The 57,671-nt window shown below is 38.9% G+C and carries 46 protein-coding genes (2 of these 46 running past the window's edge); 33 read left to right on the forward strand and 13 right to left on the reverse strand.

Translation table 11 applies throughout. From position 1 onward, the window contains the following. Both BLR60_RS05620 and BLR60_RS05625 read left to right on the forward strand, forming a co-directional pair. A protein-coding gene (locus BLR60_RS05620) for a DUF4407 domain-containing protein (protein WP_090497661.1) crosses the window boundary here: on the forward strand, window positions 1–637 show its 3' portion. The gene continues 488 nt to the left of window position 1, outside the view; only the last 637 of its 1,125 coding nucleotides appear in the window; its start codon lies off the left edge, out of view; it ends in the stop codon at window positions 635–637. Window positions 638–815: 178 nt separating this feature from the next. Further along, window positions 816–2,123: a M20/M25/M40 family metallo-hydrolase gene (locus BLR60_RS05625; protein WP_090497663.1), complete on the forward strand. Its 1,308-nt coding sequence runs from the start codon at window positions 816–818 to the stop codon at window positions 2,121–2,123. 161 nt (window positions 2,124–2,284) lie between these two features. Here BLR60_RS05625 and carB read toward each other — a convergent pair whose 3' ends face one another. Together carB and BLR60_RS05635 are read right to left on the reverse strand one after the other, a co-directional pair. Beyond that, complete coding sequence (carB, locus tag BLR60_RS05630) at window positions 2,285–5,122, reverse strand: carbamoyl-phosphate synthase large subunit (RefSeq protein ID WP_090497665.1); 2,838 nt, start codon at window positions 5,120–5,122, stop codon at window positions 2,285–2,287. A gap of 208 nt (window positions 5,123–5,330) precedes the next feature. Next, window positions 5,331–5,648 carry a hypothetical protein gene (locus BLR60_RS05635; RefSeq protein WP_090497667.1) on the reverse strand — a complete coding sequence of 106 codons (318 nt, stop codon included), beginning with the start codon at window positions 5,646–5,648 and terminating at the stop codon, window positions 5,331–5,333. A 435-nt stretch (window positions 5,649–6,083) separates the two neighbouring features. On the opposite strand from BLR60_RS05635, the gene BLR60_RS05640 reads away from it, so the two are divergent. The 6 genes from BLR60_RS05640 to BLR60_RS05665 all read left to right on the forward strand — a co-directional run bounded on the left by BLR60_RS05640 (window position 6,084) and on the right by BLR60_RS05665 (window position 13,150). Beyond that, complete coding sequence (locus tag BLR60_RS05640; RefSeq protein WP_090497669.1) at window positions 6,084–6,614, forward strand: AAA family ATPase; 531 nt, start codon at window positions 6,084–6,086, stop codon at window positions 6,612–6,614. 839 nt (window positions 6,615–7,453) lie between these two features. Further along, window positions 7,454–9,898 carry a TonB-dependent receptor gene (locus tag BLR60_RS05645; protein ID WP_317039651.1) on the forward strand — a complete coding sequence of 815 codons (2,445 nt, stop codon included), beginning with the start codon at window positions 7,454–7,456 and terminating at the stop codon, window positions 9,896–9,898. Between the two features lie 139 nt (window positions 9,899–10,037). Then, window positions 10,038–10,682 (forward strand): thiamine phosphate synthase, encoded by a 645-nt coding sequence (locus tag BLR60_RS05650; protein WP_090497673.1) that lies wholly within the window; start codon window positions 10,038–10,040, stop codon window positions 10,680–10,682. A 138-nt stretch (window positions 10,683–10,820) separates the two neighbouring features. Then, on the forward strand, window positions 10,821–12,035 hold the full coding sequence (locus BLR60_RS05655) for a hypothetical protein (RefSeq protein ID WP_090497675.1): 1,215 nt from the start codon (window positions 10,821–10,823) through the stop codon (window positions 12,033–12,035). A 63-nt stretch (window positions 12,036–12,098) separates the two neighbouring features. Beyond that, on the forward strand, window positions 12,099–12,659 hold the full coding sequence (locus BLR60_RS05660; RefSeq protein WP_090497676.1) for a thiamine pyrophosphokinase: 561 nt from the start codon (window positions 12,099–12,101) through the stop codon (window positions 12,657–12,659). Continuing rightward, entirely contained in the window at window positions 12,656–13,150 is a 495-nt protein-coding gene (locus BLR60_RS05665) for a GNAT family N-acetyltransferase (protein ID WP_090497678.1), read from the forward strand. Before BLR60_RS05660 ends, BLR60_RS05665 begins: the two co-directional genes overlap by 4 nt. 126 nt (window positions 13,151–13,276) lie before the next feature. Here the strand turns inward: BLR60_RS05665 and BLR60_RS05670 are convergent, their stop codons facing one another. Next, complete coding sequence (locus BLR60_RS05670; RefSeq protein WP_090497680.1) at window positions 13,277–15,718, reverse strand: TonB-dependent receptor; 2,442 nt, start codon at window positions 15,716–15,718, stop codon at window positions 13,277–13,279. A 617-nt stretch (window positions 15,719–16,335) separates the two neighbouring features. Further along, the gene (locus tag BLR60_RS05675) at window positions 16,336–18,015 is read right to left on the reverse strand and encodes a dipeptidyl-peptidase 3 family protein (RefSeq protein ID WP_090497682.1); all 1,680 of its coding nucleotides are present in this window, start codon (window positions 18,013–18,015) and stop codon (window positions 16,336–16,338) included. A gap of 116 nt (window positions 18,016–18,131) precedes the next feature. On the opposite strand from BLR60_RS05675, the gene BLR60_RS05680 reads away from it, so the two are divergent. Further along, window positions 18,132–18,968: an N-acetylmuramoyl-L-alanine amidase gene (locus tag BLR60_RS05680; protein ID WP_090497684.1), complete on the forward strand. Its 837-nt coding sequence runs from the start codon at window positions 18,132–18,134 to the stop codon at window positions 18,966–18,968. Window positions 18,969–19,239: 271 nt separating this feature from the next. On the opposite strand, the gene BLR60_RS05685 is transcribed toward BLR60_RS05680, so the two are convergent. Further along, window positions 19,240–20,895, reverse strand: coding sequence for a glutamine--tRNA ligase/YqeY domain fusion protein (locus BLR60_RS05685; RefSeq protein WP_090497686.1), 1,656 nt, complete (start codon window positions 20,893–20,895; stop codon window positions 19,240–19,242). 261 nt (window positions 20,896–21,156) lie between these two features. Between BLR60_RS05685 and BLR60_RS05690 the strand changes: the two genes are divergently transcribed. The 7 genes from BLR60_RS05690 (at window position 21,157) to BLR60_RS05720 (ending at window position 26,236) form a co-directional block, all read left to right on the forward strand. After that, window positions 21,157–21,579 (forward strand): cobalamin B12-binding domain-containing protein, encoded by a 423-nt coding sequence (locus BLR60_RS05690; protein ID WP_244155595.1) that lies wholly within the window; start codon window positions 21,157–21,159, stop codon window positions 21,577–21,579. 3 nt (window positions 21,580–21,582) lie between these two features. Beyond that, window positions 21,583–22,362 (forward strand): enoyl-CoA hydratase/isomerase family protein, encoded by a 780-nt coding sequence (locus BLR60_RS05695; protein ID WP_090497690.1) that lies wholly within the window; start codon window positions 21,583–21,585, stop codon window positions 22,360–22,362. A 147-nt stretch (window positions 22,363–22,509) separates the two neighbouring features. Next, a complete protein-coding gene (locus tag BLR60_RS05700) occupies window positions 22,510–23,928 on the forward strand; it encodes a sigma-54-dependent transcriptional regulator (RefSeq protein ID WP_090497692.1) in 1,419 nt (472 codons plus the stop codon). Window positions 23,929–23,992: 64 nt separating this feature from the next. After that, window positions 23,993–25,042 carry an AI-2E family transporter gene (locus BLR60_RS05705; protein ID WP_090497694.1) on the forward strand — a complete coding sequence of 350 codons (1,050 nt, stop codon included), beginning with the start codon at window positions 23,993–23,995 and terminating at the stop codon, window positions 25,040–25,042. Between the two features lie 71 nt (window positions 25,043–25,113). Then, the gene (locus BLR60_RS05710) at window positions 25,114–25,380 is read left to right on the forward strand and encodes a YtxH domain-containing protein (RefSeq protein ID WP_047800161.1); all 267 of its coding nucleotides are present in this window, start codon (window positions 25,114–25,116) and stop codon (window positions 25,378–25,380) included. Window positions 25,381–25,434: 54 nt separating this feature from the next. After that, entirely contained in the window at window positions 25,435–25,812 is a 378-nt protein-coding gene (locus BLR60_RS05715; protein ID WP_090497695.1) for a phage holin family protein, read from the forward strand. Next, the gene (locus BLR60_RS05720) at window positions 25,799–26,236 is read left to right on the forward strand and encodes a hypothetical protein (protein WP_090497697.1); all 438 of its coding nucleotides are present in this window, start codon (window positions 25,799–25,801) and stop codon (window positions 26,234–26,236) included. Before BLR60_RS05715 ends, BLR60_RS05720 begins: the two co-directional genes overlap by 14 nt. Window positions 26,237–26,417: 181 nt before the next feature. Here the strand turns inward: BLR60_RS05720 and aspS are convergent, their stop codons facing one another. Both aspS and BLR60_RS05730 read right to left on the reverse strand, forming a co-directional pair. Beyond that, window positions 26,418–28,163 (reverse strand): aspartate--tRNA ligase, encoded by a 1,746-nt coding sequence (aspS, locus tag BLR60_RS05725; RefSeq protein ID WP_090497700.1) that lies wholly within the window; start codon window positions 28,161–28,163, stop codon window positions 26,418–26,420. Window positions 28,164–28,517: 354 nt separating this feature from the next. Further along, window positions 28,518–28,922 (reverse strand): hypothetical protein, encoded by a 405-nt coding sequence (locus BLR60_RS05730; protein WP_090497702.1) that lies wholly within the window; start codon window positions 28,920–28,922, stop codon window positions 28,518–28,520. A gap of 637 nt (window positions 28,923–29,559) precedes the next feature. Between BLR60_RS05730 and BLR60_RS05740 the strand changes: the two genes are divergently transcribed. From BLR60_RS05740 to BLR60_RS05755, 4 genes are all read left to right on the forward strand, one after another. Beyond that, window positions 29,560–30,117: an RNA polymerase sigma factor gene (locus tag BLR60_RS05740; RefSeq protein ID WP_208600581.1), complete on the forward strand. Its 558-nt coding sequence runs from the start codon at window positions 29,560–29,562 to the stop codon at window positions 30,115–30,117. Then, complete coding sequence (locus BLR60_RS05745) at window positions 30,110–30,637, forward strand: hypothetical protein (protein ID WP_244155596.1); 528 nt, start codon at window positions 30,110–30,112, stop codon at window positions 30,635–30,637. Before BLR60_RS05740 ends, BLR60_RS05745 begins: the two co-directional genes overlap by 8 nt. 145 nt (window positions 30,638–30,782) lie before the next feature. Continuing rightward, entirely contained in the window at window positions 30,783–32,069 is a 1,287-nt protein-coding gene (locus tag BLR60_RS05750) for a hypothetical protein (RefSeq protein ID WP_244155597.1), read from the forward strand. A 68-nt stretch (window positions 32,070–32,137) separates the two neighbouring features. Continuing rightward, window positions 32,138–32,680: a peroxiredoxin family protein gene (locus BLR60_RS05755; RefSeq protein WP_167354694.1), complete on the forward strand. Its 543-nt coding sequence runs from the start codon at window positions 32,138–32,140 to the stop codon at window positions 32,678–32,680. Between the two features lie 190 nt (window positions 32,681–32,870). On the opposite strand, the gene BLR60_RS05760 is transcribed toward BLR60_RS05755, so the two are convergent. Beyond that, complete coding sequence (locus BLR60_RS05760; RefSeq protein WP_090497709.1) at window positions 32,871–33,761, reverse strand: bestrophin family protein; 891 nt, start codon at window positions 33,759–33,761, stop codon at window positions 32,871–32,873. Between the two features lie 150 nt (window positions 33,762–33,911). Here BLR60_RS05760 and BLR60_RS05765 point away from each other — a divergent pair, with 150 nt between their 5' ends. Together BLR60_RS05765 and BLR60_RS05770 are read left to right on the forward strand one after the other, a co-directional pair. Next, a complete protein-coding gene (locus BLR60_RS05765; protein ID WP_090497711.1) occupies window positions 33,912–35,435 on the forward strand; it encodes an MFS transporter in 1,524 nt (507 codons plus the stop codon). A gap of 5 nt (window positions 35,436–35,440) precedes the next feature. Next, entirely contained in the window at window positions 35,441–35,692 is a 252-nt protein-coding gene (locus BLR60_RS05770) for a DUF6814 family protein (RefSeq protein WP_090497713.1), read from the forward strand. A gap of 30 nt (window positions 35,693–35,722) precedes the next feature. Here the strand turns inward: BLR60_RS05770 and BLR60_RS05775 are convergent, their stop codons facing one another. Together BLR60_RS05775 and BLR60_RS05780 are read right to left on the reverse strand one after the other, a co-directional pair. Next, window positions 35,723–36,514: a rhamnogalacturonan acetylesterase gene (locus BLR60_RS05775; RefSeq protein WP_090497715.1), complete on the reverse strand. Its 792-nt coding sequence runs from the start codon at window positions 36,512–36,514 to the stop codon at window positions 35,723–35,725. Window positions 36,515–36,519: 5 nt separating this feature from the next. Next, a complete protein-coding gene (locus BLR60_RS05780) occupies window positions 36,520–38,160 on the reverse strand; it encodes a glycoside hydrolase family 43 protein (RefSeq protein WP_090497717.1) in 1,641 nt (546 codons plus the stop codon). A 331-nt stretch (window positions 38,161–38,491) separates the two neighbouring features. Between BLR60_RS05780 and BLR60_RS05785 the strand changes: the two genes are divergently transcribed. The 11 genes from BLR60_RS05785 to BLR60_RS05835 all read left to right on the forward strand — a co-directional run bounded on the left by BLR60_RS05785 (window position 38,492) and on the right by BLR60_RS05835 (window position 54,341). Then, window positions 38,492–39,448, forward strand: coding sequence for a pectinesterase family protein (locus BLR60_RS05785; protein ID WP_090497719.1), 957 nt, complete (start codon window positions 38,492–38,494; stop codon window positions 39,446–39,448). A gap of 159 nt (window positions 39,449–39,607) precedes the next feature. Then, a complete protein-coding gene (locus BLR60_RS05790; protein WP_090497721.1) occupies window positions 39,608–41,281 on the forward strand; it encodes a glycoside hydrolase family 28 protein in 1,674 nt (557 codons plus the stop codon). 7 nt (window positions 41,282–41,288) lie between these two features. Next, window positions 41,289–43,220 carry a glycoside hydrolase family 88 protein gene (locus BLR60_RS05795; RefSeq protein ID WP_090497723.1) on the forward strand — a complete coding sequence of 644 codons (1,932 nt, stop codon included), beginning with the start codon at window positions 41,289–41,291 and terminating at the stop codon, window positions 43,218–43,220. Between the two features lie 102 nt (window positions 43,221–43,322). After that, complete coding sequence (pelA, locus tag BLR60_RS05800) at window positions 43,323–44,426, forward strand: pectate lyase (protein ID WP_244155598.1); 1,104 nt, start codon at window positions 43,323–43,325, stop codon at window positions 44,424–44,426. Between the two features lie 78 nt (window positions 44,427–44,504). Continuing rightward, a complete protein-coding gene (locus BLR60_RS05805; RefSeq protein ID WP_090497726.1) occupies window positions 44,505–46,016 on the forward strand; it encodes a tagaturonate reductase in 1,512 nt (503 codons plus the stop codon). A gap of 1 nt (window position 46,017) precedes the next feature. Then, window positions 46,018–47,664, forward strand: a complete 1,647-nt coding sequence (locus BLR60_RS05810) for a UxaA family hydrolase (protein WP_090497728.1) — start codon at window positions 46,018–46,020, stop codon at window positions 47,662–47,664. A 231-nt stretch (window positions 47,665–47,895) separates the two neighbouring features. Then, entirely contained in the window at window positions 47,896–49,296 is a 1,401-nt protein-coding gene (uxaC, locus tag BLR60_RS05815; protein ID WP_090497729.1) for a glucuronate isomerase, read from the forward strand. A gap of 114 nt (window positions 49,297–49,410) precedes the next feature. Beyond that, window positions 49,411–50,460: a sugar kinase gene (locus tag BLR60_RS05820; RefSeq protein WP_090497731.1), complete on the forward strand. Its 1,050-nt coding sequence runs from the start codon at window positions 49,411–49,413 to the stop codon at window positions 50,458–50,460. Continuing rightward, window positions 50,460–51,119 carry a bifunctional 4-hydroxy-2-oxoglutarate aldolase/2-dehydro-3-deoxy-phosphogluconate aldolase gene (locus tag BLR60_RS05825; RefSeq protein ID WP_090497732.1) on the forward strand — a complete coding sequence of 220 codons (660 nt, stop codon included), beginning with the start codon at window positions 50,460–50,462 and terminating at the stop codon, window positions 51,117–51,119. The genes BLR60_RS05820 and BLR60_RS05825 overlap by 1 nt, the downstream gene beginning before the upstream one ends. 29 nt (window positions 51,120–51,148) lie before the next feature. After that, window positions 51,149–52,594: an MFS transporter gene (locus tag BLR60_RS05830; protein ID WP_090497734.1), complete on the forward strand. Its 1,446-nt coding sequence runs from the start codon at window positions 51,149–51,151 to the stop codon at window positions 52,592–52,594. A 121-nt stretch (window positions 52,595–52,715) separates the two neighbouring features. Then, window positions 52,716–54,341, forward strand: coding sequence for an NADP-dependent glyceraldehyde-3-phosphate dehydrogenase (locus BLR60_RS05835; protein ID WP_090497737.1), 1,626 nt, complete (start codon window positions 52,716–52,718; stop codon window positions 54,339–54,341). A 443-nt stretch (window positions 54,342–54,784) separates the two neighbouring features. On the opposite strand, the gene BLR60_RS05840 is transcribed toward BLR60_RS05835, so the two are convergent. The 3 genes from BLR60_RS05840 to BLR60_RS05850 all read right to left on the reverse strand — a co-directional run. Beyond that, window positions 54,785–55,525, reverse strand: coding sequence for a rhamnogalacturonan acetylesterase (locus tag BLR60_RS05840; protein WP_090497739.1), 741 nt, complete (start codon window positions 55,523–55,525; stop codon window positions 54,785–54,787). Between the two features lie 4 nt (window positions 55,526–55,529). Beyond that, a complete protein-coding gene (locus tag BLR60_RS05845; protein ID WP_090498013.1) occupies window positions 55,530–56,552 on the reverse strand; it encodes a pectinesterase family protein in 1,023 nt (340 codons plus the stop codon). Window positions 56,553–56,641: 89 nt separating this feature from the next. Then, window positions 56,642–57,671, reverse strand: partial view of a DUF4957 domain-containing protein gene (locus BLR60_RS05850; RefSeq protein WP_090497742.1) — the 3' portion only. It continues 623 nt past the right edge of the window; the window shows 1,030 of its 1,653 coding nt (coding positions 624–1,653); its start codon lies beyond the right edge, outside the window — the gene reads right to left on this strand; its stop codon occupies window positions 56,642–56,644.

The raw sequence follows: 57,671 nt of genomic DNA on the forward strand, positions 1-57,671 counted from the left end.
GCAGAAAGCCACCAGAGATTCGCTTGAAAAAGGAATTAAAGCCGACAGGCAAAAACTTAATTTTGAGATCTTTGGGAATAAAACTACCGAAACATCAGGTGTAATGGGCTATGGACCCTATGCCAAACGCAAGGAAGCCGAAATTGCCCAACGCACGGCCGAATTAGATTCACTGAAAGCCAACATTAATAAATCGGAAGGTTTTGTAGATAAACGCAAAGAATTTGATGGACTGCTTTCCGAAAAGCTATACACTAAAAAACAGTTAGACAGTTTATCGGATATTGCCGGTTTTGCCGATCGCAACTGGGCATTGGGGCAACTTAAATTTAATGTAGATGGCACGCGGGATAACAATACGGCAATTGCGGTTACTTTTATCGGGCTACTGTTTATCTTTTTTGAGTGTTTACCGGTGTTTGTAAAACTAATGAGTGCCCGCGGACCTTATGACTATGCGATAGCAGATGGAGATGAAGTATCAATTTACCATTCTAAAAAAGATAAGGATTTTCATTTCGAGGTGGCCGATAATATTCACGAAACCAGGGTAGACTCCGAGTCTTCCAAAAAGAAAGAAATAATAAAGGGAAAAGCATACCGCGATCTCGAAAAATACGATTGGGATGGGGAGTAGATGGAAGAGGTAGTTGATGTTCCATAGTTAAATAGCTCATCATTTATTCGTCCTGTTGAAATTTTCAAGGTTAAATTTTACAATATAAGTTGTATCATGTCTCAAACTCAGGCGATCAACCATTAACCAATAAACTATCAACCAAAAACCCTAAATTCACACCTCTTAAACTTATTATATGAAGAAAATATTCTTTTTTACCCTTGTGGGGATGGCTAGTTTGCAGCTTAAAGCACAAAACATTGATAAAATTATCACGCGTGAGTACACTGATCACCTGATTAAAACCTTAAGTGCTGACGACATGCAGGGGCGTGCAACATTTACGCCAGGTATCGACAAAGCGGCAACCTTTATCGAATCTGAATTTAAGAAAATAGGTTTGCAGCCTTTAACCGGTGAAAAAACATTCCGCCAGACCTTTAACAAATACCAGGTAGCAAATGTAACTAGCAGTGTTAAAATAGATGGACAGGAAATTGCGCCGGAAAATTTAATGATAACAGGTGCTGCTACAGCAAGTATTACACTTGATAAATCAAATACTACGGTTGTTAAATTAGATCCTGAAAAGCCGTTTGTAGCACAATTCAGGACAATGTTAAATGCTGATAAAAATCAGATTGTTTTGGTCGACAGTAAATTCGCTGATCTGTTTAACCGCTATAAAGATCATTTCAGCAAACCTACAACGGTTGATGAAGAAGATATTAAAAAAACAACCAGTGTTGTGCAGGTTTTTGTTTTAGGTAAAGCTGCAGCAACAGATTTTTCTGCAACGCTTGAAAACAAGATAACTAAAATGCCCTTATTCAATGTGGCTGGGGTTATTCCAGGTAAATCGAAAGCGAAAGAAATGGTAATTTTCTCAGGGCATTATGATCATTTAGGTTTCTTAAAACCTGTTGATGGCGATAGTATTGCAAATGGAGCAGATGATGATGCTTCTGGTACAACGGCGATGATTGCCCTGGCGAAATATTACCAAGCACAAAAAAATAACGAACGTACCTTGATCTTCGTTGCTTTTACCGCAGAAGAAATTGGCGGTTTCGGCGCAAGGTATTTCTCAGAAAAATTAAATCCTGATGATGTGGTAGCCATGTTTAATATCGAGATGATTGGTAAAGATTCGAAATTTGGTAAGAATACGGCCTTCATCACCGGTTATGAAAGATCTGATTTTGGAAAGATTTTGCAGAAAAACTTAGCAGGAACTGAATTTACATTCCATCCGGATCCTTATCCAGACCAAAACTTGTTTTATAGAAGTGATAACGCAACTTTAGCGGCATTAGGCGTTCCGGCACATACCATTAGTACCGATAAAATTGATATTGATAAACTGTACCATAGTGTGAAAGATGAGTACAGCTCTTTAGATGTAGAAAATATTCTTTCTACTATTAAAGCAATTGCAAAGAGTGCAACCAGTATTGTAAATGGGACGGATACACCAACAAGAATACCGAAGTTGAAGAAATAACCGAGGTTTAATCCAGATCGTCATTTCGACCGAAGTGGAGAAATCTTTTACACCAGTTAAAAGATCTCTCCATTTCGCTGCGCTTCAGTCGAGATGACGAAACAAAAAATGGCCAGTGATTTTTCACTGGCCATTGCTATTTTTGGAATCTGGTAAAGAGATTACTTACTCAAATACATCGATTTGTCTTTGTAAAGCTTGCGGAAGTAAGGGTCTTCCAAATCTTTGATAAAGCGGATCGCCTCACCAGTAGATTTCATTTCAGGACCTAATTCCTTTGTTACTTCCGGGAATTTCTCGTAAGAGAAAACCGGTTCTTTAATGGCATAACCTTCAAGCTTGCGTACGATGGTAAAATCTTTCAGTTTGGCTACGCCCAGCATAATTTTAGCCGCAATGTTGATGTATGGAACATCGTAAGCTTTTGCAATGAAAGGAACCGTACGCGATGCCCTTGGATTTGCCTCGATTACATAAACTTTCTCATCTTTAATGGCAAACTGAATGTTTAATAAACCACGTACATCTAATGCTTTTGCAATTTTGATGGAGTATTCTTCCATGGCTTTAGTTACCGTTTCTGATAAGCTGAAGGTAGGTAATACTGCAAATGAATCTCCGGAGTGGATACCTGCAGGCTCAATGTGTTCCATCATACCTACAATGTGTACATCTTCACCGTCAGAGATCGAATCAGATTCTGCTTCTTCTGCCCTATCTAAAAAGTGATCGATTAATACGCGGTTGCCAGGCAAATCACCCAACAGTTTTACTACTGCTTTTTCAAGATCTTCATCATTAATTACGATGCTCATTCCCTGTCCACCCAATACATAACTCGGACGCACCAGTACCGGATAACCTACTTCATTGGCAACTACAATGGCCTCTTCAGCATTTTCTGCAACACCATATTTTGGATACGGGATATTCAATTCTTTCAGGAGGTCAGAGAAACGGCCGCGATCTTCGGCAATATCCATGTTCTCGAAAGATGTTCCGATAATTTTGATGCCTTTTTCAGTTAATTTTTCAGCCATTTTCAGCGCAGTTTGTCCACCGAGCTGAACAATTACCCCTTCTGGTTTTTCTAAGTCGATAATTTCGCGAACGTGTTCCCAGAAAACCGGCTCGAAGTATAACTTGTCGGCCATGTTAAAGTCAGTTGAAACCGTTTCAGGGTTACAGTTAACCATGATGGCTTCGAAACCCGATTCTTTTGCAGCCAATAAACCGTGCACACATGAGTAATCGAATTCGATACCCTGACCAATACGGTTAGGACCTGAACCCAATACAATTACCTTTTTCCTGTCGGAAGGTTTTGATTCATTCTCTTCCTCAAAAGTAGAGTAGTAGTATGGCGTTTTGGCCGGGAACTCTGCAGCACAGGTATCAACCATTTTATATACCCTGTTTATGCCTAATGCTTTACGGCGGTCGTACACTTCATCTTCCGTAACATTGCCTAACAACCAGGCGATCTGAACATCAGAGAACCCTTTTTGTTTCAGCGTTACAAAGAAATCCTGAGGGATATTGTTTAGTGAATACCTTTTTAATTCAGTTTCAAGCAATACCAATTCCTGAATCTGGTTTAAGAACCATTTATCAATTTTGGTTACCTTACGGATAGACTCCAAAGGTACGCCCATTGCCATGGCATCTTTTATTAAGAATAAACGGTTCCATGAAGCGTGCTCCAAACCGTCCATAATTTCTTCGATATTACGTACCTGTCTGCCATCTGCACCTAAACCAGCGCGGTTGATTTCTAAACTCTGACAAGCTTTTTGTAATGCTTCGATAAAAGTACGGCCAATGGCCATTACCTCACCTACTGATTTCATCTGCAAGCCAAGCTCTTTGTTCGCGCCTTTAAATTTATCAAAGTTCCAACGCGGTACCTTAACAATTACATAATCTAGAGTAGGTTCGAAATAGGCGGATGTTGTTTTGGTAATCTGATTTTCAATTTCATCCAGGTTATAACCAATCGCCAGTTTAGCAGCAATTTTTGCAATCGGGTAACCGGTTGCCTTACTGGCCAAAGCCGATGAGCGTGATACACGAGGGTTAATTTCGATGGCGATAATTTCGTCGTTTGCCGGGTTAACCGAAAACTGAACATTACAGCCGCCGGCAAAGTTACCGATGGCGCGCATCATTTTGATTGCCTGGTTACGCATATCCTGGTAACAACGATCAGATAAAGTCATCGCAGGAGCAACAGTAATTGAGTCGCCTGTGTGGATACCCATCGGATCGAAGTTTTCGATCGAACAGATAATGATTACATTATCATTACTATCTCTTAATAACTCTAACTCGTATTCTTTCCAGCCTAAAACCGCTTTCTCTACCAGTACTTCGTGTGTTGGCGAAGCTTCTAAACCGCGTTTTAAAGCAGCGTCGAATTCTTCTTTTTTATGTACGAAACCACCGCCAGAACCACCTAAAGTATATGATGGGCGTATTACCAGCGGGTAGCCGATTTCTTGTGCAGCTTCTTTACCTTCTAAAAATGAGTTGGCAATTTTCGATTGAGCAACACCTACACCAATATCAACCATTAACTGGCGGAAAGCTTCACGGTTTTCTGTTTTTTCTATTGCTGCAACATCTACACCAACTACTTTAACACCGTATTTTTCCCAAACACCTCGTTCTTCGGCCTCTTTACAAAGGTTTAGTGCGGTTTGTCCTCCCATTGTAGGAAGTACAGCATCAATTCTAGGTAGATCTGCAGAGTCTATATGCTCCTGTAAAATAACTTCTATTGAATCAACAGTTAGCGGGCGCAGGTAAACATGGTCGCCGATAACCTTATCCGTCATAATGGTAGCCGGATTGGAGTTGATAATAGAAACGGTAATCCCTTCTTCTTTTAAAGAAAGCGCCGCTTGCGAACCTGAGTAATCAAATTCACAGGCTTGGCCAATAATAATTGGTCCAGATCCGATAATCAGTACTGAGCGTATGGAAGTGTCTTTAGGCATGATAAAGCTTAAACAATAATTAAAATTCTAAAGTATTTGAACCCGAAGGTGAAGAAGCAAGAGGTCTTATGCTTGCGAGAAGAAAAATCCCAACTGTTCTGTCGGGATGCAAAGATACATCATAAGATATGATTTTAAGGCGTTTTTTTTAAAATAAAAAAGAGCGCTATTAAAGCGCTCTTTTTAGATTTTTCTTTTGAGAAATGAGTTACTGCTGTAATTTAATTTCGCCTAAATCTGTAGTCGCACTATCTTTAACGGCGACCTTTTCTATTATAGTATCTTTATATGGTGCATTGGCTTTTACCACTACGGTATAAACACCTTCTTTAAGGTTTGTAAAAGTAAAAACCCCCTGATTAATCTGTGCGCTTAGCGTGTCTTTAGCTGCTACAAGAGATACAGTTGAAGCGGCGTCAATCGGCGTAATTTTTCCTATTATTCCACCAATTTTATTATTCGTAAAGGCAATCGCGCCCAAACCAAATATAATTAGCAGAGATAATACCACACACAGTTTTTTCATTATATACGTTTTAATTAGTTATTGTCTTAAATGGGTAACAACATTTAGTACAAAAAGTTTCAAATAATGAACACTATTTTATTTATTGTACTATAAATTATACACGAATGTAAAATTGAAATGTATATATTTGTGTCAAAAGTTAATTATTGTTAAAATAATTCTGCGAATGTATCACTGTTGGTCAGAATTAAGTCACGAAGTTGTGATGATCTCATTATTGGCAATAATGTTGTAATAACGAGAACATATATACGTTTTGTATATACTTTAGACAATGATCTAAAGCTTCCTCCGCGGATTAGTTACCCGCCATGAGGATTTCTTCATAAATAGTTTGTTTGGTTTATTATCCGGTTAGAGGAGCCCTCCTCAACCGGATTTTTTCTTTTAAGGCTTTTTCTTTTACATTTGACTGTATTCAGAAGATATACTGTGAATAAAAATATAAAAAAGATTGCTGTTGTTGGTCCCGAAAGTACGGGAAAATCTACTATATCTCAGCTGCTGGCTAAATACTACAAAGTTTCGTGGGTGCCAGAGTACGCCCGCTATTACTGCGAAAATCTGGTTGCCGATTATACCCTGCAGGATGAAGTGAATATGTACTACGGACAGGTAGCGCTGGAGGATGCCATTTTAGCGGTTACAGAAAGCGATTTCATTATTTGCGATACTACATTTATTACGGTAAAGATCTGGAGTGATGAAGTATTGGGCGAAACACCTCAGGTAGTTTTGGATGCACTACCCCAAAAGCCGTACGACCTATACTTATTAATGGATATTGATTTACCTTGGCAGGACGATCCGTTGCGCGATTTTCCGGATAAGCGCGAATATTTTATGGAGGTTTGGCATAAGGAGCTGAAAGCGTTGAATGCAAATTATAAAGTAGTTGGCGGTCTGGGTGATGAAAGGCTGGCGAATGCGATTAAAGTCATTGATGATTTTTTGGGCAGGTAGAAGGTTTACTTTTTTGGAAACGATTGTCAGTAGCTTTTGGCTGCCGGCAGTCCCGCCATTCGCTATAGCTCCGATAGAAAAAATCGGAGGCTGCCGCTGCTGTCGGGTTTATTGAACAAAGGGTTGTTAACATGGTGCCTAAACATGAAACGTTCCTACGGAACGAAAAAAAATAAACATTTTTTTTCTACCGATGATCCGTCCCGATGGGACGAAACAGTGTTATAAATTAACACCGAACCATCCTGGTTTGTATTAAAGAATGTTCTGTCCAATATGGACGCCCCATCGGTAGCCAATTTTTTAATTGGCGGGGTTTCGTTCCATAGGAACGTTTGGTGTTTTAACGTTGACATCTGTACCTGCCTGGCCACCTAAACCCGATTGGAACGGATGCCAATTTCCTTCAAATTGGCAGGAGGGAAAGCGGGACTGAAAATGCCATGCGCACAGAACCATTCATTTTCAAATCTATCATAACAGATAGTTCCACGCCTGTACGGGCAGGTATTGTGCTATTAATTTTTACCCTATTAAACCGCCAATACATTAAAAAATATTCGAATTGCTTAAAATTTTCTACATTTGTGCCATCATTAGGGGTGCCTTGTTTAAATAACACAAAAACAGGCTGAGATCATACCCATTTTATGGTGTAAGGTAAAAGGTGAAAGGTAAAAGGTTCTGCATATTGCAAGGCCCTAAGCCCTAGGCCTCTAAACCCTAAACCTTAAATGCACCTGATCCGGGTAATGCCGGCGTAGGGATTGGAGTTATGGAAGTTTAACTGAAAATCGGCAAAGCCCCTTTTCCGATGGGTTTAACTAAAAACAATAAAATTGAAAAATTTACTTTTTGCAGCGCTTGTTGCAATGTTGCCCTTCTTTGCATCGGCACAAATTTCGGTTACCGGTAAAGTTACCGATCAAAACCAGCAGCCGCTGCCGGGTGCTACGGTTAAATTGAGAAATCAAAAAACAGCGGTGGTAAGCGATGCTAGCGGAAATTACACCATTACGAACCTAGCTAACGGGAAATATACCATTGTGGTCAGTTATGTAGGCTATAAATCGATTGAAAAAACGATAGACCTTCCACAGCATACCACACTAGACTTTAGCCTATCGCCACAAAATTTTCTGGCTGACGAAGTAATTGTGCGCGCCACCCGGGCCACAGACAAATCGGCAACTACTTATAAGAATATTAGCAAAGAAGAAATCCAGCAGAATAATTTTGGGCAGGATTTGCCTTTTATTTTACAAAATACGCCAGGTGTAGTGGTTAACTCTGATGCCGGTGCAGGTGTGGGTTATACCGGAATCCGGATTCGCGGAAGTGATAACAGCAGGATCAATGTGACAGTTAACGGTATTCCCATCAATGATAGCGAAAGCCAGGGAACTTTTTATGTAAACATGCCAGATTTTGCTTCTTCGGTGGATAATGTACAGATCCAGCGTGGCGTAGGTACTTCAACCAATGGAGCAGGTGCATTTGGCGCGAGTTTAAACATTCAAACTACTGCCAGCGAAACCGAGCCCTATGCTGAACTAAACAACACTTACGGCAGTTTTAATACCTGGAAAAATACCGTAAAAGTGGGAACAGGTTTAATTAACAACCGTTTTAGCTTTGATGGCCGTTTATCGAGAATCAGCTCAGATGGTTATGTAGATCGTGGATCTTCTTTATTAAAATCGTATTTTTTATCTGGTGCTTACCATGGAGATAAGGACTTGTTGCGTGTAAATGTTTTCTCCGGAAATGAAAAAACCTATCAGTCGTGGAACGGAATCCCGCAATCCCGTTTAGAAAATGATGTAGCCGGAATGAACGCTTATATAGATAGAAATGGATTAGGTGCTGAAGATGCGGCAAATCTTCTGAACTCGGGTAGAAGATACAACAGCTTCCTTTATAATAACCAGACGGATAATTATACCCAGAACCATTATCAGCTCATTTATGCGAGACAGTTTTCTGATCAGTTTTCTTTTAATGGTGCCTTACATTATACCAAGGGTGAAGGTTATTATGAAGAATACAGGGTACAGGATAGCCTGAAACATTATGGACTGAACCCAGTTGCTGTTGCTGGTGGTACACCTATCGCCGAAACCGATTTAATTCGCCGCCGCTGGTTAGATAATGACTTCTACGGAGTTACTTACGCCTTTAATTATGTGCCCGAAAAGAATTTAAACTTTACTTTGGGTGGCGCTTACAATGAATATAAAGGTGCGCATTTTGGCCAGGTAATTTGGGCGCAATATGCATCAAACGGCAATATTGACCGGCATTATTATGATAATGAGGGTTTCAAAACAGATTTTAATGTTTATGGTAAAGTAAATTATAGCCCTATTGAAGATTTGAGTTTATTTGCTGATCTGCAATACCGCCGTGTATATTACGATATTGCCGGAACAGAAAATAAGTTGAATACGCTGGCGATTAACCAAACCCTAAATTTCTTCAATCCGAAATTTGGGGCCACCTATTTTATCAATCCACAGAGTAACGTATATGCTTCGTTTAGCGTGGCCAACAAAGAGCCTAACCGTGATGATTTTACAGACGCTACTGTGGGAGTCACACCTAAACCAGAGCGCTTAAACGATGTAGAATTGGGTTACCGTGTTAAAAACGATCGATTTAATGTAGGTGCCAATGCTTACGGTATGTTCTATAAAAACCAATTGGTTGTTACCGGAAAAATAAATGATGTGGGTGGGAATTTCCGCCAGAACGTAGATCGGAGTTACCGTTTAGGGATCGAGTTAGATGGTTCTTACACCATCAGTTCTCAATTCGTATTAAATGCAAATGCTGCACTGAGCAGGAATAAAATCAAAAACTTTACGGAGTATTATGATGATTATGATAACGGGGGGCAGGTCGTAAAAAACTATCAATTAACCAATATATCTTTTTCGCCTAACACGGTACTTTTTGGCGAGCTGGTTTATAAACCAATTAGTGGTTTTGCTGTAGCCTTACAAAGTAAATATGTAAGCAAGCAATACCTGGATAATACACAGAATAACGACAGAACCATAAATGGTTACTGGGTAAGCAATGCTCGTTTGGGTTATGATTTTAAATTTGCAGGCGTTAAAAATGTGAACCTTGGTTTATTGGTTAACAATGTTTTCGATAAGAAATACGAAAGCAATGGTTATACATATGGCTATCAATCAGGCGGAAGCAGGGTAACTGAAAACTTCTTTTATCCACAGGCAGGAACCAACTTTTTGCTAAGTTTGAATGTGAAATTTTAAGAAAGATTAAAGCAAAAAGCTGAAAGACTAAAGCAGAAAATCATTAAGATCGCCATTGCAAGATAAACGTTCAATGGCGATTTTGTTTATCTTGCCTCCAGATTTTAAAATCCTTTAATTTTAATTGTCCTGATTCAGAATGAAATACATAGAAAAACTTCATTACATCACGCACGATATCCCACATCTAAGTCACATTGAACAGGCACAACTGGCTTGCGAAGCCGGTGCAAAATGGATCCAGTACCGTTGCCTGAGCAAAAGTGACGAAGAACTCTTACAGGATATTAATGCGATAGCCGAAATTTGTGATGACTGGGGTACTACTTTAATCGTTACCGATCATGTTCATTTAAATGGAAAGGCCGACATTCAAGGCTTTCATATAGAAAATATGGATGCTGATTTTATTGCCTTGCGCAAACTGGTAGGCAATGATATTACATTAGGAGGATCAGTGAATACAGTAGAAAATCTAATCCGGCTAGTCCGGGCGGGCGCCGATTATGTGGGCTACGGACCATTTGCAGAAACTGAAACCAAACCAAATAATTATACGCTTTTAGGCATTGAGGGCTATCAGCATATGGTAGGAGCATTGAAAGCTCAAGCCATCAGCATTCCGGTATTGGCTGTGGGTGGAATTAAAATATACGATGTAGAAGCTTTAATGCAGGCCGGTATTTATGGCATAGCTGTATCCGGGGCCTTAAATTTTGCTGACGATTTTATTGAAGCCTATCAGGATTTTTACAGAGTTGTTAAAGAAAGCGCTGTTAATTAACATTTTATAATTTGAAGCCCAAGAGATAAATATTTAGTTTTGGTTAAAACCAAACTAAATATGTCTGAAAACGCTCTTCAAAATACTGCCCCCTAGAATATTTATAAAAAAATCTCTTTCAGGTTCTTTTTCCTGCTCTTGTCGCTTTTCATCATCCTGAATAACAATGGAGCCTTTACGTTTTTTTCAGGCATATTACAATTGCCAGATCTGGTATTGCACGATTTTATTCCATGGTTTTCTAAACACATTATTCACTATAATTATGATTTTACCATTTATACTAATGGTAGCGGCGATACCTCTTACAATTGGGTATTGCTGCTCTTCATATTTTTGGTATCGGTAAGTGGTTGCATCATTTGGTCGGTTTTAGACCGTAAACGTAAAAGTTACAACGCAGCTTATTACTGGCTGGTGGTACTGGTGAGATTTTATTTAGCCTTTACCCTCATACTATACGGCGCTATAAAAGTAATCAAACTACAGTTTCCAGATCCTTCTTTAATGCGTTTGCTTCAACCGTTCGGAAATGCATCGCCAATGGGCCTCGCATGGACTTTCCTTGGCTTTTCAAAAGGGTATAATATTTTTATGGGCATTATAGAAGTTTCCGCCATCATGCTTTTATTCCGTAGAACGGTGGTTGTGGGTGCCTTTCTATCCCTGGCTGCAACAGTGCATGTAATGACGATGAATTATTTTTTCGATGTTCCTGTAAAACTACTCTCAAGCGCATTGGTAGTGATGTGTCTGTTTATTTTGGCCCCTCATTTCTTAAAATTATATCGCTTCTTTATTAGTTATGAAAGTCAGCAGCTCGAGAAAATGTACCGTCCGACTTTTAAAAAGCGATGGCTTTACCTCACAGCTTATGGGGCAAAATATCTATATATCACAGCTTCACTACTATTTTTGATATCCTCATTAATTGAACAAAGAAAAACTTATGGTAGCGCAGCGCCCAAGCCATTTATGTATGGTATTTATAATGTTGAAAGCACGAAAGTTAAGGGCAAAACCTTGGCGCCATTAACTACTGATAGCACGAGATGGAAGCAAATGATTATTAATTATGCTGGTTTTGCCCGGATAAAGAAGATGAACGACAGCGCTGCTAATTTCACTACGGTTTTTGATCAGAAGAAAAAAGAGTTGGTACTTCAATCAACCGATAAAGACTCCACCAAGTACGTTTTAAACTATAATCTTATTGGAAAAGATAAGCTGATTTTATCAGGCCTAACGGAAAAAGATTCTGTATCGGTAAGTTTTAAACGAAAAGACCTGAAGGAGTTTAAACTTATTAACAGGGGCTTTCATTGGGTCAGTGAATATCCGTATAATCGTTAATCATTTTACGTCCGGCTGATTGTTCCTTTACCGTACTTAAGGCGAAATTTATATATTCGCAATATGTCTTCACACCATATTGTAAAAGAAAAACAAGAACCGGCTTTATACATTGATGAGCTTGGGAATTTTAACGAAGAATTTTTAGGGCAACTGCTTGAATGGAGTCCTACGCTTTTGGTTAACGGGGAAAATTACGACAAGATTTTTTCTTTGGGTTTAAAAGTAGATGTACTGGTAAATGGGAACGGGGAGGAAGCGCAGGAAGATACAAAAGTTGTTCAGGGACCTGTTGATGCTTTAATGGTAGCCATTAATTATCTGTATGAAGAGAAATATCCTGCGGTAAATGTAATTACGAGAAAATTCGACCTGGAGAAATTTGCTGGATTTGAAGATAAAATTAACCTGGTGGTATTTACAGAAAGGGCAAAGCACTATCCCATAAAATCAGGATTCTCTGTTTGGAAACCTGCGGGAAGTGAATTTCTGATCCATGGTAACCGGTATCTTGAAGTAACCAACCTTGCACAGAATGAAGACGAAATTTTTACTGTAGTTAAAGATGGCTTTGTAGAATTTACCTTTTCCGGACAACCGATCTTTATTAGCGAACCCATATGATAACCCTTAGAAAAGCAAAAGGAGAAGATATAGAAGTAATCAGGGATATTGCTGCGGCAACCTGGCCATCCACCTACCTGGATATTATCGGGCAGGCACAGATTGATTATATGTTGGATAAAATGTATAGCAAAGGTGAGCTGTTGAAGCAATTGATGGAGGGACATATTTTCCTGATTGCAGAGGAAGGCGAAAATCAGTTCGGTTTTGCAGGCTATTCTATTATTGGTCATGAAGAACGCATTTACAAACTGCACAAACTTTATGTACTGCCATCTGCACATGGTAAAGGCGTTGGAAAAATCTTAATTAATGAAGTGTTTAACCAGGTAAAAGATGCAGGAGGAAGCGCCTTGCAATTGAATGTGAATAAACATAATAAAGCCAAAGACTTTTACCTGAAAGGAGGTTTTACCATTAAGGAGTCGGTAAAACTTGATATTGGTGAGGGTTATTTTATGGATGATTATGTCATGGAATATAAGTTTTAAATCTTCTCAAATTATCGTCATTTCGACTGAAGCACAGCGAAATGGAGAAATCTTTGAACTATGTAAAAAGATTTCTCCCCGCCTGTACGGGCAGGCGCTACGGTCGAAATGACGATAGAATCACCCCTAATTCTTCATCCTTCCCTGCTCTGCTTCGGTACCTGTTGAACGGCGGCGTGCTGGTTTGATCTCATTTTTGCCAAAACGATAGGTAAAGCTGATTCTGCCAATTTGAGTTTCATTTTTTTGATGTAACGAGTAGGTTAAGCCAGGATAAGCACTTGATAGATTATTTTCAGACATATTAAATATATCTGATAAGGCCAGCTTCAAACTTGCTTTCTTTTTGAACAACGACTTGCTCAAACCTGCGTCAATATAATAACGGGCTTTTAAACTTAGCGTTCCATAATCAAGTGGCGATTCATAACTACCGTTCAGCTCTGCAGTAAAGCCATCCATAATGGTAAAGGTTTGCTGAGATTTAAACTGGAAGGATGTTTTTCCGGTTTTTAACGCACTCCCAGCCAGATCTGGCGCTTCAAAACTAAGGTAAAAAACATTTAAATTATTATTGGTCTGCCACCATTTCGTAAGCTGAAGCGGCACGTTTAAATTGGCATTGTAGCTAATGTTGGTGGCGATGTTTGCATTGGTTTGATATAAAGACTGACTTGCTGCATCAGGTAGGATTACTTCAGCAATTACATCGTTAATCCTGCTATAACCTAATGATAACATGTATTTTTGTAGCAGCGTATAACTTAACTCAAAATTGTGTGTATACTGCGGCTTTAGGAATGGATTCCCTTTGCTATAGGTAAATTCGTCCAGGTAGTAAATAAATGGGTTTAAAGCGTCATAACTGGGACGGTCTATCCTTCTGCTATAAGAAAACCCTAACTGATTGTCTTTTGAAAGCTTTTGTTGGACAAATAAAGTTGGAAAGAAATCCCAGTAATTTCGTTCCACCACAGTGTTTTTGGTAATCAAATTTCCTTTAGAATTGGTTTGCTCCACCCTTAGGCCAATCTGTACGCTGGTATTTTTAAACTGTTTGTTTACATTGGTATAAGCCGCATTTACATTCTCATCGTATACGAATTGATTGCTTCTTTTAATATCGTTCCTCCATATATTATTTACATATTCTTCTGCCTGAAGATCGTTATCGGTTTTAACCCAGCTGCTTTTAACCCCAGCTTCCAGTTTAACTGTTTTGCTTAGCGAAACATTATAATCAATTTTAAATGCTTTAATATCTATAATGGAGGGGGTATTGTTCCTGGTGTAGATGATTGGGCGGATGCTGTTTCCATTTTCAAACCGGTAATCATTTGCATAGTCAGAGCCATCGTTTCCGTTATACCTCGAGTAATCTACATCTGCAGAGATTTCTGAACCCGCCGTATCCAGAACAGATTTATAATTTAAATTATAAGAAACGTTATTGTATTTGTTAGTTTGTAATGAGTTGGTTATCAGGCTTGAATCTGCTTTTTGAAACGATGGGCCAATAAAAGTGTTGTTCGCGGAAGCTTCAGTGCCGTGGTTAAAATAACCGTTAACCAATATGCCAATGGTGTTTTTCTTGTCGATAAAATAATCCAATCCTGCCTTGAGGTTATTGTTGTACTGTTTTCTATTGCTTTCACCCACCTGGCTAAAGTAAGTATCGGGTGTGCCGTTCGAAATCCGGTCGATAGCAATCAGGTTATCGCGCTCAAACTTGCCATAGTTGTAATTACCAAAAAAATTAAGTTTCTGGCTGCGGTGGTTCAGGTTTAAACCTGCATTTCCCCTTAGGTTTTTACCATAACCTAACGATCCGTTTAAGCTGCCATTTGTGCCGCCATTTTTATTCTTTTTGGTTTTGATATTGATAATTCCCGAATTACCTGAGGCATCGTATTTGGAAGATGGGTTGGTAATCAGCTCAATGCTTTCTATGTCTGAGCTCTGCATATTCCGTAAGAGATTGGCCACATCGGCACTGCTCATATAAGTTTGCTTGCCGTCCAGTTGAATGAGTACCCCCTGTTTGCCCATCATCGAAATTTTATCATTCTGATCTACCGTTACGCCTGGTGCTTTTTGTAAAACCTCTAATGCAGTAGAACCCGTCATAACTGCACTATTAGAAACGTTCATCACAATCTTATCCATTTTTCTTTCGATTAATGGTTTGGTTACCGCTACATTCACTTCCTTTAGGTTCTGAGTGCTTGCAATAAGCTGCGCCGTGCCGAAATCTGCTTTCTGATTGTCTTCTGTTAAAACAATGGTTTTACTCTTGAGTGTTTGATAACCCATGTTACTGGCTTTATAATAATAGCTTCCTTTGCCCGAAATACTAAAATAAAATGTTCCGTTTGGATCGGTAAATGCCGTTTTAACCATACTCGAATCGGATGCTTTAAAGAGCACAACGGTAACATAATCTGCAGGTTTTTTAGTTTCATCTAAAATTATTCCACTGATGTTCGGTTTAGGATCTGTTTGTGCAAAAACGTGTGTAGCAGTAAAGAAAAGACTTAAGATTAATGTTATTTTATATAAATTTTTCATTGGTCTGGTTTAATGTTTAAAAAATCGGGCAAAAAAATCTTATACCGCATACGCATGCGCTTTCAAGTTAATTGCTTGCTTTTTAAAGTTTAGTTCGGAAAACGAAAGGTTCCAATTATTTAGTTACAGATAAGACGATCGTTTTTTAAAAAGGTTACAAGGATTTATAAAAAGTCAGAAGTTAAGAGTCTTGTTGTAAATTGAGATATAAAGATTGAAAAAATCAATACAGCTCCATTTAAACCGGTGTTTATACTTGTTTCAACAACTGTAACGACACGTAAATACAAAATTTATTTCGTTACGTCATTCTGAACTTGTTTCAGAATCTTTTAAAGAGAGAAGATATCTCCTGTTTTCAAAGGAAGAACTACGCTTGTTGGTAGATCCTGAAACGAGTTCAGGATGACGATTTGCACTTAAGGAACTCAGCAAGTCAGGAATCAATAATCAGTTGTCGGTTTGCAGTTGTCAGCAACCAATTAGAACAATTAGCGAATTACCAGTTCATTTTAACCCTACGCTATAGGGAAAATAAACCAATAAATTAAAAAAAGCCACAGATAAACAAGCTTACGCCTGCATATCTATGGCCTTAAATTTTTGGATTATAAATATTATTTCACGCCCAACACATCAACACCTTGTTCAAAAACCACATCAACCGGAATATTCTTTTTAGTCAACCGGTCTAAGTCTTTTTGTAGTGCTGTATGGATTACCGCTTTCTCTTTTTGTGCTTTTTCTACTGCAGCTTTATCACCATTGCCCTGAAGGGTAAGGATGAATGCACTTAGATCGTTCATGGCAGATGCAAATTTTTCAAAAATTACTTTATAAGTGCCTTTAGCTGTACGTTCAAAAGCACCTTTTTCCTGGAAATAATTAAAGCATTGCATATTTGCTTTCCCATGTGCTTCAGAAACGCCAAAGCGGACAGAACGTAAAATACCGGCCATAAATGTGGTATAATAATCTTTTATATCACCCTGCAATTCGCCCTTTTTGAGTAGACCGGTTACCATATATAAGCCTAAAATATCGGCTTTGCCTTCTTCTAACCAGCTGTATTGTTCTTTTAATGCAGCACGAACAAAACCTTTTCCGGTAATGGTCTTTTTAATTCCTAAACCATGTGCTACTTCGTGAAACATTACGTTTGCAAAAAAAGCGTCAAACTTAATATATTGCTGTTGATCGGCTTCAATTAATTCTTTTGATATCGGCACCAGAATCTTATCAAATTTAGCCTGCATGGCATTTTTTAGCTGTGAACGGCGCGTACCTTTTTCCTGTTGTATTTTTTCATCATTTGGAAGGTTTACAGCAATGGTTTTAGATCCGGCATTACAGTCTCCCGCATAATAAACGACGTCATACGCGTTTAGCTCAGAGTCAGTTCCAGGGGTTTCCGTTTTGTATTTTGCTGCAACAGGCAGATTTTTCTGTAATTCGGGAAGCATTTTAACATACTTTGCCAGGCGTTTGCTCCACTCCTTATCTTTGATTAAAACATAAGCTTCGTAACTGGTACGGGCATTAAAGAGTTTATCTTCATAATTTTCAATGGGGCCAATAATGAGGTCTAAACCATTGGTTTTCATGTCCAGCCAGGCATAATCACTTGCGGTAAAATTATCGGTTACCAAAGCATCGGCCCTTAGGTTTAGATATTTTTTTAAACCAGCATCGTCTGCAATCAAAGCGGCCTGTTTTAATAATGAGCTTGCTTTTTGTAATTCTGCAGCAAATAATACGTGATAGGGTACAGTTGATAATTTACCGGTGCTGTCTTTTTGAATAACAGAATAAGCGCCAAATTTATCTTTAAGGTCTGATTTTTCTATAGCTTCCTTTGTCATTCCGTACGGATAAAAAGAAGCGCCTTCTGGTTTGGGGCCTACACCTTCAACAAAAGGTTTATCGTTATTTAATCTATCCCACGGACCATAATTGATGTTAACAAAATCGCGTGTTTTTTCATCTTTAATTGTGGCCAGCAGACTATCTCTTTGTGGATAAGCTTGTTTCCAATAAAGTTGATCCATAATTTCTGCTGCCTGAATCAACAAAGGCAAAATTTTACGATCGTTAACACTAAGCCCGTTAATATTGGTGGTTAATTTTACCCTTTCGTAAATGGGTAACCTTTGCGCAACATAATTGGTAAGGCTATCTTTTTGCACCACCACAGCATCATCATTATTAGCTTTATTATTACCGGTACAAGACGATAAGGCACCTGCCGATATAGCTATTACTGATAAAAACAGGGTTGATCTATATAAATTCTTCATATTAAAGTATATGGCTGCTAAATTAGTAAATTTTAAAAGCTTTGTATAAAGTTTGATGCATTGGGCGAAGTTTAGCATAACTTTGTACCTTCATTTTTTTTAAAATCAACATACCCATGCTGTTTTCCAATTTATACAAAACATCTTTATTAACTGCTTTTTCTCTGATCATGCTTTTAGCCTCATGCAAAACCAACAGGTACGCGGCAACAGAAAAAATTTATAAGGATAAGGCAAAAGGTTTTGCAGAAATTATTGGGACGGTACCTCCAGCCGGGCAATTATACGATTCGTTGAATCCAACAAATCAGCAGTGGATTGGTTCTGTAAATTTTGGGATACGCAAACCAAATTTTGTGGTGATCCATCATACGGGTCAGGACAGTTTAGCGAAAACCATAAAAACATTTTTTTCTACCAAAGCAGGTACCAGCGCGCATTACGTAATTGGTCGTGATGGTAAAGTGGTGCATATGGTTAATGATTATTTACGTGCCAACCATGCTGGTGTGAGTAAATGGGGTAAAGATACCGACCTCAATTCTTCATCTATTGGCATTGAACTGGATAATAATGGCTTAACCGATCCATGGCCTGATGCGCAGATTAACAGCTTGTTAAAATTGCTGGTAACGCTAAAAAAAACATATAACATTCCGACGGCGAATTTCATTGGTCATGCAGACATTGCACCAGGTCGTAAAAATGACCCTAAAAACTTCCCCTGGAAGAGATTGGCAGATAAGGGTTTTGGATTTTGGTATGATGAGGTTCTGAAAAATCCACCTGCCGATTTTGATACAGAAAAAGCCCTCAAATACATTGGTTACAATACAGCTAACCTGCCGGCTGCCATTGAAGCTTTCAAAATTCATTTTATACAATCAGACATCACGAAAACATTAACGCCAGTTGATGTTTTAGTATTGTATAACCTTTATACGAAGTATTAAGAGTGGAGCGTTTAGCGTTTAGTGGTTAGCGTAAATAAGTCGGAAAGTAAGAAGGACAGAGGCCTGAAGTTTAGTGGGCCTTTTTCCGAACTTGGTGGACATTGCGCCTTTGTTTGTGCCCTTTGCAGTTAACAATGGAAGATGTTAGATGGATGATGGAATTAATCCGTACCATACCTACTGATGACAAATGAACTACTGAACAAAAAAAGCACAGACAAACCACCATAATCTGTGTTCATCTGTGCCCAACTTTAGCCAAAAGAAAAAATTAATTTGGCTTCTTAAAAGTATCTTTTAGGTTTACCGTTCTATTGAAAACCAATTTATCAGCGGTAGAATCTTTATCTAAACAAAAATAACCTTTACGGATAAACTGATAGCGGCTATCCAAATCTGCATCTGCCAAAGCAGGTTCAATATAAGCATTTGGCAATACCGTTAAACTTTCAGGGTTTAAATAATCTTTAAAATCGCCTTCTTCCGCATCAGGTGTTTCTGAAGTAAATAAACGGTCGTACAAGCGGATTTCGGCTGTTTTAGCATGAGGAGCACTTACCCAATGGATGGTACCTTTAACATTAATCCCGCTCGTGTCGCTTCCGCTTTTAGATTCTGGAATGTAAGTACAACGAATTTCAGTAACGTTTCCGTTTTCATCCTTTACAAAATCTTCGCATTTAACAATATATGCAAATTTTAAGCGTACCATTGCGCCGGGAGCCAAACGGAACCATTTTTTTGCCGGCACTTCCATAAAATCTTCACGTTCTATCCAAAGTTCATTGCTAAAAGGGATCACACGTGTGCCGCCACCATCTTCAGCTTCAGGATTATTCTCGCCTATTAAATCTTCTGTTCCTTTTTCATAATTGGTAATGACCAGTTTAATCGGATCTAAAACTGCCATTACGCGGTTAGCTGTTTTATTTAAATCTTCGCGGATGCAAAATTCCAATAAACTAAGCTCAATTAAGTTTTCGCGTTTGGCAATACCAATACGTTCGCAAAACTCGCGGATGCTCTTTGGGGTAAAACCTCTTCTACGCAAACCACTAATGGTAGGCATACGCGGATCGTCCCAGCCATTTACCAGGTTTTCGTTAACCAGTTGAAGAAGCTTGCGTTTACTCATTACCGTACTGGTGAGGTTTAAACGGGCAAATTCATATTGTTTTGAAGGAAAAATCTCTAGTTTTTCGATAAACCAATCGTACAATTCGCGGTGCGAAACATACTCTAACGTACAGATAGAGTGCGTGATGTTTTCGATACTATCACTTTGTCCATGCGCAAAATCGTACATTGGGTAAATGCACCATTTGTTGCCTGTGCGGTGATGTTCCGCATGTTTAATGCGATAGATAATCGGATCGCGCATTAACATGTTCGGGCTGGCCATATCGATTTTGGCTCTCAAAATATAAGCACCGTCTGCAAATTCACCATTTTTCATTTTAGTGAAAATGTCTAAATTTTCTTCAACGCTGCGGTTACGGTATGGACTATCCTGTCCTGGTTCTGTTGGTGTACCTTTTAAGGCTGCAATTTCGTCAGCAGAACTTTCATCAACATATGCCAAACCTTTTTCGATCAGCTTAACGGCAAAACCATACAACTCATCAAAATAATCTGAGGCATATAATTCATTTTTCCAGTTAAAACCCAACCACCTGATATCTTCTTGCTGGCTGTTTACATATTCTGTTTTTTCCGTAACCGGATTGGTATCGTCAAAACGCAGATTGGTATAACCGCCGTATTTTTGTGTTAGTCCGAAATTTAAGCATATCGCTTTCGCGTGGCCAATGTGTAGATAACCATTAGGTTCAGGCGGGAAACGCGTAACCAAAGTTTCATACTTACCACTATTTAAGTCGTTCTCAACAATTTCTTCAATAAAGTTCAATGACTTTTCTTCACTCATAAAAACCTGTAAATTAGGAATGCAAATGTAAAAAGATTGAGCGGATTTATACAATGATTATGGCTTTATTAGCCCATAGTTAATAGTTGATAGCCCAGAACTTCATTATCGTGCTATGAAAGAACAAATATGTTAGTAATATAGGTTAATATCGCTATCGAAAATCAAAACGATGAACAATCTGCCATCAACAATATATCTGCTTTTTCCTATTTATCAATTACCTAATAAAATCGATACATTTACATCAACTTAATATGAATGATGAGCAAAGTATTAAATCGGCCAATCCGCGTTTTAGTAGCTAAAGTTGGATTAGATGGCCATGACAGAGGGGCTAAAGTAATTGCAACTTCCTTACGGGATGCGGGCATGGAAGTCATTTATACCGGCCTGCGCCAAACACCGGAAATGGTGGTGAACACAGCGCTCCAGGAAGATGTTGATGCCATCGGGATTTCTATTCTTTCGGGCGCACACATGACGGTTTTTCCAAAAATTATTCATTTTATGAAAGAAAAACAGTTAGATGATGTGTTATTAACCGGCGGGGGGATTATCCCCGAAGCAGACCGGTTGAAACTGGCAGATATGGGCGTGGGGGAGCTATTTCCTCCAGGTACAACGATGGCAAGCATTGTAGAATATATTCAGAATTGGGTAATAGAAAATAGAAATTTTTAAGCTATGGCATATCAAAATTTAATCTCAGAACTAAAGGAAAACATTTTATACGTTACCATCAATCGCGAAAAGGCGCTAAATGCTTTAAATAAAGATACTTTGGCAGAACTGGCAGATGTAATTGCCTATGCAGGTAAAACGGATCAGGTAAGAGGTGTTATTTTAACCGGTGGGGGCGAAAAGGCTTTTGTTGCAGGGGCTGATATTAAAGAGTTTTCTGATTATAGTGGTAAACAGGGAGAGGATTTAGCAAAACTTGGTCACGACCAGGTTTTTAATGCCATCGAAAATTCCTCGAAGCCATTTGTTGCTGCAATTAATGGCTTTGCTTTGGGCGGAGGACTGGAATTGGCTATGGCCTGCCACATGCGCGTTGCATCAGACCATGCGAAGTTGGGTTTGCCAGAAGTTACTTTAGGGTTAATTCCTGGTTATGGGGGTACCCAGCGCCTTACCCAATTGGTTGGAAAAGGTAAAGCAATAGAAATGATTACCACCGCAAATATGATTACGGCTTCAGCAGCAGAAACAATAGGCCTTGTAAATTATGTTGTTCCACAGTCTGATCTGATGAGCAAGGCTGAAGAAATACTGAATCTGGTTAAGCAACGTGCGCCATTAGCTGTTTCGGCTGCAATAAAAGCTGTAAACACAGCTGTAAATAATAAAAATGGCTATCTTACTGAAATTGAAGAATTTGGCAAATGTTTTGAAACGGCAGATTTTAAGGAAGGCGTAGCAGCATTTGTTGAAAAAAGAAAGCCAAATTTTCAAGGTAAATAGAATTTTTGTAGTATTAAGTTGGCTTTTATATAGCAAAAATGTTGCAAAGTCTTTTCAATGCAAATTTTTTTGAGTAATTATGTTATTAAATTATTAACCTAATATATGATCAATGTATAATGGGTTTTTAGGATAACAACGCTACTCATGAAAAAGAAGATACTCATTGTTGACGATGAAATTAGCATCGGCTTATTACTCTCTAAATTTTTAGCTAAAAAAGGATTTGAAGTTTCGAATGTAACTAGTGGTAAAAAAGTTTTGCAGGCGCTTGAAAAAGAGCGGTTCGATTTGGTATTGTGTGATTATCGGTTAGGTGATACAGATGGGAAAGAAATTTTAATTTATATTAAAGAGAACCATCCAAATACCGGTGTAATTATTATCACAGGTTATTCTGATATTAAGCTTGCTGTAGAATTGATAAAACTTGGTGCTTACGATTATATTGTGAAGCCGCTTTACCCAGATGAAATTTTAAACACCATCAATAAAGCCCTGGAAGCACAGGGAGTACTGAAATCTCCTAAAGATTTCGAAGATACTGGTTGCCATTCTATTTCTAATGTCCAGAATTCTCCGGCATATATCAACGGGGAGAGTGCCGCTTCAGTGTTGTTGCTGAAACAGATTCAGCTCATTGCACCAACAGGTTATACGGTTATTCTAACCGGGAAAAGCGGAACCGGAAAAGAATGTGTTGCGAAAACCATCCACCTCAATAGCTCGCGAAGCGAACAGCCTTTTATTGCTATGGACTGCGGTTCTTTAACTAAAGATCTGGCCGCGAGTGAATTTTTTGGACATGAGAAAGGCGCATTTACCGGAGCAACCTTCACTAAGATTGGTCATTTTGAACAAGCTAATGGCGGCACATTATTTCTTGATGAGATCGGTAATCTATCGTACGAGATCCAGGCAACTTTGCTCAGGGCAGTGCAGGAGCGTAAAATCAAGCGGATTGGAAGTACAAAGGAGATTGATCTGGATATGCGGCTTATTGTAGCTACAAACGAAAATTTGCAGGAAGCGATTCAAAAGGGCACATTCAGGGAAGATTTATACCACCGCTTTAATGAATTTTCGATACACGTTCCGGCATTGAAAGATCGTGATAATGATATCCTAATCTTTGCCGAACACTTTTTGGCCACCGTAAACCAGGAATTGAATAAAAAAATCAAAGGCTTTTCTGATGAAGTGAAGAAATGTTTATTGGCTTACAGTTGGCCTGGTAATGTACGGGAGCTGAAGAATGTAATCAGGCGCATTGCCTTATTAACTGATGGCGATTGGATAGAACCTCACGTTTTACCATTGGAATTCGGTATGATTGATTATCGGAATAAACCGAACGACAAAAAGGTTACTCTTTTGCCAACGGCATCAAATCAAGATAAATCAATTAATTTGCGTCATGCTGCTAAAGAGGCTGAATACAATACGATTTTAGAAGTGCTAAAAGCGGTTAATTTTAACAAAACAAAGGCAGCAAAAATCTTAAACATCGACAGAAAAACACTCTACAATAAAATCAAATTTATTGATGCTGGAGAGGGAATATAAATTTAAATTAGGGAAAACAAAACCGGCCATTTTAGCATTTACAAAATAACCTTATTGTCTCAAAATGTCAGTATTTTCTTATAAGCAGCGCAATAACATTAATCTGGTTATTATTATTGCGCTTGGCGTATTAATTGCATATTCCCTGCAGAGTATTTTTAGTGCTATTTTAAGTACATTAGTGCTTTATACGATAATGCGCCCAGCCTATATCCATTTGGCTGAAAATAAGGGGTGGAACAAAAGAGTAACGGCTATTTTCCTCATTGCCATCTCTATCATACTTATTGTAATGCCATTTTATGCGTTAAGCAGCATGGTAATCAGTAAAATTTCGGAACTGAAGAATAATGAAGTTTTTTTTAAGAACCTGTTGATTAAATTACAGCACCTTATTCCATTTAAAATTAATCAGCAGCTTATTCAGGAAGGGTTAAACCGTTTAGGCAACTGGGCTACCGATCTTTTTCCTTCTTTACTATCAAGTGCAGTAAATATTGTATTAAGCTTGTTAGTCATGTATTTTTTACTCTACTTCATGCTGATAGAACGAGAAAGATTCGAATTTTCACTTGTTAAATATGCGCCATTTAGAGAGCAAAATGCGCTTCGCTTTGGTGACGAAATGAGAAATACAACATATGCCAATGTATTGGGGCAAGGATTGATCTGTCTTGTTCAAGGATCACTCGTAAGTCTCTCTTTTTATGTTTTGGGTTATAAAGACCCTGTGTTTTGGGGTGTAATTACAACATTTATTTCTTTTGTGCCTGTTTTAGGGCCTCCTGTTGTTTTTGTTCCTGCTGCTATTTTGCAGATTGCAAACGGAAATAATTTTGCGGGCTGGGCCATGCTCATTTTTGGTTTTGTAGTGATTATCAATATTGATAATGTGCTGAGGTTTATGATTGCAAAAAAAGTTGGTAATATTCACCCTATAATAACCGTGATTGGCGTAATTATTGGTATCCCTTTATTCGGAATACTGGGCCTTGTTTTTGGTCCGCTACTGTTATCTTATTTTATATTGCTTGTTAAGATTTACGAAACCAGTACACTTGCATCAGAAAGATTGGAAAGAATTAAAACAAATAATGAGCATAGTGAGTTATAATATAGCTTAGCAATAAATAATGTAGTAGTTTATATTGTACTTAATTGTTAAACCCTTAAAATAAATTAATTATGAATGATAACTCAAAAGTTGTAGTTGCACTTTTAGCAGGTTTAGCTGCCGGTGCAGCCTTAGGAATTTTATTCGCACCAGACAAAGGTGATGAAACCCGTGATAAACTAAGCCAGTCATTAAAGGATCTTGGCGATTCTATCAAAGATAAAGCAGCAGATGAGATTAACAATCTGGCTAGCCTGAAAGATAAAGTAGTAGACTCGATTAAAACCAAATTGAGAAGCGTAGAAGAAGAATATAGCGACGACGTAGAGCACGCGTAATAAATAAAATATTGCATAGCCGGGTATTTACCCGGCTAAATCTCATCTGAATTTATGCAAGAGAATAAAGATAAAAGCATTGAAGATCTGGTAGAGGATGCCAAAGGCTTTTTAGAAGCCAGGGTAGAGTATACGAGGCTTTATATTGTAGAAAAGGCATCGAAAATTTTTGCCGATCTGGTAACCAGTACTGCCGTTATTGTTTGTTTCATTTTGGCCTTTTTATTTGGCTCTGTAACGCTGGCACTATACGTATCAGATCTTTTGGGTAGTTATGCCGGAGGTTTTGGCTGTGTTTCCTTGTTTTATATTTTACTGGCCATAATTGTTTATTTAACCAAAGATAAATACATTGAAAAAGCCATTATCAATGTAGCCATTAGAAAATACTTTGATAAACTTGCAGATAAGGAGGAAGATGAGAAGTTATAAAGAAATCCGAAACTTAGAAGATCTGCAGGCTAGAAAATTAGAACTAAAGGTTGAGTATACTCTTAAGCAAAATATGCTTAAATCGGATACCAAAACGTTTTTAAAGCAGTTTACGCCTAGTGCATTGATTAAGCGGTACGCTACGCCTAATAATCTATTCAAAGCAGACGAAAAATTAAATATTAGCGGTACGGCGATGTCATTGCTTTTACCAATGGTAATGAATAAAACCCTATTTAGAGGTGCTGGTTTTTTAACTAAGGCAGCAGTAGGTTTGATTTCTGGCAAGGTTGGTAAATCACTTGACGCAGAACATTTATCGGCCATTTTTAATTCTGTTAAAGGTTGGTTCGGTAAAAAGAAAGAAAAAAAAGATAAGAAGTTTATTGATTATGGCATCCCGCCAGATAGTGAAACGTATTAGTGCAAAGGTTCATTAGCCATTGGTTCATTCGTTAGCAAGTCGTAAAAATGATATCATAACAAAGCCTCAGGATTCCAAATCCTGAGGCTTTGTTTGTTTATTGGATATGTAACACATAGCCTTGTGGGTCATGCTATTCTACTTCATGACGAATGAACGAATGACCAGTGAGCTAATTAATCTACAAATCAGTCTTAATCTTCAATTCTTTCAATTGTTTCTCATCAATTGTACTTGGGCTATCAATCATGACGTCTCTACCCGAATTGTTTTTAGGGAAAGCAATTACATCACGGATAGAATCTAAACCAGCAAAAATTGAGGTTAAACGATCAAAACCAAAGGCAATACCACCATGAGGAGGTGCGCCAAATTCGAATGCATCCATTAAGAAACCAAATTGCTTTTGCGCTTCTTCTGCACTAAAACCTAAATGTTTGAACATTAAAGCCTGTAATGCACGATCGTGGATACGGATAGATCCGCCACCAACTTCCGTTCCGTTAATCACCAGATCGTATGCATTGGCGCGTACATCACCTGGATTGGTATCCAGTAAAGCAATATCTTCAGGTTTTGGTGAAGTGAACGGGTGGTGCATGGCATGGTAACGTTCTGTTTCTTCATCCCATTCTAAAAGCGGGAAATCCAATACCCAAAGGGCAGAGAATGTATTTTTATCGCGTAAACCTAAACGATTACCCATTTCTAAGCGGAGCTCATTTAGTTGTTTACGTACTTTATCGGTAGAACCGACTAAAATCAGTAATAAATCGCCTTTTTCTGTTTCGAAAGCCTCACTCCACTGTTTAAGATCTTCTTCGTTGAAGAATTTATCTACTGAAGATTTTATGGTTCCATCATCATTATGACGGGCATAAATTAAACCTGTAGCGCCAATTTGCGGGCGTTTAATAAAATCGGTTAATTCATCCAATTGCTTGCGTGTATAGCTTGCCGCACCTTTTGCATTGATACCAACAATCAGTTCTGCATTATCGAAAACCGGGAAGCCTTTACCTTTTGCCAGGTGGTTAAGTTCTACAAACTGCATGGCAAAACGCGTATCAGGTTTGTCAGAACCATATAAACGCATCGCATCTGCATATTGCATACGAGGTACCTCTGGTAAATCGTAATTACGCACTTCTTTAAATAAGGTACGGATCAATCCTTCAAAAGTATTTAAAATGTCTTCCTGCTCAATGAACGACATTTCGCAGTCGATCTGTGTAAACTCTGGCTGACGGTCGGCCCTTAAATCTTCATCCCTGAAACATTTTACAATCTGGAAATAACGGTCAAAACCCGAAACCATCAACAATTGTTTAAAGGTTTGTGGCGATTGGGGCAAAGCATAAAACTCACCTTCGTTCATGCGGCTAGGCACCACAAAATCTCTTGCGCCTTCTGGAGTAGATTTAATTAATACAGGTGTTTCTACCTCAATAAAATCTAAAGCATCTAAATAACGGCGAACCGATTGTGCCATTTTATGACGTAAAACCAGGTTATTGCGCACCGGGTTACGGCGTAAATCCAAATAACGGTATTTCATGCGCAACTCGTCACCGCCATCAGTTTCATCATCGATCATGAAAGGAGGCAACTTTGCAGCATTTAAAATCTCCAGTGCAGAAATTTTAATTTCCACATCGCCGGTAGCCATTTTGGGGTTTTTGTTGCTTCTTTCTACAACGGTACCAACCGCTTTAATTACAAACTCGCGACCTAAAGTACGTGCAGTTTCGCAAAGCTCACGATTATCGTCCATGTTAAAAACCAACTGGGTAATACCATAACGATCGCGGATGTCGATAAAAGTCATACCGCCTAAATCTCTTGATTTTTGTACCCAACCGCATAGCGTAACACTTTCACCTAAGTTACTTAGGTTTAATGCACCACAAGTTACTGTTCTTAACATATATAATCTAAATTAAGCGGCAAAAATACCGATTTTGTTTTAAAGTTGAGCGTAGAAGATTTAAGGAAATTTTACGATAAACGATTTGCCTTTTTTTGATCACCAAGGCACAAAGATCACGAAGTATAATAATGGGCAATTTCGTCAAATCACGCAGTAGTCGTCATTCCCGCACAGGCGGGAATCTTAAAATACCAGCATTACCATTACTTTTGAGTTTTTTGCATAAGTATTCTTAGCAGTACATGGTCTCATCTGATAATTATTGGATTGATTTAGCAATATCGATTGCTAGCAGTTTTATAGAAAATAGCTGTTGTTTATTGACTTTAATAAATCAATGATAGTTTTATTTTAATATTTTTCTTCCAGCACAATTTCAAGTGCAATTACCTTCCATTCTCCTTTAATATTTTTCCAGTGGTAAATTTCTTCAGTCTGTACGGTCTGTTTTTTAGAAAAAATAAGCAGATTCGGTTTTAAAATAACTGATTTACGAGCAATTTTTTCAGTAAAAATGTCATTCTCGATGGAAAACTTAATCCGGTAATGGCTGGTTTCTATTGTTTTGGCTCCGCCTAAATATTTCTTTAAATCAATCGTAAAATCACGTTTGTTTATAGTTGATTTTCCAAAGGGCGTAAAACTCAGATGATCATCAAAAATCGTTGTATATGCTGTTAGATCTTTATTTTCTATAGCCTGATCTGCTCTTTTATGTATGTCGTTTATTGCTGAAATAATTAAATCGGTTTCCATGGCATGAAGTTAATGGTTTGGATCAGGGTTTTCAAATTTATGATGATCTCTCAGCTGATTTTCCACAAATGTCAAAAAGCAAAGGCATTTAATTTCTTAATACTTTTAAGTCATCTTTATTGTTTTGGAAATGAAAGGCAGTATTTCACAGGTGCTTTCGTCCCGCCATTCGCTTGTAGTCCTCATTTCGTTTCACTTCATTCCGGGCTATCCGCTGCTGTCGGGTTTATTTAACAATGGCTCGTTTTCAGAGCGCCAAACTTTGTATCTAAACCCGATTGCCGGGGAGAGCTTCCGATCCTTCATCGGAACTCGTACCAAAAGCGGGACTGAAATTGCCAAAAGTGCAGAACCGCACATTTCCTGATAACTTGAAATGGGTAGTTATTTGTTGAAATAGTGCTTTAAAAGTGCCTGATTTATATGTATTCGTCATGCTGAATTTATTTCAGCATCTTTTAGCATGAAAGACCCTGACCACGAAGTAGCTATTTCAATGAATGGCAGCATTAGTAATAAAGCCTTTTCTCTGATATGTTCCCCATGTTAACTTGAAATTAAGATATCTTAAATTTTTTTCTACCTTGATGCAACGTTTTAAAATCCCTGATGTCTTATTATCAGAATATTCGAAATTTTGGAAGCCGTATACATCGATAAAAACCTGGAACTCGTTAAAAAATGCATGCAGGGCAGTCGCGCAGCACAGTTTGAATTGTACAAGCTGTATGCAAAGGCTATGTATAATGTGGCACTGCGCATTTTAAATTATGAGGAAGAGGCAGAAGATGTTTTACAGGAAGCATTTTTAGATGCGTTTACCAGAATTGTTGATTTTAGGCAGGAAACGACCTTCGGACTATGGCTAAAGCAGATCGTAATCAATAAATCCATCAATTACCTGCGTAAGCGCAAGATGGAGTTTGTAAGTACAGATGAAATATCGGAAGTACCGGATGAAGATAGTTTTGATGATGGTGAAATGCGGTTGCAGGCCGAAGAAATAAGGCAGGCCATTACCCAATTGCCAGATGGTTACAGGGTAGTATTAAGTTTATATCTTTTAGAAGGTTACGACCATGAGGAGATTGCACACATTTTAAAAATAAGTGAGAATACCAGCCGTACACAGTACATGAGGGCTAAAAAGAAGTTAAAAAGTATTTTAGAAACGAAAGGGATGAGAGATGAATAATAGATTAGAAACCTTTGTAAAACAAAACCGAAAAGCTTTCGATATGATGGAGCCATCGGCAGAACTTTGGGCAAAGATTGAACAAGGTTTAGATAAAAAAAAGAAAAAAAAACCGGTAAAACTGTATTTATGGATGAGTGCAGCAGCGGCTATAGTAGTTATTTTCAGTTTAGCCTGGTTTTACGTAGGAAAATCACAAAACAAAGATTTAGAGATTGCGGACGTTAGCGCTTCATATGCCAAAAAGGACGTTCATTTTGCAGGGTTAATTACTGAAAAAAGAGATAGTCTGGCCATTTTCGCATCAGCAAATCCAGAACTTTATAAAAAATTTACGGCTGATCTACGAAAACTCGACGAAGATTACGAAAAATTAAAAGCAGAATTGCCAACCTCCCCTAACCAAACTTTTGTGGTAAAGGCTATGGTAAAAAACCGCGAAATACAACTGCAATTATTAAAACAACAATTATTAATTATTAACCAGGTTGACGATTACAAAAAAGTTAACCAGATTTAAAAGAAAGCGAATAAAACAACCTTATTATCGAGGTCAGTCTTGATACTTAATTCACGCGACTTGATACTAAGAGGACGCTCACCACATCGAAAGCTTAAAACCAGCCGGCAGGTTTTAAGCACACAGGTGTTTAATATTTAACAATATGAAAACAATAAGAATATTTTTAGCCTTTTTGGCTTTAGTTGCCGTAAAAACCAGTGCGCAAGAAGCGGTGGTAAATAGTCCGTCGGAGAAGGTAATTGTAGATAATACAGAAAAGTCGTCAATGATTGCGATGGTTAACATTGCTGCATACAAGCAAACAGGAGGCGATGCTGAACGTTCAAAATCATTTAGTAAAAGCTTTAATGTGGATAGAAATGATAAGGTGAGTTTAAATAACCAATTCGGATCTACCGTAATTAAAACCTGGGATAAAAATGAGGTACGTGTTGATGTAGATATTAAAGCATACAGCAACTCGGAAAGCGATGTACAGAAATTGATTGATGGCGTAAGTATCGATGCCACTAAAAACGGTGATGTGGTTTCTTTCAAAACCAACATGGGCGACAGAAACGGGCGGTATGGACGTGGAATGAAAAATGGTGTGACTACCTGGCGAAGAGAAGTGAAAGTGAATTATACGGTATTTATGCCCGCAGTAAATCCCTTAACAGTGCAACAGCAATATGGTAATGTTGAAATGGGCAATTTTGCGGGACCAACATCATTAAAAGTAGAATACGGCAATCTTGTAGCTGGTAACTTAAGTAATACCAACAACTATATTAATGTCCAGTATGGCAAATGTGATATCCAGGATTTAAATGCTGCTGTAATTAAGCACGAATACAATGGACCCGTAACCATTGGTGCTGTGGGGACTTTAGAACTCGTTGCTGAATACGTTGCTGTAAACATCAATACCATCAGAAAATCAGCGGATATAAAAGTGGAATATGGTAGAGGCTTAACCGTTGGCACTATAGGCGGCAACCTGCTTTTGACTGCCGAATATGCCAAAGTAAATATCAATACCGTTAAAGGCAATGCGGTAGTAAAACAAGCTTATGGCGATTTAAATATCGCATCAGCAGGTAAAATTGCAGTTAACGCAGAATATTCGAACGTTACTTTAGGTACATTGAATGGCGATGCCACGATCAAAATGGATTATAACCGCCTAAATGTGAACGAAATTACCCCGGCTTGTAAAAACTTCACCTTCGGTGGTGAATATGCAAACGTTGGATTGGGCTTTGCAGATCGTTATAATGGTAATTTTAATGTTTCAACTTCATATGCCGGCTTTAAATATGGTTCAAACGTAACATCAAGTTTGGTTAGTAAAGATGATGAGACTAAAAAATATACCGGCAAAATTGGTAGCGGTGGTGCTGCAAATGTATCCATCAAATCTGAATATGGCTCCATTACCTTTAAATAAGATTTTCTAAACCAAACAAATCTGAAAGTCCTGCTGTAATGGCCGGACTTTTTTTATATTTAACGCTGATGAAAATTTACCTGATCCTTCTGTTAAATATTTTTTCTTTTACCGCACTGGCCCAAGATGCTCCGGTTAGATGGGCTACGCAGGAAACTTTTTTCGAAGATTTAGCGGGTAAGGATTTACCTTCTTTTAAGGGAGTAACCATCAATAAAAAAACATTCTCCAATATCGATTTAAAAAACCAGGTAGTGGTGATTAACTTCTGGTTCGAAAAATGCCCTCCTTGTATAGCCGAAATGCCCGAATTAAATAATTTGGTGGATAAATATGGTAAAAAAGCGGTTCGGTTTATTGGTATTACTCACGATAGCGCTGCCAGTGCCAAACGATTTCAAAAGCGCAACGGCTACAAATACCAAATTGTATCTTTAACTAAAGAAGAGATTAGAAAACTCAATATTAATCACGGTTTTCCGTCGAACGTGTTGGTTGGAAAGGATGGAAAGATTATTTATGCCACAGCCAATATTTCCTTTTCCGATCCAAAGTTTAAGGCTAAATCAATGCTTTTTGAAGAGAAATTAAAAGCCATACTGGAAAATTAACTGATGGCACTTCAGCTTAAAAATCTGAACTCGATAATTATTTAATGAAGATGCTTTTTTAGAATTATCCTAGCTGGATCAGCATGACGACAAAATTTAATCAAAAAGTAGTCTAAAAATCTCCTAAGAAAGATTAATTATCGAACTCAGCTTAAAAGGTAACTGTTAATACTGACTAAGAAAACCTAACTTAAAGCACGTATTCTTCATTTATAGGTTTAACAGGCTCCGGAATTTCTTCCTCCTCTAACATTTGTAAAAGATTAATCTCTATCGTCCTGGTAATTTGATTTAACGGAACACCTGCTGAATTGTTTTCGAAAGGGTTAACCAGGCTCATTCCATTAATCTGCGTAGAAACAAACACGAAACCGATCAACCAACCTAGAAATATAGATGCCGGACCTGCATCCTCACTAATTACCAGGGTAAAGGTAACTACAAATAGCCAGATAAATACTTTAGTCAGATAAGAATAGGTAGTAGGGAAAATGGTGTTTTTAATGCGCTCGCTCATGCCCATCGAATCAGAAAATCTGGTCAGCATTTCATTGATTTCTATAAAACGGAAGCCATCAATAGCATTTGATTTTGATAGTTTTTGCAAATCTCTCGACTGGATATTTAAAAGGGCATTATGTTTATTATTATGTTTTTCTATTTCTTTTAAATCGGCCTCGGTTAAATATTTGGTATAAATCTCATCTATCGTTCCTCTCAAATTGGCCTTTAAAGCGTATAAAAAGCCGATGTGTCTGTAAATCATACGTTTTACACTTTCTTCATCTTCATCAACATAATTGAGCAGCGCCCTTGCAAAAGAGCGTGAATCATTTACCAAAGCGCCCCACACTTTTCTTGCTTCCCACCATCTATCGTAAGCCTGATTATTGTTAAAACCGATAAAAAAAGCAATGGCTGTACCTAAAAGTGTTGGGATAATGGATGGAACGGAGAAATGATGTGAGATTAAATATTCGCGAACCAGATAAGATACCGTGCAGGAAGCAATCATAATCAGATCAACTTGCCACGTATTTCTTAAAATTCTACTTAATCTGATATTTTGTATTAACAACATATAATATGACGAAAATGAATTAGTTACCGGTGAAATTACAAAACTGGGGCCAAAATGTTTGGTCTTGTAACAAATTAAACGACAAACATTACAGGTTGCCGTTTATAGTGCAAATGTTTATCTTGGTAAACCAAATATTCCTGACCATTTATGAGCGACAATTTACCCAAGAACAATATCTTTAAAGTGATCGGTGCATCCTCTCTGGGCACGTTGATTGAATGGTATGATTTTTACATTTTTGGCAGCCTTGCGGTAATCATTGGTCATCAGTTATTTCCTGAAGATGCAGGTGCCTCGGCCTTAATCAATACTTTGGCTATTTTCGCTGCGGGTTTTATTGTTCGCCCATTTGGCGCATTGGTTTTTGGCAGGCTTGGCGACTTAATTGGCCGAAAATATACCTTTTTGCTCACCTTGGTGCTTATGGGAGGATCGACATTTTTTATCGGTTTAATCCCATCTTACAAAAGCATCGGTTATGCCGCACCAATTTTGGTTTTAATATTAAGGTTAATCCAGGGTTTGGCTTTGGGCGGCGAATATGGTGGCGCCGCTACTTATGTAGCAGAACATGCACCAAAAAACAAACGCGGTTTTTTTACCAGCTGGATCCAGACCACTGCAACTTTGGGTTTGTTCCTTTCGTTAGGAATTATTGTGATCACGAAAAATATTTTAGGTGCCGAAACATTTGGTGATTGGGGTTGGAGAATCCCTTTCCTATTATCGATTGTACTGGTTGTGGTTTCGATTTACATCCGCATGAAAATGCACGAGTCGCCCCTGTTTTCTAAACTAAAGGCTGAAGGAAATATTTCCAAAAATCCACTGAAAGAGAGCTTTAATAACAAGGCTAATTTTAAAATGGTGCTTTTGGCGTTGTTTGGTGCTACTATGGGGCAAGGCGTAATCTGGTATACGGGACAATTTTATGCCCAATCATTTTTGGAAAATACCTGTAAGCTGGATTTTAACGATTCGCGATATATTTTGCTGTGGGGAATCGCTTTTGCGACGCCTTTTTTTGTGGTTTTTGGTGCCTGGAGCGACAAGGTGGGACGTAAATGGATCATGTTAAGCGGTATGCTTTTGGGTATTCTTTTTTACCGCCCAATCTATCAGATTTTCTTGGATGATACCGACTATACAAAAATTGAACAGGCTGATATTCTATCTGCTACACCTGCTCCGGTTACTGCTGTTTTAATGCAGAATTCAACCGATAGCTTACGAACAGTTTCTACTCAAGTAAGGCTTAAAAATGGAGCCTCCTTTAACAGCATACATGTCGATACTGTTTCGGCAACAAAAGGGACTCTTTTAGGCAAAGAAATTATAAAAGACAAAGTTTTGCCCACACCTGTGTTCTGGAAATTTGTCGGTTTAATCTTCTTCCAGATTTTGCTGGTCACTATGGTTTACGGGCCAATCGCGGCTTTCCTGGTTGAATTATTTCCCACTAAAATCAGGTACACTTCTATGTCGCTGCCTTACCACATCGGCAATGGTGTTTTTGGAGGGCTTGTACCTTTTATTGCCACACTAATTGCAAGCTTTTCGGGCGCTACACCATTATCCGGGCTTTGGTATCCGATTGGGGTAGCAGCGCTAAGTTTGGTTATTGGCACAATTTATTTATCAAATAAAAGAGACGAAAAAATTAACGACTAAATAAGATGAATACGTTAAAGAAATTTTTAGGCTTGTTTTGGATGGTTTTAGGACCGCTAACCATGACTTTTCTGTTTATCCAGGCGATAGATAAGGTAGGCTTGACCCATACAGACATCGAACGTACCAATACCATATTACAGTGGGCAATTATCCTTTTTATTTTCTTTCCCATTAGTTTGGGCTTGATGATATTCGGCTTTTATGCATGGAAAGGCGAGTACGAACATTTGCCAGAAAGTTCTGAAGAATTATAATTTATACTTTTGTGTTAAGGAAGGGCTGATTTAATTCGTATTGCGATTAATGTTTTTTAAGGATTGGTAAACCAACTGTGCGATTGCTTTGGCGCCTTCGGGTTGGAAATGGGTATTGTCTTTTTGCCCTTTGGGATAAGCTTCATATTTGGCAGAGTCTAAATTCATAAAGTAGTAGCTGCTTACAAATTCATGTCCTTTGGTAGTGAAAAAATCTGCTGAGAGCGAAGTAAGATCGATAATTGGTACCCGAAGTTCATGTGCTACATCTGTAACGGCTTGTGGGTATTCGCCATGTGCACTACCCAATTTGCCATCTTTCCAGGGGTAATTGCGGGTAACAGGGGTAATTAGGATTGGTAAGGCGCCTTTTGCCTGTGTTTCTTTCACATACATCCTTAAGAAATCTTTATAGCCTGGAATGTCTACATAACGATCAGGTTTATCTTTAGCTGCATCGTTATGCCCAAACTGGATCAGTACCAGGTCATTCTTTTTCAGGGTAGATAAAACATCTTTCCACCTGCCCTCTTCAAAAAATGTTCTGGTGCTTCTGCCGCCTTTTGCTTTATCAGCTACCAGGGCGCTGTCGCTTTTAATTAACCTGTTTAGGTTTTTTAAACTGTCTTTGTTCAGGAATTGTTGAAAAACCTGACCCCATCCTGTAATAGGATACTTTTTTTGCATGTAACCTTCATCTAAGGTGTAATCTGCTACGGTAGAATCGCCAATTAAATACACCTTAACAGGTTTGGGCCTCTCGATGAAAGACATTAATAATGCAATACCAAGAGCTGCAATAAGGTATTTTAGATTTTTCATTTTTATTATTTTAATTTCTGTACCCGAAACCAGTCGTATTCAGCAATTCCTGAATCATTTGTCTGCGAATCTCTTAGAGCATATAAGCCTATTTTAGCGCCAATCCATTGTCCGGCCGTTGCCTGAAACTCATCATCTACATTTGTAAAATCAGTCCCGTTTTCACTATAACTAAACTGGCATTTTGCACCCGCTAAAATTTTAATCCTGAAATATACTGAGCCAGATTTTAACCTGGTAATTTCTTTTTCATTTTCTGTTTTTCCCTTGTCGGCATTTTGGCAAACGCCATATACCAAGTATAGCCCTTCTTTTTTGCGCTGTATACCGATCTGCGCATAATTTCTTCCCATAATTACCATACCGGTTTTTTCATTTTCCAGCTTAGGATTAGGTTTAAACAAAAGCTTAGTGGTTACCATAAATTCATCGGCCGGGAATTTCTGCATCAACAGGTTTGGAACATCCCAAAGATTTTTAGCGTCATCAGGCATTTTAGCGGTATATAATTTCAACAAACCTTTAACGGCATCGGTAAATAACCAGGTAGGTTGCGGATTAGCCTGCCATTGCCATTGTAAGCCAAGTTTCGCCGTACTAAATTCATCGCTTTCTACTGGCGTTTCAATAGGATAAACCTTTCCTACATTTGGTTTTTTATAGATCATTACCGGTTCACCTATTCCGTCCCCATCAGTATCAATGCCGATTACAGGCCAGTTATTTATCCATTTCATCGGCTGCAGATGAACTACACGGCCATAAGCGTCTTTATCCTGAAAATGGAGGAACCAATCTTCGCCAGTTTGAGTATTTACCCAGGCTCCCTGATGAGGGCCGTTTATAGATGATTTTCCCTGATTCATCACCACTTTTCTTTCATAGGGGCCATAAATACTTTTACTTCTTAAAATTAATTGCCAGCCTGTAGCAACTCCACCCGCCGGGGCGAAGATGTAATAATAGCCGTTGCGTTTGTAAAGTTTCGGCCCTTCGAGGGTTGGATCTAGTTCATGTCCGTCATAAACAATTCTGCCCGTTTCTGTCACTTTTGAGCCATCACTACTGAGCGCCATAATGGCCACTACACTTTTTATCCCTGCACGGCTACCCGCATAGGCATATACCAAATAAGCTTTGCCGTCTTCATCCCATAATGGGCATGGATCAATTAAACCTTTACCTGGGGCAACCAGTTTTGGTGCAGACCATTCGCCGTTTATTGTTTTGGCTTTGGTTAAGTAGATGCCAAAATCGGGATCCGGATAATAAATGTAGAATTCGCCATTATGGTAGCGGATGGCCGGTGCCCAAACCCCATTGCCATGTTGTGTTTTTTGAAAATGTTCTAATGGCGGCTGGCGCTCTAAAGCATGACCAATGATTTTCCAGTTCACCAGATCTTTCGAATGTAAAATCGGTAATCCGGGCACTGCATCAAAACTGGAGGCAATCATATAAAAATCATCGCCTACGCGGATGGCATCTGGATCGGAATAATCGGCATTAATCACCGGATTTTTATAGTTTCCATTGCCTAAGTCAGGAACCCAAACTTCTGATATATAACCACTTTTTGGCACGGGCTGTGCAAACGTAGTTAAGCTAAGGCTAAAAATCAGGATTGAACTGTATAGATATTTCATCTTACAATGATGTTTTTTTAATATTTGGTCAGTTGTTTATTGTTAGGTTATTCCCGCGCAGCCTAATCCAATAGCTATCGAATCAAGTGCAGGAGCGATAACATATTTATCCAATCAACGTTATCAACAAGATTAAGTCTTTTTTTATTTTTAGACAAGTTGTTATTGTGCAATCGTTCCCGACATCGTTTGCAATGTTTTTTTTCCAAAAGGTTTCTTTGTGACAGATATTAATGTTTAAAATTGTTCATCATATATTTTAAAACACGGCTGCGTTACAAAGTTTATACTTTTGCGTGGCCGATTTTAATTTAAGACTAACCAAATTGATATGAAAGCAATCATCCTAATTATCATGATCACCATTTCAGCCTCTGTTTATGCACTGGATGTTAAACCCGATTTTACAGTAGCTGCCGATGGAAGCGGAAATTTTAAAACGGTACAGGAAGCGATCCACGCTGTGCCGGATTTCAGAAATAAAATCACTATTATATTTATAAAAAAAGGTATTTATAAAGAAAAACTGGTATTGGCAGCCTCTAAAAAGAATGTAAAGTTTATTGGAGAGCGCGTAAACGAAACCATTTTAACTTATGATGATTATGCGCAGAAGAAGAATACTTTTGGCGAAGAAAAGGGTACATCAGGTTCATCAAGCTTTTACATTTATGGCGAAGGCTTTTCTGCTGAAAACATTACATTCGAAAATTCATCAGGCCCTGTGGGCCAGGCCGTAGCCGTTTGGGCGGGTGGCGATAAATTAATTTTTACTAATTGCAGATTTTTGGGCTTTCAAGATACGCTTTATACTTACGGAGCAGGTAACCGCCAGTACTATAAAAATTGCTATATCGAAGGTACGGTTGATTTCATTTTCGGGGCTTCGACAGCATGGTTCGAAAGCTGCACCATTTTTTGCAAAAAAGCAGGTTATATTACGGCTGCTTCTACTGCTGATACCACAAAGTTTGGTTATATTCTTAACAAATGTAAAATCAAGGGAGATGCACCAGCCAATAGTTTTTATTTAGGCCGCCCCTGGAGGCCTTATGCAAAAGTGGCCTATCTCCATTGCGAGCTGCCTGAATTGATCCGCCAGGAAGGCTGGAACAACTGGGGCAAAGAAAGCAATGAGAAAACAGCTTATTACGCTGAATATAAAAGTACTGGAAAAGGTGCCGACCCTAAAAGCAGGGTAAAATGGTCGCATCAGTTAACAGATGAAGAATATAAGACCTATATTTTAGAAAACGTTTTCCATGGATGGAATCCGGAAGCGAAATAAATGGGGTAAGTGCCTGGTATAGTGTGTTTAATCGTCTGCTTGTAGTGGTCTTTTTGCCTGGTTTTCCGGCAACGATTGCATAGATTTCTCTTCTGTTTTAGCTGTAAACAACGTACACTTGTTATTACAATAACCAAGTATAATTTAACAGCGCAAATAATGAAACATATTTCTGGTCGTTTATGTCATATTAAGGTAGCCATCACCTTTTTAGTTTTATCTGGAGCAGGCGCTGCCATGGCGCAACAGAAGCAAAGTTTACCCATTATTCAGCAGGTTAAATTTAAAAAAGATACAACGAACATTGTAAGTTTTGGAGCAAAGGGTGATGGCATTACCTTAAATACGGAAAGCATTAATAAAACCATTGCCAGTGTTAGCCAAAAAGGTGGAGGTGTGGTCTTAATCCCTTCGGGTTTGTGGTTAACCGGTCCTATCGAATTAAAAAGCAATGTAAATCTGCACCTTAAACGCGATGCTATCCTTCAGTTTACGGCTGATTTTAATCAATACAAACTGGTACAGGGAAATTGGGAAGGTCAGCCTGCATGGCGGAACCAGAGTCCAATTTCGGGTGTAAACCTCGAAAATATCGCCATTACCGGAACCGGAATTATCGACGGGAATGGTGGTGCATGGCGTATGGTTAAAAAAGATAAACTTACCGAAACACAATGGAAAAAACTTGTGGCATCAGGAGGCATTGTTAAAGCTGACGGAAAAACGTGGTATCCGTCTGAGAAAACAGTTAAAGGTTCGAATACCAAAAATGCGGGTGTTATTGAAGCGGGCAAAACTGCAGCAGACTATGATGATATCAAAGATTTTCTCCGTCCGAATTTATTGGTTTTAACGGGCTGTAAAAAAATACTTTTAGAAGGTGTTACCTTTCAAAATTCGCCTGCGTGGAATTTACATCCTTTGCTTTGTGAAGATTTAACCTTGAGAAACTTACAGGTAAAAAACCCCTGGTTTGCACAGAATGGCGATGGTGTTGATGTAGAATCGTGTAAAAACGTATTAATTGAAGGCAGCACTTTTGATGTGGGAGATGACGGGATCTGCATCAAATCCGGACGTGATGAAGCGGGCCGTAAACGGGGTATACCAACTGAAAATGTTATCGTCAGAAATAATGTGGTTTACCATGCGCATGGCGGTTTTGTAATCGGCAGTGAAATGAGTGGCGGGGCAAAAAATATCTGGGTGTATGACTGTTCTTTTATTGGCACTGATATTGGCTTACGCTTTAAAACTACCCGTGGCCGTGGTGGCGTAGTCGAGAATATCTATATCAATAACATCAACATGATTGATATTCCTGGTGAGGCGATTTTGTTCGATATGTATTATGCGGCGGTTGATCCGGTTCCTTTGGCTGGCGAAAAACGAGAGGTTATTAAAACCGTTACCGTTCCGGTTACCGAAGCTACTCCACAGTTCAGAAATTTTTATATTAAAGATATAGTGGCAAATGGTGCCGAAAAGGCGATATTTTTTAGGGGATTACCAGAAATGAACATTAAAGATATCCACCTGGAAAACGTAACCATCAAAGCAAAAAAAGGCATCGAAATTATTGAGGCTGCCGGAATTTTTCTAAAAAACATTAATATCATTGCAGAAAATACCAATCCGGTAGTGATGATCCAAAACGGATCGAACATTAATATCAGCAACTTAAAATATCCTGATGACAGCAAGTTGCTGTTTGATATTTCGGGCGAAAAATCAAAAGCTGTAAAAATTAGCGGAACCGATGTTTCCAAAGCGAAAACAGCTTCTGTTTTAGGCACTGAGGTAGATAAAAAAGCAATGGAAATTTCAAAATAAGAGCGTCATGAAGAAATCAATCTTATATACCCTAATTGCACTTATTGGTTTTTCTATTTTAACACAAAGCGGGTTTGCCCAAAAGAAATTATCTGAACAGTTAACCCTAACTGCGATGGAAAAACTGTTTCAGGATACTACATTGTTAAAAGGTGCTAAGGGCCCCAAATGGACCTACGATATGGGGGTTGTGTTGGAAGGTGCCGCTGCTGTTTGGCGCAATACCGGCGACGGAAAATATTTTAAGTACATCCAAAGTTCGATGGATGCTTATCTGGATAAAGAAGGTAATATTGCCACGTATAAACCAGATGATTTTAATATTGATAACATTAAAAATGGTCGCTCATTATTGTTATTGTATCAAGTTACCGGGCAGCAAAAATACCTGTTGGCAGCAAATAAATTATATGATCAACTGCAGAAACAACCGCGCACCAAAGAGGGTGGTTTCTGGCATAAGAAAATTTATCCAAACCAGATGTGGCTGGATGGTTTGTACATGGGCGAACCATTTTATGCAGCGTATGCCAGGCTGATGAAAAAGGATGCTGCTTTCGATGATATTGCCAGGCAATTTATCCTGATGGAGAAAAATGCCCGCGATATTAAAACAGGATTACTTTATCACGGTTACGATGAAAGCAGAGCAGAGCAGTGGGCCGATAAAAAAACCGGGCGTTCGCCAAATTTCTGGGCCAGGGCAATGGGCTGGTATATGATGGCTTTGGTTGATGTGCTGGATAATTTTCCGGCCGATCATCCGCAACGGAAAGAGCTAATCGCCATTTTAAACCGTACGGCAACTGCAACGGTAAAATACCAGGATCCAAAATCGGGAGTTTGGTTTGATATTTTGGATATGCCAACCCGTAAAGGGAATTATCTGGAAAGTTCGGCTTCCAGCATGTTTGTATATGGCTTGGCCAAAGGAGTACGTAAAGGATGGTTAACTCCATCTTTTATGGCTGCTACAAATAAGGGCTATGCTGGTTTAAAGAAAGAATTTATCGAAAAAGCAAGCGATGAAAGGGTAAACCTGACTAAAACTGTTTCTGTATCTGGTTTAGGTGGAAAGCCTAAATACCGTGATGGTAGCTTCGATTATTACATCAGTGAAAAGGTAATTACCAATGATCCAAAAGGAGTTGGCGCATTTATCTGTGCTGCTGCAGAAATAGAAACAGATCAGCTGCCAAAACCAGGTAAAGGTTTAACCGTTACCGTTGATAATTTCTTTAACAATGAATATATGGTTGGCCCTACCGGAGATAAAATCCCTTTCCACTACCTCTGGGAAGAAGAGGATAACAACGGATTTTCTTTATTCGGAAAAATCTTTAACGATGCGGGGGTAAAAACCAATACGCTTAAAGCTGCGCCAACAACAATTAACTTAAAAGGCAGTAATATTTACATGATCGTAGATCCGGATACTGAAAAAGAAACGGTGAACCCAAATTTTATGGATGCTGCACATGCTAAACAGATCAGTGAATGGGTAAAAGCTGGTGGCATTTTGGTACTGCTCTTAAATGATGTGGGCAATTGCGAAATTTCAAAATTTAATGTTCTTCCGGAAACCTTCGGAATCCATTTTAACGAAGATAGCCGTAATAAAGTTCAGGGTGCGAATTTTGAACAAGGGGCAATAAAAATTCCTGACGGAAATGCTATTTTTAAGACAGCCAAAAAAGTATATATCAAAGAAATATCGACTCTTGTGGTTAAAAATCCGGCAGTTTCTGCGTTAACTGATAAAGGAGATGTTATTATTGCCACTGCAAAATATGGCAAAGGAACAGTTTTCGCGGTTGGTGATCCATGGTTTTATAATGAATATATCGATGGTAGAAAATTACCTGCTGAATTTGAAAATTTTAAAGCCACAAATGATTTGGTAAACTGGCTGATTAAGCAGGTGCCGGGGAAGAAATAGGTTTATTACCACAGATGAAGTGGATGAACACAGATAAATATTGTTTGTGGAGACACGAACCACGGCATAAAAAGTAATTCTTCCGTGTTAATCTGTATCTCCGTGGCAAATACTAACCATGGCGTAAAAATAAAATTATTGGCTTATGTTTTCATAGACCACGGCACAAACAAAATGATGAAAATAAAATTATTGTTAACCTTGATATGCAGCACTTTATTGTTATCGTGTTATGCCCAACAATCTGTTGATTCTACAGCAGATAAAATGCTGGTTTATCAATTAGGCAATGGCGGTTGGCCAAAGCAGCTGGAAGATAAAAGCGTGGTTAACTACGATGCCGTTTTAACACCAGCCTTGTTGGCCAAAATAAAGGCAACTAAAGATTTACATGCTACTTTCGATAATAAAGCTACCAGTAGAGAAGTGGTTTATCTGGTAAAGGCGTATAAAAAAACACAGAACAAAGCTTATTTGGCTGCTGCAGAAAAGGGACTGGACTATATTTTGTCGGCACAATATGCCAATGGTGGCTGGCCACAATATTATCCTGACCGGTCCTCTTACCGATCGGAGATTACTTACAATGACGACGCCATGATCAATGTGTTGAACATATTGCAGGATGTTGCCATGCAAACGAACGATTTTGATGTGGTAAATCCAGCCTACATTAAAAAAGCAGAAAAAGCAGTGGCGAAGGGCATAGATTGTATTTTAAATACACAGGTAAAACAAAGGGGTGTTTTAAGCATTTGGGCCGCACAGTATGATCATGATTCGATGTTGCCTGCAAAGGCCAGGGCATTTGAGCCAGCCTCATTGAGTACGAGCGAGTCAGTAGGAATTGTCCGCTTTTTAATGAGGATCAAAAATCCTTCTGCTGCAGAAAAAAATGCAATTACATCAGCGGTAAAATGGTTCGATACCTATAAAATTGTAGGCTACCGTTTTGATCGGCTGAAAAATCCTAAAACCAATAATAAAACTGCGGCTTTGGTTGCAGATTCCGCTGCAATTGCCTGGGCACGGTTTTACGACCTTGATAAAAATACCCCGGTTTTTGGCGATCGCGACAACACAATCAAAACAAAATTAGAAGAATTAAGTCCTGAAAGACGCAACGGATACGCCTGGTATGGCAACTGGGGACAAAAATTAATTGAAAAAGAATACCCAAAGTGGTTAAGCACGAATGGCAAATAAATAGAACTATAGCTCGGTACAAAGAGATTATAAATTTCACATAGCACTTTGTGCCTTGGTGATCAAATAACATTAATAATGATTTTAAACAAAGAAAATTTAAAAAACATTAATGGCGAAAAGGTTACAAAACCTACTGCCGAAATATTAACCTTACCAGAGAAGGTAATCCAGTTTGGTACAGGTGTTTTACTGCGTGGTTTACCCGATTATTTTATTGATAGGGCCAACCAGAAAGGGATTTTTAACGGGCGTGTGCTTGTTGTTAAATCTACATCAAAAAGCGGTGCTGATGCATTTTCTAAACAGGATAATTTATACACGCTATGTGTAAAAGGCATTGAAGATGGCGTTAGTGTAGAAGAAAATTCCATCAATGCTTCAATCAGCAGGGTTTTATCGGCTTCGCAAGATTGGACAGAAATTTTAAAAGCTGCACACCAGCCCGAAATGCAAGTTGCAATTTCGAATACCACAGAAGTGGGTATTGTAAAAAGTGAAGATAAAATCACCGATCATCCGCCACAGTCTTACCCGGGCAAACTGCTTGCTTTTTTGCACGAACGCTACAAAGCTTTTAACGGATCAGCTGAAAGTGGAATGGTGATTGTTCCTACAGAACTCATTAGTGATAATGCCGACAAACTAAAAGAAATTTTGCTCGATCTGGCTATCCAGAATAAATTGGGCTGGGATTTCGAAAACTGGTTAAAAACAGCAAATTATTTTTGTAAAACCCTGGTTGATCGGATTGTGCCAGGGAAACTCCCGGAAGCAGCACATAAAGCCACTGAAAGCGAACTGGGTTACGAAGATGAACTGATGATTATGGCCGAACCTTTCAGGCTTTGGGCAATCGAATCATCAAGCGAAAAAGTGAAGGAAGTATTATCTTTCGCAAAGGCAGATAAAGGCATTTTCATTGTTCCTTCCATTGATAAATTTAAAGAACTAAAACTCCGTTTGCTTAATGGTACACATACGATAAGCTGCGGTTTGGCCATTTTAGCAGGCTTTAATACGGTAAAAGAGGCAATGGCGAATAAAGATTTTTCGTCCAATGTATTAAAATTAATGAAAGATGAAATTGCGCCTGCGGTGGTGAATGAAGATATTACCTACAACGAAGCAATTGCCTTTGCAGAAAGTGTGATCGACCGTTTTAGTAACCCATCTTTAGAACACCAATGGCAAGCCATTACGTTAAATTTTACTTCAAAAATGCAAATGCGTAATATGCCCCTGATCAGAAGATATTATGCTTTAAAAAATGAAGTGCCACAGCTTACCGCTTTAGGTGTCGCCGCTTATATTCTTTTCATGAACGTGAATAAAGATGGCGAAACCTACACCGCCAGTGCAAATGGAAAAACCTACCCTATACAGGATGAATTTGCGGGGGTGTTACACGATTATTGGAAAAATCCTGAAACCGTTGTAGATTATACCCTTGGCGATATACGCCTTTGGGACAAAAACCTGAACGATTACCCTGGCTTTAACGCGGCCGTAAAATATTATGTTGATTTATTGCAGAACAAGGGTGCAAAAGAAACTTTAAGTAACTTGCATTCAGAAACAACAATTTAAAATGGTTACCAGAATTTTAAAAATCCATCCTAACGATAATGTATTGGTTGCGCTGCAAAACCTAGCAAAAGGCGAAACTGTTATCCACGATGGACAGGAATATATTTTACAAGATGATATCCCGGCCAAGCATAAATTTTTTATGCAGGATATGAATCCAGGCGATCACATTATGATGTATGGCGTATTGGTTGGAAAAGCGCAACACTTCATTCTTAAAGGGGGATTAATGGACACCGAAAATACCAAACATGCATCTGATCCTTTTGAATTTCGTCCGTACCATTACGAATGGCAGGCACCAGATGTGGCTAAGTTTGAAGGCAGAACCTTTAACGGTTACATTCGTAGTGATGGCCGCGTGGGTACTGCAAATTATTGGTTGTTTATTCCGACCGTATTCTGCGAAAACCGAAACCTGGACGTCATCCGCGAGGCTTTACACAACGAGTTGGGCTATGCAGTAACGGATAAATATAAATCATATGCACACCAACTGGTTGAGGCTTATAAAAATGGTGAAATTTTAGGTGAGGCTGATCCGGATTCTATCGGTTTGGCTAATCCATCTGCTGACCGTGTGTTTAAAAATGTTGATGGCATTAAATTTTTAAATCATCAGGGCGGTTGTGGTGGCACCCGTCAGGATGCTGCCGTATTAAGCAAGTTATTAGCTGCATATGCCGATCATCCTAATGTTGCTGGTGTAACCGTATTGAGCTTAGGCTGCCAGAATTTGCAGGTGCACGATTTTATGGAAGACCTGAAACAACGTAACCCTAATTTCGATAAACCTTTATTTGTTTTTGAGCAGCAACAATCGCAGAGCGAAGAACAACTGGTAAAAGAAGCCATCCGTAAAACCTTTATCGGTTTAACAGAAATCAATAAAATCGAACGTCAGCCGGCACCATTAAGCAAATTGGTATTGGGTGTAAAATGTGGCGGTAGCGATGGTTTTAGCGGAATCAGCGCCAACCCTGCTGTGGGTTACACCTCCGATTTATTGGTGGCCCTGGGTGGTACTGTGCTCCTTGCTGAATTTCCTGAACTTTGTGGTGCAGAACAACAATTGATTGACCGGACCAAAGATGAAACAGCCGCACGTAAATTTATTCAGTTGATGACAGCCTACAATCAATCGGCAGAAAATGTAGGTTCTGGGTTTTTTATGAATCCCTCACCAGGTAATATTAAAGATGGTTTGATTACCGATGCCATAAAAAGTACCGGAGCAGCCAAAAAAGGTGGAACATCTCCTGTAGAAGATGTTTTGGATTATACTGAGCCTGCTACAAAACCTGGCTTAAACCTGGTTTGTACACCCGGGAATGATGTAGAGGCGACTACTGGAAAGGCCGCATCAGGTGCGACATTAATTTTGTTCACTACTGGCTTAGGAACGCCTACAGGAAATCCGGTTTGCCCAACCATCAAGGTATCAACCAATAATGCTTTAACCAAACGCATGAGCGATATTATTGATATCAATTGTGGTCCGGTGATAGAAGGGGAAAAAACCATCGAACAAATGGGCGAAGATATCCTGGAATATTGCATTAGAGCAGCCAGCGGCGAAGTAATTCCTAAGGCCGTATTGCTTAATCAGGATGATTTTATTCCATGGAAACGGGGGGTGAGTTTATAGTCCGAAGTCGGAAGACTGAGGTCGGAGGTTTGCGTGGCTATCCTTGCAATCGCCTTTAACCTGCTGTTGCCGCGGTCTGTGTCCCCACAGACCGCCAATAGATAAAATATAAATTGAGTCTTGGTCTGTGAGGACACAGACTGGGATAATATAATTACATAAATAGAAAAATAACAGATAATCCTTTTTAATCAGCTTAAACCGATTATCTAATAGCTCAAATTACATAGCATGAAATCTTTTTTAGACGAAAATTTTCTTTTGCAAAGCAAAACTGCTGAAAAGCTGTATCACAACTTTGCAAAATCATTGCCAATTATCGATTACCATAATCACCTTATTCCGGAGCAGATTGCCAATAATACGCAATTTGCCAATATCAGTCAGGTTTGGCTTGCCGGCGATCATTACAAATGGAGGGCAATGCGAGCCAATGGTGTGGATGAAAAATACATCACTGGAATAGGATCTGATTTTGAAAAATTTGAAAAATGGGCCGAAACCGTTCCTTATACTTTACGCAATCCACTATATCATTGGACACATTTAGAGCTTCAGCGCTATTTTGGAATAGAAGATCTGTTATCGGGAAAAACGGCACAGAAAATTTTCGACGAATGTTCAGCTAAACTGCAAACTCCAGAATATTCAGTTCGTGGTTTATTGGCAAAAATGAATGTAGAGGCCGTTTGTACTACAGACGATCCTTTAGATAGCCTGAACTTTCATCAACAACTGGCCAGAGAAGGCGCTAACCTTAAAATGTTACCGGCCTTCCGCCCCGATAAGGCCATGAACAGTGATGATATTGAAGGCTTAAATGAATATATCGACAAACTGGAAAGTGTCGCCGATAAAACAATCAGTAGTTTTCAGGATTATATTGATGCTTTAAAAAGCCGTCATGATTACTTTTCGGCAAATGGCTGTTCAGTTTCTGATCACGGTTTAGAGCAGATTTATGCTGAAGATTATACCGAGGCCGAAATTGCATCAATCTTTGATAAAATCCGCAGTAAACAAAATATTTCGTATGGAGAAAACCTGAAATTTAAGTCGGCTATGCTGGTTTATTTTGCAGAATGGGATCATGAAAAAGGTTGGGTACAACAATACCACCTTGGTGCTTTGCGTAATAACAATGCACGTATGCTAAGACAACTAGGACCTGATACCGGTTGGGATTCAATCGGCGATTTTAGCCAGGCACGTATGCTTTCTAAATTCTTAAACCGCCTGGATAATCAGGATAAACTGGCCAAAACCATTATTTATAATCTTAATCCAGCCGATAACGAATTAATTGCCACCATGATCGGTAATTTTAACGATGGCTCTATTGCAGGTAAAGTGCAGTTTGGTTCGGCCTGGTGGTTTTTAGATCAAAAGGATGGGATGATCAAACAGTTAAACGCACTGTCGAACATGGGACTTTTAAGCAGAATGGTAGGTATGCTCACCGATTCGCGCAGTTTCCTTTCTTTCCCACGTCACGAGTACTTCAGGAGGATTGTTTGTAACCTTTTCGGGGAAGATATTGAGAACGGCGAATTACCTAACGATTTGGAATGGGTGGGCAAAATTGTTCAGGATATTTCGTATTTTAACGCAAAAAACTACTTTAAATTTTAACTAAAATCAGGCTTTAGGAAGGTATTTTGTTGGAATCAAATCATTTCAATCGTTTTCCTTTCATTTTCATTCGGTTGCAGAAAACAGTATGAAATATGCCGATCAGAACTAAAAATGAACACCCAAATCTTCGATTCAGCTGAAAAAGGAAAAAAAGTTTTAAGCTTTGGTGAAATACTTTTACGCATCTGTCCGGATATGGATGGTGCATGGTTAAAAGAAAATAAACTTCCATTTTATGTGGGTGGGGCCGAGCTTAACGTAGCCACTGCCCTGGCTTTATGGAATGTGCCTTCAGCCTATCTTTCGGCTGTGCCAGATAATTCAGTTACCCGCGAAATTGTTGATTACCTTAATGTGCGCAATATTGATACTACCCCTATGGTTTACCATGGTGAACGTTTAGGTTTGTACTATTTGCCTAAAGGGAAAGACCTTAAAAATGCAGGGGTAATTTACGACCGGGCCAATTCGGCCTATGCTGATTTAAAAGTTGGACAGATTAACTGGGACGAAGTTTTTGAAGATGTAGCCTGGTTCCATTTCAGCGCCATATGCCCGGCCATTAATCAGAATATTGCCGACGTTTGTTTAGAAGCATTAAAAGCCGCAAGTGCAAAAAATATAACCATATCACTTGATTTAAACTATCGTGCAAAGCTCTGGAAATATGGAAAGGAACCGATTGATGTTTTGCCAGAACTGGCTCAGTATTGTACACTGATTATGGGTAATGTTTGGGCAGCCAATAAAATGTTGGGCATTGCACTTCATAAAGATTTAATACCAACAGATGGTTATGCAAAGGAAACGTTACTGCAACAGGCAACTGATACTTCTAAAGAAATATTAAGTTTGTTTCCGGCGTGTAAAGCGGTGGCCAATACTTTCAGGTTCGATCATGGAAAGGGTATTCGTTATTATACCGCCATTTATACCAACAATGAATTAACGGTTTCTGAAGAATATGTTTCGGAAGAAATTTTAGATAAGGTGGGTAGTGGAGATTGTTTTATGGCTGGCCTGATTTATGGCTTTTACAATCAACTACCGGCCCAAGAAATGTTAAATTTTGCCACCGCCGCAGCATACGATAAATTATACATTCCAAGTGATGCTACAACCAGTACTGTAGCTGATATAGAAAAAAGAATAATACGATGATGAGCAACAAGCACAAAATTTTAGATGCCATTTTAGAGCAGGGCATGTTACCGCTTTTTTATCAGGATAGCGAATCGGGTAGTGTAGAAATATTACGCACTTTGTATAAAGCGGGTGTTCGTGTTTTCGAATACACCAATCGTGGTAAATCGGCATTGTCAAACTTTAAAAAGTTAAAAGAAATCCGTGATGCAGAAATGCCCGATCTTTATCTGGGTATAGGTACCATTAAAACGCCTGCCGATGCAAATGCTTTTATCGAAGCTGGAACAGATTTTATTGTGGCTCCGATCGTAAATCCGGCAGTTGCCGAAATTGCAAATAAAATTGGTATGCTTTGGGTACCAGGTTGTATGACGCCAACTGAAATCAGCGTGGCACAAGAACACAAAGCCATGCTGATCAAAATTTTTCCGGCAAATATTTTAGGCCCTGAATTTATTTCATCAATTAAAGATCTTTTCGCCGGGCAGCTATTTATGCCAACAGGTGGTGTAGAAATTGATGCCGAAAATTTAAAAACCTGGTTTAAAGCCGGGGTTTGTGCTGTAGGTATGGGCAGCAAATTAATTAGTAAGGATGTGATGAGCAAAGGGCTTTACGATGAGCTTCACGATCATACACAGCTGGCACTCGAACTTATTAAGCAAAGTAAATAACCTCAATCCCCTAACCACAAACAACCGAAATGAGCCAACCAAAAATCAGCAATTACAGATGGACCATATGTGCCCTGTTATTTGTTGCAACTACCATTAACTATTTAGATCGACAGGTACTATCCCTTACATGGAAAGACTATTTTGTTCCCGAATTTCATTGGACAGATAGTGACTATGGAACCATTACAGCCTTATTCTCTCTTTTTTATGCCGGATCGATGTTGGTTGCAGGACGTTTTGTTGATTGGATGGACACTAAAAAAGGTTTCCTTTGGGCAATCGGAATTTGGTCGGTAGGTGCTTGTATCCATGCTTTTTGCGGTATTGCTACTTCAGGCATCATTACCGGTACGTGGGTGATGAGTTTTGCAGGTGCAAAAGAGGCGCTGTCTACTGTGGGCAATACTACGTTAATTCTATCAACCAGTCTTTCATTATTTATTTTTGCCCGTTTTGTGCTGGCCCTTGGCGAGGCAGGAAATTTTCCGGCAGCCATAAAAGCTACAGCCGAGTATTTTCCCAAGAAAGATCGTGCATTTGCGACCAGTATTTTTAATGCAGGGGCAACAGTGGGTGCTTTGGCAGCCCCTGTTACCATTCCGTACATTGCCGATGCATATGGCTGGGAAATGTCGTTTATTATCATCGGCGCTTTAGGTTTTATCTGGATGTTATTCTGGATTTTACTTTACGGTAAACCAGAACATCACTCACGTGTAAATAAAGAAGAATTAGCCTATATCCAGCAAGATATTGTGGCACACGAGCAAATTAGCGAAACGGTTACCGCAGCATCGCCCGTAAAAAAACTATCCTTTTCAGATTGCCTTAAGTTTAAACAAACCTGGGCTTTTGCTTTTGGTAAATTTATGACCGATGGGGTTTGGTGGTTTTATCTGTTTTGGTCGCCAGCCTACCTGAAAGATATTTATAAAATGAGCGGCACAGAAAGTGCTTTCCCCTTATTTATATTATATGTTATCACCTTGTTATCGATTATTGGCGGGTGGTTACCATCCTATTTTATTGGCAAGAAAAATATGAATCCTTACGATGGCAGGATGAAATCCATGTTGATTTTTGCATTTTTTCCTTTGTTAGCCTTATTGGCCCAGCCTTTAGGCCACTATACCTACTGGTTGCCAGTAATTATTATTGGTATTGCGGGTGCCGCACATCAGGCTTGGTCGGCCAATATATTCACCACCGTGAGTGATATGTTCCCGCGCCAGGCTATTGCTACTGTAACCGGAATTGGTGGTATGGCCGGAGGAGTAGGATCATTTTTTATCAATAAAGGTTCTGGCGTGCTGTTTACTCATGCAGCTGATACACAAATGACTTTTATGGGGTTCCAAGGTAAAGAAGCTGGTTATTTTATCGTTTTCTCTTTCTGCGCGGTGGCTTACCTAGTTGGCTGGGTGGTAATGAAGACACTTGTTCCAAAATATAAAGTAATAGAATTTAAATAATTTAACCTCCAAAAGATTTAGGCAATATTATTGTGTCTAAATCTTTTGATGCTTTTTTTAAAATTTAATCTATACTTAAACTATAGATTTAACATTAATTTAACCCTAACAGCAAATAAAATTGAGTACAACGCTAAACCTCGAAAGTATTTTCGTTGAAGAGAGCCAGATTCCAGATGAATTTAGGCTCAAGGAAGAAATCAATCAAAAAGAGTTTCTTTCTAATGGAGAAATGAAACCATGGAACGGACCATTTAATGAAGTGTTTTCTCCGGTATGCATAAAAACCCCTGAAGGTTTAAAACGTAAGCGTATTGGTAGTTTTCCTGTTTGTACAGAGAAAGAGTCGACAGAAGCTTTAGATGCGGCCGTAGCCGCTTATGACAACGGTAGGGGGCAGTGGCCAACCATGAGTGTTGCCGATCGCATCAGTTGTGTAGAAAATTTTACACATAAAATGATTGAGCAAAAGGAAATTGTTGCCAAACTGATTATGTGGGAAATTGGAAAATCGTATGCTGATTCGGTTAAAGAATTTGACCGTACGGTTGAATACATTTACGCCACCATTGATGCGTTGAAAGATATCGACAGGCAATCATCCCGTTTTGAAATAGAGCAGGGAATTGTGGCCCAGGTGCGCCGTTCTCCGCTAGGGGTGGTACTTTGTATGGGCCCATTCAACTATCCGTTAAACGAGACTTTTACTACACTTATCCCAGCTTTGATTATGGGCAATACGCTTTTATTCAAACCACCTAAGCATGGTACCTTATTGCACTATCCTTTACTGGAGGCTTTCCGTTCAAGTTTCCCTAAGGGTGTGGTGAATACCATTTATGGTCGTGGTAATACCATCGTTCCGGGTCTGATGAAATCTGGTAAAATTAATGTGCTTACCTTAATTGGTTCAAGCAAGGTTGCCAACGAACTAAAAAAACTGCACCCTAAGGTAAACCGTTTAAGGGCAATTTTAGGTTTAGATGCAAAAAATGCAGCCATCATCACTAAAGATGCAGATCTTGATCTGGCCGTTTCTGAAACGGTGCTGGGTTCGCTTTCTTTTAACGGACAACGTTGTACCGCCATTAAAATCGTTTACGTGCACCGCAGTTTGGCGCAGGAGTTTTTAAAGCGTTTATCGGCCGAAGTAGAGAAACTGAAATTTGGCATGCCTTGGGAAAAAGGAGTTAACCTTACACCACTACCTGAGCTTAACAAACCTGAGTATTTAAAAGAATGTATTGATGATGCCGTGGCACATGGTGCTAAAGTGATCAATAACAATGGTGGACAAACCCTGGAAACTTTTGTTTATCCAGCTATTGTTTACCCTGTAAATGGTAATATGAAACTTTATCGGGAAGAGCAGTTTGGGCCGATTGTTCCGGTTGTACCATTTGATGACCTTGAAGAGCCTATTGAGTATTTAATTGATTCGCCGCACGGCCAGCAGGTAAGTATTTTCAGTAACAATGCTGCGGTAATTTCTTCGTTGATTGATCCTTTGGTAAATCAGGTAAGTAGGGTAAATATCAATTGCCAGTGTCAGCGTGGACCAGATGTATTCCCTTTCACCGGTCGTAAAGACAGTGCCGAAGGTACACTTTCTGTAGTGGATGCCTTGCGTTCGTTCTCGATCCGCTCTCTGGTGGCAACCAAATTTACGGATGATAATAAAAAGTTATTGAATGAAATTGTTAAAGGAGATGATTCTAACTTTTTAAGTACGAAGTATATTTTTTAAAAGATCAGTTATAATAAACAAGCCGCAAAACACAGGTGTAAATCTGTGAGTTGCGGCTTTTTTGTCTATCGTCCTCGTTTGTAACGATTAGCGAGATCCGCATTTGTAATGCAGTATTATGCTACTGGCGATACAATCGCCATTCTCAGCATCCTCGTTGCAAACGAGGACGATGATCATATTTATACGCCTAATTCTGTTTACTTAGTGAATTTCTCGGTGCACTCGGTGATAAAAAGATCCTTCACTACGCTACCATCGACAGAATCTTATAGAAGGATCGTCATTCTCGCGCATGCGGGAATCTTAAAGCGCTTGTATTAAGATTCCCAATCAAGTTGGGAATGACGATCTCTTAAGAAATATACCTACTTAAAATTTATCTGTCAATCATATTGATTTTTATATCATAAATTATTCCTCAGGATGACAAACTTATTCTGCTATTTCAAACTTTTAGTTAAATTCAACCTTAACTCCCTAATCCCTTCCGCTACCAAACCAGCTACCTGTTTAGCACCATTTGGACTTAAATGCGTATCGTCTTTTTTGCCCTTTGGATAATTTACATTTCCCGAATCAACATAGTTGAATAATTTGATGGATGGTTCATCTCCCAGGCTGGTCAATAAGCTTTCCGTTTTAGCCAGCATATCAATTAAGGGTACATTTAGCGAATCGGCTACCTGGCGGGTTACGCCTGCGTAATCGCCATGAGAATTTATTAGTATTCCATTTTTAAAACTTCTGCGGGAGATGGGTGTGAGTAATACCGGGAAGGCTTTTTTACTTCTGGTTTCTATCACGTAGTTAATCAAGTTTGTTTTGAAATCTGCCAGTGAAACGCCAACGGCCGGTTTATCAACTTTCTCATCGTTATGTCCGAATTCGATAAAAACATAATCTCCAGGATTTAACTGTGCCAATATCGGGTCCCAGCGCTTTTCGGCTCTGAACGATTTGGTACTCCTGCCGTTCAAAGCCCGGTTATCAACCGCAACATCGGATTTAAAATAAGACTGGAGTGCCATTCCCCAGCCGGTTTCGGGGTATGCTTTTTCTTCTTTATTGGCGGCAGTTGAATCGCCGATGATGTACAGCTTTGTTTTCTTTTGCACGAAAGCAAAGGAGCATAAAATGAATAAAGCTATAGTTGCAAAAACCTTAAAATAATTTATTCTCATTCTATTAATTTTTGATTGGATTCCATTGATCTGTGCCGCCCAGAATGTTTTCTAAAGTATAGCTTTTTGCCTCTTTATAAGTGAGTTGCTTTGCCCAGGGTAACCTCGTTTTAGGGGAGGCGCCATCACCATTGTTTTTATACTCTGCATAAAAAACGGTTAATTCCTTATCCGGGAACATCAGGTCACCTTTCCATGGATTCCAGCCTTCGGGCAAAATATGCTTTCCCAAACTGCAGCTCATGAATACCGTTTTAGCATAAGGTCTCCATGGTCTGCCCAAATAAGCTTTTGTTACCAATGGATCTGCAATGAGCTTACAATTTTGAAAAACAAACCCAAATTTTTGTTGTGCTGAAGTTGAGGCTGCCGTAATGTAAGAATCGCTTAAACTTTTGATGGTACAATTTTGAAAGACCACTGTGGCTTTACCAAAAATAAAATCTGTAGTGCCTTCAATATAACAGTTTTGGTAGTACTGCCTGCTATTTTCAACTGCCGTATAAAGCGTATCCTGGTTACCCATAAACCTGCAGTTTTTTGCTATAAAACGATCGCCTTCTACATGCAGTGCAACGGCCTGGCCAACGCGACCTGCTGAATTGATGATACTTAGATTTTCGAAATGGATATCATTACCCTGAACCAATACCGTAAATGAGGTATAGGTACTGAATGTAGTATGCCCAAAAACATCCTTTCCTAGTGGATTGGCTTTACCTGAGTAATCAGCATTGGTGATAATGGTGTTTTCAGTACTTTCCCCAACAAGGGCAATTTTGATTTTCCATGATGGAATAATCAACTTTTCTTTATAAATGCCGTTTTTGATATAAATTTTAACTTCCAGCTCGCCTAAATCACGTATTGAGTTTACGGCTTCCTGTATAGTACTGTAGTTCCCTGAGCCATCTTTAGCAACAGTAAGTGTAGCTGGATATTTAGGGTCCTGGGCATAGGTGTAAAGAATGAAAAAGGTATTTAAAAGAAGCAGCGTAATTAGTTTAAAGTATGGGGTTCTTGTCATTATGGTATCGTTTCTCGCAGTTGACCAACTTTTGCTAGTTAAATTTATTAAAAAAGGGCAGATTAAAAACCTGCCCTTCATAAAATAATTTAGTATGTCCACCTAGGGTCACCAATTGGGCCACCTGTACTTCCGGCACTTCTTAAAGGAGAGGTTACCGGTAGCGTAAAGTCGGTTGTAGTTACCGTCCAGCCAGTATTGATGCTCTGGTTGGTGACCAAAGTTGCGGTACCAAAAGTTAAAGCTGTACCCCCTGTTAAGGCACTCATTAAATTAAAGTAATTGCTGTTCGAAATCCTTAGTGTACTTCCTGTGCCAGTAGCTCTTATGGCCGCGGCATTAATCGTTCCTGATTTAGGAGTGTTGGCTAAAATACTGTTTACAATGGTGAAATTGATCGGGTTTGCGTTTGCATCCAGCAAAGCATACTTAGCATTTCCACCAAAACCATTAAAAGTAGAGTTGGCAATAACTACTGTTGGAATTACATCGCCCGCATAAGTGGTACTTGCAGTTACTATACCTGGACCCGCATTGTAAAAAGTAGATTTCGACACCGTTAACGTATTGAACTGCATTTTATTCAGATGGAAGGTATAATAAGCTGATGAACCATTGGCTCCCATATCGTAAACGATCGAATTGTTTACCGTAATTGCTGTGATTTTGAAATCACGGGCTGCTGTTCCCCTGTCGCCACGTAAAAACGAAGTAGTAGAACCATGTACTATACAATTATCAACCATTACGTTGGTAAAGGTTGCTGCAGCACCGTTAGCTGTCTGTGAGCCAATGAAATTGATGAAATATAAAGATGCGCCGGCAGTGCCATCAAGTTCGATACCAGACAATATTATTCCTGCACCGGTACCTTCTACATCAAACTCTTTGTAATTTACTTTGGTATTTTTAGGTTCGCCAGAAGTAGATTTAAGGGTAATGGTTTTCTGGGTAATAAATGTGGCGGCTGCCGATATGTTATAGGTACCCGGGTTTAAGCCGATTATAGCTCCATTTGCAGCTTTGGCAATTGTAGCAGCCAGATCATCGCCTGGGTTTAACGTTACGGTATAAATGGTTGGTGCCAATGTGGTAAAAGTAACCAATCCCTTACTTTTG

Origin of the sequence: Pedobacter terrae (assembly GCF_900100705.1) — a bacterium.
GTDB lineage: Bacteria > Bacteroidota > Bacteroidia > Sphingobacteriales > Sphingobacteriaceae > Pedobacter > Pedobacter terrae.

Bases quoted from the DNA above. Each gene is read 5' to 3' on its own strand.
- BLR60_RS05625 (WP_090497663.1), top strand. From the start codon at position 816: ATGAAGAAAATATTCTTTTTTACCCTTGTGGGGATGGCTAGTTTGCAG.
- carB (WP_090497665.1), bottom strand. From the start codon at position 5,122: ATGCCTAAAGACACTTCCATACGCTCAGTACTGATTATCGGATCTGGA.
- BLR60_RS05635 (WP_090497667.1), bottom strand. From the start codon at position 5,648: ATGAAAAAACTGTGTGTGGTATTATCTCTGCTAATTATATTTGGTTTG.
- BLR60_RS05650 (WP_090497673.1), top strand. From the start codon at position 10,038: ATGAAATACATAGAAAAACTTCATTACATCACGCACGATATCCCACAT.
- BLR60_RS05660 (WP_090497676.1), top strand. From the start codon at position 12,099: ATGTCTTCACACCATATTGTAAAAGAAAAACAAGAACCGGCTTTATAC.
- BLR60_RS05665 (WP_090497678.1), top strand. From the start codon at position 12,656: ATGATAACCCTTAGAAAAGCAAAAGGAGAAGATATAGAAGTAATCAGG.
- BLR60_RS05670 (WP_090497680.1), bottom strand. From the start codon at position 15,718: ATGAAAAATTTATATAAAATAACATTAATCTTAAGTCTTTTCTTTACT.
- BLR60_RS05675 (WP_090497682.1), bottom strand. From the start codon at position 18,015: ATGAAGAATTTATATAGATCAACCCTGTTTTTATCAGTAATAGCTATA.
- BLR60_RS05680 (WP_090497684.1), top strand. From the start codon at position 18,132: ATGCTGTTTTCCAATTTATACAAAACATCTTTATTAACTGCTTTTTCT.
- BLR60_RS05685 (WP_090497686.1), bottom strand. From the start codon at position 20,895: ATGAGTGAAGAAAAGTCATTGAACTTTATTGAAGAAATTGTTGAGAAC.
- BLR60_RS05690 (WP_244155595.1), top strand. From the start codon at position 21,157: ATGATGAGCAAAGTATTAAATCGGCCAATCCGCGTTTTAGTAGCTAAA.
- BLR60_RS05695 (WP_090497690.1), top strand. From the start codon at position 21,583: ATGGCATATCAAAATTTAATCTCAGAACTAAAGGAAAACATTTTATAC.
- BLR60_RS05700 (WP_090497692.1), top strand. From the start codon at position 22,510: ATGAAAAAGAAGATACTCATTGTTGACGATGAAATTAGCATCGGCTTA.
- BLR60_RS05705 (WP_090497694.1), top strand. From the start codon at position 23,993: ATGTCAGTATTTTCTTATAAGCAGCGCAATAACATTAATCTGGTTATT.
- BLR60_RS05710 (WP_047800161.1), top strand. From the start codon at position 25,114: ATGAATGATAACTCAAAAGTTGTAGTTGCACTTTTAGCAGGTTTAGCT.
- BLR60_RS05715 (WP_090497695.1), top strand. From the start codon at position 25,435: ATGCAAGAGAATAAAGATAAAAGCATTGAAGATCTGGTAGAGGATGCC.
- BLR60_RS05720 (WP_090497697.1), top strand. From the start codon at position 25,799: ATGAGAAGTTATAAAGAAATCCGAAACTTAGAAGATCTGCAGGCTAGA.
- aspS (WP_090497700.1), bottom strand. From the start codon at position 28,163: ATGTTAAGAACAGTAACTTGTGGTGCATTAAACCTAAGTAACTTAGGT.
- BLR60_RS05730 (WP_090497702.1), bottom strand. From the start codon at position 28,922: ATGGAAACCGATTTAATTATTTCAGCAATAAACGACATACATAAAAGA.
- BLR60_RS05745 (WP_244155596.1), top strand. From the start codon at position 30,110: ATGAATAATAGATTAGAAACCTTTGTAAAACAAAACCGAAAAGCTTTC.
- BLR60_RS05750 (WP_244155597.1), top strand. From the start codon at position 30,783: ATGAAAACAATAAGAATATTTTTAGCCTTTTTGGCTTTAGTTGCCGTA.
- BLR60_RS05755 (WP_167354694.1), top strand. From the start codon at position 32,138: ATGAAAATTTACCTGATCCTTCTGTTAAATATTTTTTCTTTTACCGCA.
- BLR60_RS05760 (WP_090497709.1), bottom strand. From the start codon at position 33,761: ATGTTGTTAATACAAAATATCAGATTAAGTAGAATTTTAAGAAATACG.
- BLR60_RS05765 (WP_090497711.1), top strand. From the start codon at position 33,912: ATGAGCGACAATTTACCCAAGAACAATATCTTTAAAGTGATCGGTGCA.
- BLR60_RS05770 (WP_090497713.1), top strand. From the start codon at position 35,441: ATGAATACGTTAAAGAAATTTTTAGGCTTGTTTTGGATGGTTTTAGGA.
- BLR60_RS05775 (WP_090497715.1), bottom strand. From the start codon at position 36,514: ATGAAAAATCTAAAATACCTTATTGCAGCTCTTGGTATTGCATTATTA.
- BLR60_RS05780 (WP_090497717.1), bottom strand. From the start codon at position 38,160: ATGAAATATCTATACAGTTCAATCCTGATTTTTAGCCTTAGCTTAACT.
- BLR60_RS05785 (WP_090497719.1), top strand. From the start codon at position 38,492: ATGAAAGCAATCATCCTAATTATCATGATCACCATTTCAGCCTCTGTT.
- BLR60_RS05790 (WP_090497721.1), top strand. From the start codon at position 39,608: ATGAAACATATTTCTGGTCGTTTATGTCATATTAAGGTAGCCATCACC.
- BLR60_RS05795 (WP_090497723.1), top strand. From the start codon at position 41,289: ATGAAGAAATCAATCTTATATACCCTAATTGCACTTATTGGTTTTTCT.
- BLR60_RS05805 (WP_090497726.1), top strand. From the start codon at position 44,505: ATGATTTTAAACAAAGAAAATTTAAAAAACATTAATGGCGAAAAGGTT.
- BLR60_RS05810 (WP_090497728.1), top strand. From the start codon at position 46,018: ATGGTTACCAGAATTTTAAAAATCCATCCTAACGATAATGTATTGGTT.
- uxaC (WP_090497729.1), top strand. From the start codon at position 47,896: ATGAAATCTTTTTTAGACGAAAATTTTCTTTTGCAAAGCAAAACTGCT.
- BLR60_RS05820 (WP_090497731.1), top strand. From the start codon at position 49,411: ATGAACACCCAAATCTTCGATTCAGCTGAAAAAGGAAAAAAAGTTTTA.
- BLR60_RS05825 (WP_090497732.1), top strand. From the start codon at position 50,460: ATGAGCAACAAGCACAAAATTTTAGATGCCATTTTAGAGCAGGGCATG.
- BLR60_RS05830 (WP_090497734.1), top strand. From the start codon at position 51,149: ATGAGCCAACCAAAAATCAGCAATTACAGATGGACCATATGTGCCCTG.
- BLR60_RS05840 (WP_090497739.1), bottom strand. From the start codon at position 55,525: ATGAGAATAAATTATTTTAAGGTTTTTGCAACTATAGCTTTATTCATT.
- BLR60_RS05845 (WP_090498013.1), bottom strand. From the start codon at position 56,552: ATGACAAGAACCCCATACTTTAAACTAATTACGCTGCTTCTTTTAAAT.